Here is a 55,272-nt window from a genome sequence, read left to right as displayed (position 1 = left end):
GGGCGGCCAATCCCGTCCCGGTGCTGGTGCGCATCCTGGCGGCGCTCGACGCCCATGTGCTCGACGAAGGCTATACCGGCTTCCAGCCGTCCAACCTCGAGATCACCACGGTCGATGTGGGCAACGCCGCCACCAATGTCATCCCCGCCCAGGCCAAGGCCCGGGTGAACATCCGCTTCAACCCCGGCCACAAGGGCGGCGACCTCGCCGCCTGGATCGACGGCGTGGCCCAGGCGGGGGCCGAGGGCTTCGACGGCGTCGTGCGGGTGACCCCCGCCATCAGCGGTGAAGCCTTCCTCACCGAGCCCGGGGACTTCACCGATGTGGTGGCCGCCGCCGTCCGGGATGTGGCCGGCCGTGACCCGGAGCTCTCCACGACCGGCGGCACCTCGGACGCCCGCTTCATCCGCGCCCTCTGCCCGGTGGTGGAGCTTGGCCTGGTGGGCAAGACCATGCATGCGGTGGACGAACGCGCGCCGGTCGCCGAGATCCGCGACCTCCAGGCGGTCTATGAGCGCCTGATCGCCCGCTACTTCGCCCGGTTCGGCTCGCCCTCGTAGCTGACCCCCACCAGATAGAGGCCCGTAGCCGGCGCTACGGGGCCGCAGGCCCGGCGATCGCGGGCCGCCAGGGCGTCTGCCACATCGGCGGCGCTCCACCGCCCCAGCCCCACCTCTGCCAGGGTGCCGGTCATGGAGCGGACCTGCCGGTGGAGGAAGGAGCGGGAGGCGAACTCCAGAACCACCTCGTCCCCCTCGCGGCGCACGCTGGCCACGTCCAGGGTCTTCATCGGCGACTTGGCCTGGCACTGCAGGTCCCGGAAGGTGGTGAAGTCGTGATGGCCCACCAGGGCCTGGGCGGCCAGGTGCATCGCGCCAGCATCCAGGGGCTTCTTCACATGCCAGACCCGGCCCCAGTCCAGGGCCGGCGGCGCCGTGCGATTGAGGATGCGATAGATGTAGCGCCGCTCGGTGGCCGAGAAACGCGCGTGCCAGCGGGGATCATCGACCAGCTCGGCCGACAGGATGGCGATGGGTTGCGGCACGAGATGGGCGTTCAGGGCGTCGCGGACCACTTCGGGCTTCCAGGCCTTGTCCAGGTCCACATGCACCACCTGGCCGGTGGCGTGGACGCCGGTGTCGGTGCGGCCGGCCGCCTGGAGCCTCAGGTCCTGGCCGCAGAATCCCTTGACCGCCGCCTCGATGGCCCCCTGCACCGAGGCCAGCCCCGCCTGGGCCTGGAAACCCCGATAGGGTCGTCCGTCATACTCGACGGTGAGCTTGTAGCGGGGCATCAGCTGAGCTTCGCGCCTGGCGGCAGGGGAAAGCCGCGCAGGAAGACATCGGCCGCCTGCGGCCCGCGCCCTTCCCGCTGCAGGCGCAGCAGCCGCACCGCCCCCTCGCCGCAGGCCACCAGCAGCTGGTCGTCCAGCACCACTCCAGGCTCGCCGGCGCCGTCCTCGCGGACGCAGGCCAGGACCTTGACGCGCACCGGCCCCTTTTCCCCGGGCGCCTCGAACCAGGCGCCAGGAAAGGGCGAGAGGCCCCGGATCTGGCCGTCGACGCGGGCGGCCGGCTTCGACCAGTCGATACGGGCGGTCTTGGGCCTGATCTTCTTGGCGTAGGTGATCCCTTCGGCCGACTGGGGAATCTCCTGGGCGACCCCGGCCTCGATCTTCGGCAGGGTCTCCGCGAGCAGGTCAGCGCCCAGCTCAGCCAGCCGGTCGTGGATGTCGCCGGCGGTGTCGCGGGGGCCGATGCGCACCATCGCTGTCGCCAGCACCGGGCCTTCGTCCAGGCCCTCGGTCATCCGCATCACCTGCACGCCGGTGATCTCGTCGCCGGCCATCACCGCCCGCTGGATGGGGGCTGCGCCCCGCCAGCGGGGCAGCAGAGAGCCGTGCAGGTTGAAGGCGCCGAGCCGAGGCGCCTCCAGCACCTCCCGGGTGAGGATCTGGCCATAGGCGACCACGCAGGCGGCATCCAGATCCAACGCCCGAAAAGCCTCGATCTCGTCGGGATCGCGCATGGACGCGGGCGTGCGGACCGGCAGACCATGCTCCAGGGCGAAGGCGTGGACCGGCGAGGGCTTGAGCGCCTGTCCCCGGCCGCGAGGGGCCGGGGGCTGGGAATAGACGCAGGCGATGTCGTGGCCGGCCGCCACCAGGCGGGCCAGGGCGACGACGGCGAAGTCGGGAGTTCCAAGAAAGGCCAGGCGCATGGACGCCGTTTACCCCGCCGCCCCCGCGGGCGCAAAGCTGCGGAACCGAAGGACAAGCTTGACCGTTGATAGGGCGCTTCAGACCCAAAGGAGGCGTCCATGCGCCTGACCATCATCGCCGCCGTCGCGACCCTGGCGCTCGGCGCCTGCACCGAGGCCGAGACAGATCAGGCCAAGATCGAGGCCAAGGCTGCTGGAACTGAACTCAAGGCGGCCGCTTCGGAGGCGGGCGCCGAGCTCAAGACCGTGGCGTCGGACGCCGCAGTCCTGGCGAAGGACGCCGCCGGGGAGGCTGGCCAGGCGCTGAAAGAGGCCGGCGCGGAAATTCGCGAGACAGCAGACGAAGCCGCCCCGGAATAGGCGGCCAACGCCCGAGCGTCGCCTCAGGCGGCGCGGGCCTGCTTCTTGACCTTGGCCACCGCCCGATCGCGCTTCAGCCGCGACAGGTGGTCAATGAACAGCACGCCTTCCAGGTGGTCCATCTCGTGCTGGATACAGACGGCGAACAGCCCCTCGGCGTCCTCCTCCACCTGCTCCCCCTGATAGTTGAGGTAGCGCAGCTTGACCCGGGCCGGACGCTCGACCTCGTCATAGATGTCGGGGATCGACAGGCAGCCTTCCTCATAGGGGGCGGTATCGTCCGACGACCAGAGGATTTCCGGGTTCACGTAATAGCGGGGCTGCCGCTCGTCGTCCGGGCCGGCGATGTCCATGACGATGACACGCTTGGGCACGCCGATCTGGATGGCGGCCAGGCCGATGCCCGGCGCGGCGTACATGGTCTCGAGCATGTCGTCCATGAGGGCGCGCAGCTCGTCGTCCACGGCCTCCACCGGCTGGGAGACCTGCTTGAGGATCGGGTTCGGGACCGTGAGGATTTCGCGAATGGCCATAGTTGCGAGGTAAGCGCGCCAAACCTGAGCGTCAAGGTCGGCCTTTGTCGCGGCTCAGCCGTCCTCGCCCACGGCCCGGATGCGCGGCGCCGACTCTGACCCGGACTCCGCCGCCAGCTTGGCCAGGGGCCGCACGGCGGTTTCGATGGGGCTGAGCTCAGGGATATCGCGCCCCTCGTGATCGACCTTCAGATCCTCGAAGCGCCGGGCCTGGGTCAGCACCTGGGTCTCCAGGGAACCGACCATCTGATTGTACTTGCCCACGGCCTCCTCGAGCTTCTTGCCCACGGCCGCAGCATGGCCGCCCATGACCGACAGGCGCTTGTAGAGCTCGCGCCCCAGCTTGGAGATCTCCTGGGCGTTGGCCGCCTGCTCCTCCACCCGCCAGCCATAGACGACGGCCTTGCACAGGGCGAACAGGGTGGTGGGCGTCACCACCAGCACCCGGCGATCCATGGCCTCGCTCATCAGGTCCGGCGCGCGATCAAGCGCCGCGGCCAGGAAGCTGTCGCCGGGGATGAACATGGCCACGAAATCGGGCGAGGCGGGAAACTGGTCCCAATAGGCCTTGGCTGACAGGCTCTGCATATGGGCCCGCACGCTCTGGGCATGGCGCACGAAACAGGCCTCACGCACCGCGTCATCGGTGGCCTCCTGGGCGTCCAGGAAGGCGTTCAGCGAGCACTTGGCGTCAATGACGAACAGCGCCCCGCCCGGCAGACGCACGGTGACGTCAGGGCGGCGGCGGCCTTCATCGGTGTCGGTGGCGACCTGTTCCTCGAAATCGTAGCGGTGCGACAGGCCAGCGGCCTCCAGCACATTGCGCAGGGTCTGCTCACCCCAGCGGCCCTGAACCCCGGCCCCGCGGCGCAGCGCCGCCGAGAGCTTGCGCGCCTCCTCCTGAGTGGCGGTGGACGCGGTCAGCAGCTGGGCGATCTGGGCTTTCAACCCGCCGGTCTCCTCGGCGCGGGTCTTCTCCACCGCCGTGACCTGTTCCTGGAACTTGGCAAGCGTCTCAGCCACCGGCTTCAGCTGCGCCTCCAGCCTGGCCTGGGCCAGCTGCTCGCGGTTGCGGAAGGTCTCCTCGGTGCGCTTGAGCAGGGCCTCGGCCACCACATTGGCCGACTGGGCGGCCTGATTGCGCAGGATCTCGGCCTGAGCCTCGGACTGGGCCTTGAAGCTGCGCAGCTCGGCCTCGGCATTGGCGCTCTGGTCGCGCAGGCTCCAGTAGTCGCCCTGTAGCCGGTCGGCGCGCCGCCGCTCCATCAGCGCCCAGGCGAAGCCGGCGATAGCGGCCAGGGCGCAGACCACCACGGCGACGAGAGAGGCATCCAGGTTCATGCTCCGTTCCTAGCCGGAGTCGGCGGCCGGGGCCAGGGGCCGCCCTCGTCCTTCGAGGCACTGCTGGCGCAGGGCGCCTCAGGATGAGGACGGAATGAGACACTCCACCCACGTCCCTCATCCTGAGGTGCGAGCGACAGCGAGCCTCGAAGGACGCAAGGCGCCCCAGGCTCAGGCCGGGCGGCGCGCCCGCAGGGCCTGGGCGATGGTGCCGTCGTCCAGCCAGTCCAGCTCGCCCCCCACCGGCACGCCGCGGGCGATCATGGAGATGGTCACCCGACAGGGCGCCAATCGTTCGGCGAGATAGTGGGCCGTGGTCTGACCATCCACCGTGGCCGGCAGGGCCAGGATCACCTCGGTCACCTCGGGCGCGCTGGCTCGGGCCACCAGAGAGCCCACCCGCAGGGCGTCAGGGCCGACCCCGTCCAGGGCCGAGAGCAGGCCCCCCATCACGTGGTAGCGCCCGCGGAAGGAGCCGCCCCGCTCCATGGCCCAGAGCGCCCCGACCTCCTCCACCACGCAGATCAGGCCTGCGTCCCGTTCGGGATCGGCGCAGACGGCGCAAGGATCGCGGGTGTCCAGCGCCCCACAGGTCGAACAGGTCTTCACCCGCTCGGCGGCGTCGGCCAGGGCTTGGGCCAGCGGCGTCAGCAGTTGTTCGCGGCGCTTGAGCAGGGCGAGCGTCGCCCGCCTGGCCGAACGCGGCCCCATGCCGGGCAGCTTGGCCAGGAGCGCAATCAGACGCTCGATCTCGGGTCCTGAGGATGCGGCCAAGGGGTGTCGATCAGAACTTCGGCATGCCGGGCAGGCCCATGCCGGCCAGGGGGCCGGCGGCCTCGCGCATCACCTCAGCCTGCATGGCGTCGAGCTTGCGCTTGGCGTCGGCATGGGCCGCCACCATCAGGTCCGACAGCACCTCGCCCTCGCCGGGCGCCAGCAGGCTCTCGTCCATGACCACCCCAGCCAGCTCGCCCGAGCCCCGCAGGGTCAGCCGAACCATGCCGCCGCCGGACGTGCCCTCGACAGTGGTCTCGGCCAGGCGAGCCTGGGCGTCGGCCAGCTTCTGCTGCATGGCCTGGGCCTGCTTCATCAGGGCGCCAAGGTCCTTCATGGGCTCTAGTCCTCTTCAGTTTCGCTCTCGTCCTCGCCGCTCGGCTGGACGTCGGGTTGCGGCTGGGCGCGGATGCTGAGGATCTCGGCGCCTGGGAAGGCCGCCATCACCGAGCGGATGAAGGGATCCTGCTCGATCCGCTCCCGGGCCTCGCGCTCCTCGCGCTTCTGCGACTCCCACCGACTCTCGGCCCCGCCGCCGCCCTGGGCGACGATGAGCCAGGGCGTGCCGGTCCATTCCTTCAGCCGTCCGGCCAGGCGCTGGATCAGGGTGTTGGGCGAGCCCGGGGCCGGCTCGAACTCGATGACCCCGGGGCGGAAGGCGATGGGGCGGACGAACCGCTCCACGTCCAGCCGCAGGGAGATGTCGCGCTTCTGTTCGATCAGCGCGATGACGTCCTCGAACCGGCGCAGGGTGATCTCGGGCGCGGTCTGGGCCTGGGGCGGGGCCATCTGGCGGGCCACCGCGCTGGCGCCGCCGCCTGCCCCCCCGCCGCTCGAGCCCCCTCCACCGCCAGACGGGGCCGGCCCGCCGGGCAGGGCCTCGCCGGCCTGCAGTTTCTTCAGCGCCTCTTCCGGACCCGGCAAGTCGGCGGCGTAGGCCAGGCGGATCAGGGCCATGTCGACGGCCGCGGCCGGGTCGGGGGCGCGGCGCACCTCCTCATGGGCCCGCAGCAGGATCTGCCAGACCCGCGACAGGGTGCCGGCCGACAGGGCCGCCCCGATGCCGGTCAGGCGGGCGGCCTGCTCCTTGGGCATGATCAGGGCCTGGGGACCGACGGCCTTGGCCACCGAGGCCGAATGGCAGTGCTCCAGCAGATCGCCCATCACCTGGGCCGGATCGGCGCCATAGCCATAGAGGCCGCGGAAGGTTTCGATGGCCGGACCGGCCTCGCCCTTCATGGTCTGTTCGAACAGGGTGATGGTCTGGGCCCGGTCGGCCAGACCCAGCATGTCGCGAATCGAGGCTGCGCTGACGGTCTGGCCCGACTCCGCCTGGACGATGGCCTGGTCGAGCATCGACTGGGCGTCGCGCACCGAGCCCTCGGCGGCCCGGGCGATCAGGGTCAGGCCCTCGGCCTCCACCCGCGCGCCCTCGGCCGCGCAGATCATCTCCAGGTTCTTGACGATCACCTCCGGCTCCACCCGGCGCAGGTCGAAGCGCTGGGTCCGCGACAGGATGGTCACGGGCACCTTGCGGATCTCGGTGGTGGCGAAGATGAACTTTGCGTGGGGCGGGGGCTCCTCCAGCGTCTTGAGCAGGGCGTTGAACGCCCCGGTCGAGAGCATGTGGACCTCGTCGATGATGTAGACCTTGTAGCGGGCCTCGACCGGCGCATAGCGCACCCCGTCCAGCAGCTCGCGCATGTCGGCCACGCCGGTGCGGCTGGCGGCGTCCAGCTCCAGCACGTCCATGTGCCGGCCCTCGACAATGGCCCGGCAGTGCCGGCCGTCCTGGGAAAGATCCAGGGTCGGGGCGTGGATGGCGTCGGTCTCATAGTTCAGGGCCCGGGCCAGCAGGCGCGCCGTCGTGGTCTTGCCGACCCCGCGGACCCCGGTGAGCATGAAGGCATGCGCGATACGGCCAGAGGCGAAGGCGTTGCGCAGGGTGCGCACCATCGCCTCCTGACCAAACAGGTCCTCGAAGGTCCTGGGCCGGTATTTCCGCGCGATGACCGTATAGGCCGCGCTCTCCGCCGCAGGCGGCGCGGGCGCCGGCTCGGGGTTTCCAAACATGTCCGTCGTATTCGGATCACGCTCGGGCAGATCGGAATCGAGCGTGATGTCTTCGTCGGCCATGGGGGGAATGTCAGAGGAAGCGGGTGGAGACCGGACGACGACCCGAAGCGAAACTCGTTACGGCTGCTTCCTTCCGGACCTGACCGGGTTGGCGAGGACTCCGCCCGTCGCCGATCTCCGCCCCCAATATCGCGATCGAAACAGGTGCGCGCAAGCTCGGGCGCAGATAGAACGCAAATCATGCCCCTGACCGCTTTCCAGAACACCTTCGCCGGCAACCCCCTCGACCGCGCCAGCGAGCGCCGGGGCGATACCGCCTGGCTCGCCGAAATGCAGACCTCGGCCGACTCGCTGGCCATCGTCCTGTGGAACGGCCGCCCCCTCGTGGAGAAGAACGCCGAGGGGGGCGTGCAACTGGCCTATGTGCCGGCCACCATCTCCGACGAACTGGCCGGCGGAATTGAACGGCTTCTGTTCATGGGCCTGTGGAAGGACACCGCCGTCTTCGCCGTGGACATCGAGGGCGGGGTGGACCCGGCCGAGGGGCCCCTGCGCGGCGTCGGCTCCTTTGAGGACCTGCGGGCCATCGCCCTGCGCCTGCCGGGCTCCGAAGCCGCCATCGCGGCGACCGCCAAGTCCATGTTCGAGTGGCGCCGTCGCCATCGCCATTGCGCGGCCTGCGGCGAACCCAGCGTGGTGGTCGACGGGGGCTGGAAGCGCCAGTGCCCCACCTGCAAGGCCGAGCACTTCCCGCGCACCGATCCCGTCGTGATCATGCTGCCCTATCTCGGCGACCGCTGCATGATGGGACGCCAGGAGGCCTGGCCGCCAGGCATGTTCTCGGCCCTGGCCGGCTTCGTGGAGCCCGGCGAGAGCATCGAGGAGGCCTGCGCCCGGGAGCTGGCCGAAGAGGCCGCGCTGAAGGCCGTCAGTGTCCGCTATCATTCCACCCAGCCCTGGCCCTACCCGTCCTCCCTGATGATCGGCCTGATCGCCGAGGTGGAGGACGACCAGGCGGCGCCTGACCAGACCGAGCTGTCGGAGGTCCGCTGGTTCACCCGCGATGAGGCCCGCGACCTGCTGGCCGGCAAGATCGAGGGCGTCTTCGCCCCTGGCCCGCTCGCCATCGCCCACCAGCTGCTGAAGGCCTGGGTCGAGGAAGGCTGAGGCTTCAGGCGCCCGCAGCGCTGGCGACCTGCCCCATGGCCTGCTCGAGATGCCGGTGAAACCGCCACAGCGGCTGCTCCAGATGGCTGAGCGGCCCAGGCCGGTACAAGGGGCTGGCGATTCCCTGCTGCACCCCTTGGCAGGCGGGAACATCCTCGAGATGGATGGCCGTCACCTGGTCTCGATAGAGCGCCACGAACTCCGGCACGGCGGCGAACTCTGGCGGGGCCAGCAGATGAATCTTCAGGGTGAAGTGGTCGGTCTCGATATCGGCCAGTTCATACCAGACCCCCAGCGGCGTCTCCCCTTGCGTGAAGAACATCAGGGTCAGCGGGAAGATGGCCGCCACCACGAAAGCGCCATGGCTGTCGTCGGCCGGGGGATTTTCCAGCACCGTGAACAGGTCCGAGGCCACCCCCTCATAGGTGGACAGGCCGGGATTGGACTTCTGTAGACTGTCCCGATGCGGTCCGATGTGGTGGTAGGACTCCAGGAAGTTCTCCAACATCACCTTCCAATTCCAGGGGGACGGGAAGGTCAGCACATCGGCGGTGACCATCCGCTCGGGCCTGATCTCGCCCAGCCGTTCGGCCAGGCCGCCCAGCTGGGGCGCCAGGGGCGACGCCTGGCCCTCCAGGTTGACGAAGATCCAGCCGCCCCAGACCTCGCTGCGCATCTGGGGCAGGGCGCAGTCGGCGCGGTCGAACACCGTCGAGCGCTCCATGCCGGGGGCTGCGGCCAGCCGCCCGTCCAGATCGTAGCGCCACAGATGGTAGGGACAGGTCAGGGCCTTGGCTGAGCCCCGCCCCTCCGCCACCGGCATGCCGCGATGCCGACAGACCCGGGACAGGACGTGCAGGGTCCCGCCGTCATTGGTGACCACCAGGGGCGCGCCGCCCAGGTCGACGGAGAGATAGTCGCCGGGCCTGGCCACATCGCTGACCCGCGCCACCGGCGCCCAGCCGGCCCGGAAGACCCGCACCTGCTCAGCGGCGAACACGTCTCTGTCCACATAGGCCTGGCCAGGCAGGGCGACGGCCGCCTCAGGCCGGTCGGCGACCTCGGCATAGGGACTGCGATCAAGCGGCATGGCGGCCTCCCCCGGGTTTTGAGGGACGAGCCTGCCCCGCCTTACCCAGGGTCCGTAAACCTGGCCAGATGGGCTCGCCCGTCAGGCCCGGACGCGGAAGGGGTCGGCCGGATAGACGCCGAGGATCTCGAAGCGCTCGGAGAAGAACTGCAGCTCCTCCAGGGCCAGCGCCAGGCCGCGATCCTCCGGCCGGCCGTCCACCTCGGCGTAGAAGAAGGTCGCCGTCCAGGCGCCATCCTCCATGTAGCTTTCCAGCTTGGTCATGTTGACGCCATTGGTCGCAAAGCCCCCCAGCGCCTTGTAGAGGGCGGCAGGCAGGTTGCGCACGCGGAAGACGAAGCTGGTGATGCAGGGGCTGGTGAAGGGCGGCGGCTCGGGCTCGGCCTGCGCGGTCATCACCAGGAAGCGGGTGGTGTTGTGCCGCTCGTCCTCGATGTCCCGCAGCAGGATCTCGAGCCCGTAGATTTCGGCCGCCAGGGCCGGCGAGATGGCCGCCCGGGTCCGGTCCGGGGTCTGGGCCAGCATCCGGGCGGCGCCAGCGGTGTCGCCCACCGTCTCGGCCTTCAGGCCCAGCCGCTTGACCGTCTTGCGGCACTGGCTGATGGCGATGGCCATCGACTGGACGGTGGTCACCTCCTCCAGCTTCACGCCGGGATTGACCATCAGCTGGAACCGGATCGGCTTGAACTTCTCGCCGATGATCTTCAGGCCAGAACTGGGCAGCAGGTGATGCACGTCGGCCACCCGCCCGGCGATGGAGTTCTCCACCGGGATCATGCCCAGCTGGCAGTCGCCGGTCTTGATGGCCTCGAAGGCCTCATCGAAGGTCGGATGGGGGACGGGTTCGTAGTCCGGGAAGTAGGCGGCGCAGGCCTCATGGCTGTTGGCGCCCAGTTCGCCCTGGAAGGCGATACGTCCCTGGCTCATCGAAGTCCCTCGCTCATGGCCCGGGCGTGAGCCCGGGCGCGTTCCAGATCGGCGGGGTTGTCCACCGAGATCGGCGCCGCATCGATCACGGTCGCCCAGATGGTCATGCCCAGCTCAAGGGCGCGCAGCTGCTCCAGCCGCTCCCGCTGCTCCAGGGGCGAGGGCTGGGCTGAGGTGAAGCGCACGAGCGCCTCGCGCCGGTAGCCATAGACCCCGTGATGCAGCCAGACCGGCCCATCCCCATAGAGGGTCGAGCGGGTGAAATAGAGCGCCCGGCCCCGGCGGCCGTCCGGCGCCATGGCCAGCACCGCCTTGGGGATATCGGGATTGGACCGTTCGGCGATGTCGCTGTCGGCCACCACGATGGTGGAGATGTCGCAGCCCGGCTCTTTGGCCAGCAGGTCGGCGCAGTCGGCCACCACCTGGGGCGCGACGAAGGGGATATCGCCCTGCAGATTGATCACCACGTCGTGACGGCCCTGCGGGTCCAGCACCTCCAGCGCCCGCAGGATCCGGTCCGAGCCCGAGGGCAGGTCCGGGTCGGTCAGCACCGCCCGGCCGCCGGCCGCCTCCACCGCCGCGACGATCTCCGGATCACCGGCCGCCACGGCCACAGGGCCGATCCCGGCGGCCTGCGCCTGGCGCAGCACGCGGACAATCATCGGCACGCCCTCGATGTCGGCCAGGGGCTTGCCGGGCAGTCGGGTGGCGGCCATGCGGGCGGGAATGAGGACGATGGGCGTCATGATTCGATGGAAGCCTGTGGGCGGCAGCGCTTGCAGGGGGGAGCGACCAACTGGCCGGTTGCACGAGCGCCGGTAGCGTGTAAGAGACGCGGGCGCAATAAGGGGCGGGAGATTCCCGCGCGTATGCCGGTTTCGACGACCGGCCTGAGAAAGGGCCGAATCTAAGACTATGAGCGACCTTACGTTCAACAAGGTCGCCGGCGCTGTGCTGGCGACGGGCTTGGCGGTAGTTGGCCTTCGTGAAGCCTCCGCCATCGTCTTCGCCCCTCATGCCCCCGAAACTCCGGGCTATGCGATCGCGATCCCTGAGGACACGGGCGGCGCTGCGCCGGCTGAAGCCGCCATCGACTGGGGCACGGTCCTGCCGATCGCCGACGTGGCGGCCGGTCAGGCCAGCTTCGCCAAGTGCGTCAGCTGCCACACCATCGCCCAGGGCGGCGCAAACGGCACCGGCCCCAATCTGTGGGGCATTGTGGGCCTGCGGCCGGCGGCCCATGCCGGCTATTCGTATTCCAGCGCCTTCAACGACTTCGCCGCGGCCAACCCGGTCTGGACCCACGCCGAGCTCGGCGCCTTCCTGGAAGCGCCCCAGCGGCACATCGCCGGCACCAAGATGACCTTCGTCGGCCTGAAGCGCCGTGAAGAGCTGATCAATGTGGTGGCCTATCTGCACTCCATGGGCGGTTCTATTCCCTTCCCGGCGCCGGCCCCCGTGGCTGAGCCGGCCGCGGAAGGCGAAGCTCCGGTCGAGGGCGAGGAAGCCCCCGCCGCTGAGGGCGAGGCTCCGGCTGAAGCCCCGGCCGCCGAGGCCGAATCGCCCGCCGCCACCTGAGCGCGGTGAACGCCTGACAAGATCAAGCCCGGCTCGCGCCGGGCTTTTTCTTTGGCCGACACATCGGCTTGCGGACTCAGGGCCGGCGGTAGCTTGTGGGCTCGCCGGAGCCCGCGGCCTCGATCCGGGCGATGGCGGTGTTCAGCGGCTCGACGGCCACGGCCATGTGGTGGGCGTTGGCGTGGATGATCGTGTCGGCGTCGAGCATCATCGCCACATGCCCCTTCCAGAACACAAGATCCCCCCGCCGCAGGGCGGCCGGATCGGCGTCCTGGAAAAAGGCTCGCTCCTGCTGATCGGTGTCCCGCGGACAGGCCCGACCACAGGCCAGCAGGGCCTGCATCACCAGCCCCGAACAGTCGAGGCCCAGGCTCTCGCGCCCGCCCCACAGATAGGGCGTCCCCAGATGCTGTTCGGCGACGGCCGCCGGATCGCGGGCGAAGTCCAGCCCCACAGGCGCCAGATGACGGTCCACGAACCAGGCGCCGCCGGCGTCGCGCACGAAACGCCCCTCCACCTCCACAGCGCTGACCAGCGCGTTGAGGCTGTAGGGGCCAAGGGCCGGCGACTTGATGCTCGGGCGCTCAAATCCATAGGTCCGCAGGGCGGCGACCCGGTGCCTCGGCGTGGCGGGCTCACCCAGGGCCTCCAGGGCGACATAGCCCACATAGCCGTCCCGGCGCGCCTGGCCCCAGGCGAAGCCGTCGGCCTGTTCCAGCACGTCGAAGATCTCGCCCAGCAGGAGCTGATCGGCCTGTTCGGCGCCGGGCGATGGCGCGGTGCGGATCGCCGCGGCGGCGACCCGGCAGGCCCGAGGCGCCGTTGACGCATAATGGCCAGCAGGCGCCACGCCTTCGAGTCCGGCGGCGGCGAAGTCAGGACGGGCGAGCGTCAGGCGGGGATCGCGGCTCACCCGTAGCGGTCCTGCAGCAGGCGGAAGAGGGCGCGGATGGCCATCACCTCGCCGCCGGCCGGATAGCCGGGCCGCCCCTTCGGATTCCAGGCGAAGATGTCCAAATGCACCCACGCCCCCTCCGGGGCGAAGCGTTGCAGGAACAGGCCCGCCGTCACCGCGCCGGCCTGAGCCCAGGCGTCGGGATCGTTCTTCAGATCGGCGACGTCGCTCTCCAGGGCTTCGGCATAGCCCTTCCACAGAGGCAGCCGCCACAGGGGGTCCTCCGTCGCCTCGGACGCCGCCATGATCGCCGCGGCCAGGGCCTCGTCGTCGGTCATGAAGGGGGGCAGTTGCGGCCCCAGCGCCACCCGCGCAGCCCCGGTCAGGGTGGCCAGGTCGATGGTCAGGTCCGGCGAGAACTCGGCGGCCCGGGTGAGGGCGTCGGCCAGGATCAGCCGACCCTCGGCGTCGGTGTTGCCCACCTCTATGGTCAGGCCCTTGCGGGAATCGAGCACATCGCCCGGGCGCATGGCGTCGCCGGAAATGGCGTTCTCCACCGTGGGCGTCAGCACCAGTAGGCGCACGGCCAGGCCCGCAGCCATGACCATCCGGGCCAGGGCCAGGGCGTGGGCGGCGCCGCCCATGTCCTTCTTCATCAGCCGCATGCCGGCCGAGGGCTTGATGTCCAGACCGCCGGTGTCGAACACCACGCCCTTGCCGATGATCGCCACCACGGGGTCGCCCTCCCGGCCCCAGGTCATCTCGATCATGCGGGGCTCCCGGCCGGGGGCTGCCGCGCGGCCCACCGCATGGACGGCGGGATAGTTGGCCTCCAGCAAGCCCTCTCCGGTGACCACCGTGATCGCGGCGCCATGCTGCTCGGCGATCTCCCGGGCGATGGTCTCGATCTGCAGCGGACCCATGTCGTTGGGCGGGGTGTTGATCATGTCCCGGGCGAGGGAACAGGCGTGCGCCATGGCGCGGACGGCGGCCACATCGGCGCCCCGGGCCAACAGGCGCGGACGCTCATCGGGCTTCTTCTTGTAGCGGTCGAACCGGTAGCTCCCCAACGCAAACGCCAGGGCCGCCTCGTCGGCGGTGATGTCGTCAGGCTTGCGGACGATCTCGTAGGTCCCGCGGGGCAGCTTGGCCGCCAGGGCGCGGACGGCTGACGCCCTTCCCTGGCCGACACCATACAGCACGCGCTCCACAGCGCCGGCAGCGTCCGGCACCAGCAGGACCTGGCCGGCCTTGCCCTTGAACTCCTGCGCCGCCGCCAGGCCCCGGCCCTGGTCGCCCAGGGCGCCGAGGGCGGCCTCCACATCGGCGTCGCGCAGGAGATGGACGGGGACGATGACGCCCTCTGCGGCGTCCAGGATCAGGTCGGACATGGCGGCTGGCCCTTCGGCTTATGCTTAACGCTTCCTTTAAGGCGACCGGTCCAGTCTGAGCCGGAACCTCTGGAGGCTATCCTGGTCATGTGTCGCATGTCGGTCCTCGCCGCAACCGCCCTCGCGCTCGGCCTGGCCGGCGCCTCCCCGGCGGCGGCCTTCTCCTTCCGGGCCAAACCCCAGGACGCCGCGCCCCCCCAGGCCCCGACGGCGGCCCCCGCGCCGGCGGCCGCGCGGAAGGCCTCGGCCCAGGAGCGCGCCTTGGCCGGCGGCCTTGATCCCCTGGCCCGGGCCGCCTTCTGGGCGCGGGAAACCAATATCGATCCCACCGACCTGGAGGCCGGCCTTGGCCTCGCCCGCGCCCTGCGGGGTCTGGGACAGACCGAAGAGGCGGCCGCGACGGTCCAGCGTCTGGCGGTCCTGGCGCCGGACAATGTGGAGGTGCTGCTGGAGCTGGCCCGCACCCAGCTGTCCCGGGGCCAAGGCTTCTATGGCGTAGCGCCGGCGCTGCAGGCCCAGACGCTCGCGCCGGGCGACTGGCGCGCGCCCTTCCTGCTGGCCATGGCCTATGAGCAGGCCCAGCGCGACGCTGAAGCCCTGGCCGCCCACCGCCGCGCCGTGCAGCTGGCGCCGGACAATCCGGCCGTGCTGTCCAACCTCGCCATGTTCCAGGCCGCCCGGGGCCAGGCCGCCGAGGCCGAGGCCCTGTTGCGCCAGGCCGCCGCCCTGCCCGGCGCCACGGCGGTCACCCGCCAGAACCTGGCCCTGATTCTGGGTCTGCAGGGCCGCATGGCCGAGGCCGAGGCTCTGGCCCGCCAGGACCTGCCGCCGCAGCTGGTGGCCAACAATCTGGCCTATCTGAGAAGCGCCAGCCAGGCGGCCGCCACCGGGGGGTCAGGGCGCTCCTGGGACTCGGTGGGCTCGGTTCAGTAGGGCGCGGACCTGAGCCCGCATCGCGGGGTCGACCTTAGGACGCGCCGGGCGCCATCATGTCCATGACCCGCAGGACGGCGGGGCCCAGGATCACCAGGAACAGCACCGGCAGGAAGAACACGATCATCGGCACGGTCAGCTTGGCCGGCAGCTGGGCGGCGGTCTTCTCGGCGGCGGCCAGGCGCAGGTCGCGGTTCTCCTTGGCCATCACCCGCAGGGCCGCGCCGAGCGGCGTGCCATAGCGCTCGGCCTGGATCATGGCCGTGGTCACCGACTTGATGCCCGGGTGGTTGGTCCGCCGCGACAGGCCCTCATAGGCCTGACGCCGTTCGGGCAGGTAGGAGAGCTCGGCGGTGAGCAGGGTCATTTCCTCGGCCAGTTCGATGGACGAGCCGCCGATCTCCTGGCTGACCTTCTGGATGGCCGCCTCGATGGACATGCCCGACTCCACGCAGATCAGCAGCAGGTCGAGCGCATCGGGAAAGGCCCCGACGATGGACTCCCGCCGCTTCTGGGCGATGTTGCTGATGTAGATGTTCGGCGCGTAGTAGCCCAGCGTCAGACCCACCACGATGGCGGCCAGCCGGTTCATGCCGCTGAGGCCGAAGTCGTTGATCACGAACAGGTAGAAGGCCACCGAGGCGGCGAAGGCGAAGGGCAGGACGAAGCGGAAGAAATAGAAGGTGCTCACCGGTCGAGGGCCGCGGAAGCCGGCCTGGGCCAGCTTGTCCACCACCTTGGGATCCTCCAGCAGCCGCGACAGCTGCAGGCGGTCGACCACGCGCTTGTAGAGGCCCGCATCTGTCTGGCGCAGGGAGCCGCCCTTGGACGCCGCCAGGGCTTCGCGGGACTTGCGCCGCAGCTCCTCGCGCCTCGTCGACACCGACTTCAGCCGGGCCTCCAGATTGTTGGTGCGCATCAGCGGCGCGGCCAGGGTCACGAGGGTGGCGAAGGTGGCCACCGCCACGAAGACCGTCAGGATGTTGGCCGGATTGGTGAAGGCGCTCAGGTCCATGGACGCCCTCAGATCTTGAAGCTGATCATGCGGCGCATGACCCAGATGCCCAGCGCCATCAGCAGCACACCGCCCAGCAGGATGATGCGGCCCCGGGGATCGACGAACAGGGGCGCCATATATTCCGGCGCCATCAGGCTGATCATCACCACCACCGCCGGCGGAAGGGAGCCGATGATGAAGGCCGAGGCCACCGCCTCGCCGGACAGGGCCTTGATCTTCTCGCGCATCAGCTTCCGGGCGCGGATGACCGTCGAAAGGTTGCCCAGCGCCTCGGCCAGATTACCGCCGGTCTTCTGCTGGATGGCCAGGACGATGCCGAAGAAGCGCACCTCCTGGGCGGGCATGCGCTCGTACATCCGGTCGATAGCCTGGTCGATGGAGACGCCCATGCCGGTGTTCTCGGTCAGATAGCGGAACTCCGCGGCCAGCGGCTCGGGCGCCTCGGCGCCGATCACCCGCAGGCTGTCATTGACCGGCAGGCCCGACTTGATGCCGCGCACGATGATGTCCATGGCGTCGGGAAAGGACTCGACGAACTTCTTGATCCGCCGGGCGGCCAGGATGGAGACGATCCAGCGCGGCAGGCCGAGCCCGGCGGCAAAGGCGAGCCCCAGGGCCAGATAGGCCGGCTGGCCCAGGGTCACCGTCAGCAGAAAGACCGAAACCCCCAGCCCGGCGCTGATGATCCAGAAGGTGCGCACCGTCGTGCCGAGCCCGGCCTGCTGCAGGCGCGCCTTGACCGACAGGGAGGCCTTGCGCTGGGCCCGGTCCTGCTCCTTGAGGCTGTCGAGAATCTGCTTGCGGCGCTGGTCCTGAGCGCTGGAGCCGCCCCGGCGGGTCTTGGCCTCGCGGGTCTCGCGGCCCAGCATGGCCTGGGTGCGCCGCGCCGCCCGGGCCTGGCCCGGCGACTGCCCCACCAGGACGAAGCCAAACCCCGCCACGGCGACGAAGGCCAGCACGGCGGCCAGGATGGAGACCAGCGTCGGGCTCATTCGGCCGCGTCCAGGGCCTCGGCCAGTTCCCGCTCAAGCCCATAATAGCGGGCGCGGTCCCAGAACCTCGGGCGGGCGATGCCGGTGGAGCGGTGGCGGCCGACGACCCGGCCCTCGGCGTCCTCGCCGGTGATCTCGTAGAGCATCAGGTCCTGGGTGATGATCACATCGCCCTCCAGACCCACGACCTCGGTGATGTGGGTGATCCGCCGCGAACCATCGCGCAGGCGGGCGGCCTGGATGATCACATCGATGGAGCCGACGATCATTTCCCGGATGGTCCGGGAGGGCAGGCCATAGCCGCCCATGGTGATCATAGATTCCAGACGGCTGACCGCCTCGCGGGGGCTGTTGGCGTGCAGGGTGCCCATGGAGCCGTCATGGCCGGTGTTCATGGCCTGCAGCAGGTCGAAGGCCTCAGGCCCGCGCACTTCGCCGACGATGATCCGTTCAGGCCGCATCCGCAGGCAGTTCTTCACCAGGTCACGCATGGTGATCTGGCCCTGACCCTCCAGGTTCGGCGGCCGGGTCTCCAGGCGCACCACATGGGGCTGCTGCAGCTGCAGCTCGGCGGCGTCCTCGCAGGTCACCACCCGCTCTGTGGGGTCGATAAAGGCGGTCAGCGTATTGAGCAGGGTCGTCTTGCCCGAGCCCGTGCCGCCGGAAATCAGGATGTTGCAGCGGCAGGCGCCGATGACCCCCAGGACCCGCGCGCCTTCCGGCGTGATGGAGTCGTACTCCACCAGGTCCTTCATGGTCAGCTTGTCCTTCCGGAATTTCCGGATGGTGAGCGTGGGACCGTCCAGGGCCAGCGGCGGGGCGATGACGTTCACCCGGCTGCCGTCGGGCAGGCGGGCGTCGCAGATGGGCGAGCTTTCATCGACGCGGCGGCCGACCTGGCTGACGATCCGCTGGCAGATGTTCATTAGCTGGGCGTTGTCGCGGAACCTCACATTGGTCAGCTGAACCTTGCCGCCGACCTCGATGAAGACCCGCGCCGCGCCATTGACCATGATGTCGGCGATGTCGTCCCGGGCCAGCAGGGGCTCAAGCGGGCCATAGCCGAGGACATCATTGATGATGTCCTGGACCAGGGTCTCCTGCTCGGAGATCGACATGGAGACGTTCTTGATCGCCACCAGTTCGGCGACGATGTCGCGGATCTCCTCAGCCGCGGCCTTGACGTCCAGCTGGGCCAGCTGGGCCAGATCGATGGTGTTGATCAGGGCGTTGAAGATCGTCGTCTTGGTGGCGTGATAGTAGTCCGACTGCTCGCGCACCACCTGGGTGGCCGGGGCGGGTCCTTGAGCGGCGCGTAGCTGTTCGAAGCCGCTGGTGGCCTTGGGTCCGTCGCTCTTGCCGGTCTTGGGGCCTTCGGTCCGCGGACGGGCGGGATCAGCGGCAGGCGGCGGCTCTGTCCGTTGCGGCCGGGTGGCGATGGGGGCGGCGGCCTTGTCGGCCGGAGGCGGCGCAGCCGAGGGGGCCGCCGGACGCGCCTGCGGGGCGCGGGTCGGTGGAGCCTCAGCGTCGGCGGCGCGCTTTCCGAACATGGCTATTTCCGCCGGAACAGGCTGGCCAGCAGCGAGGACTTCTGCGCCACGGGGGGCTCGCGCCGGCTGATCTGCTGGGCCAGGTCGTTGAGCGCCTCGGCGGTCTTGGACCGGGGCGCGACCTCGGCCAGCATCTGGCCGTTATTGGCCGCCTGGCCAAACAGCTTGGGCTCGAAGGGCAGGATCAGGGCCGGCGTCAGGTTCAGGGCCTCGCCGAAATCCTTCACCGGAATCTCCGGGCGGCCGGGCACGCCGACCTGATTGAGCACCAGCCGGGGCGGGGCGTCGTTAGGCCTTGCGCGACGCACCAGGTCCACCAGGTTCTTGGCGTTGCGCAGTGAGGCGAGATCCGGCTCGGCGACGATCACCAGATCATCCGACGACAGCAGGATACGCCGCTTCCAGGCGGTCCAGACGTGGGGCAGGTCCAGCACCACGAAGGGCGCGGCGCCCCGGATCTTCTGGGTGACCTCCTCGAAGGCCTCCGCCGAAATGTCGTAGTCCTGGTCAAGGGTCGCCGGGGCGGCGAATAGGCTGAGCCGGTCGCTGCAACGGGCCATCATCCGGTCCATCAGGACGGGATCGAGGCGGTCGGGCTCTCCCAGGGCGTCGGCCACGCCTTGCAGGGGGTCCTGGTTGAAATCGAGGCCGGCGGTGCCGAACGGCAGGTCGAGATCCACCAGCACCGCATTGGCCGCCAGCCGCTCGGTGATCGCATAGGCAATATTGTGCGCGATGGTCGAGACGCCCACCCCGCCCTTGGCGCCGCAAAACGCGATCTGCCGGCCGACAAAGGGGGCGCTCGGATCAGCATAGAGGCCGCAAAGCGAGCGGACGAACTGCAGGGGCTTGAACGGCGGCACCAGATATTCGCTGACGCCGCGGCGCATCAGCTCGCGATACAGGGCGATGTCATTGGCCGCCCCGATCACCACCACCTTGGAGCCGGGATCGCAGACCTCGGCCAGCTGGTCGAGATGGGCGATCAGCCGCTCGGCGCTCTCGCCGCACTCCACCACCAGCAGCGGCGGGGTGGGCTGGTTCTGATAGGCGACCACGGCGGCGGCCAGGCCGCCCTCGCGGACTGTGACGCTGGCCCGCTCCATCCGCCGATCCTTGGCGGCGTGCTCGATGACGTCGGCGGTGCGGTCGCGTTCGGTGAAGGCGTGGATGGTGATCCGCGGCAGGGTCGAGTCGCCGAAGGCGGCCTCGGCCGTGGCCATCATCTCATGGACGGGGTTCGTTTCGGCAGGCGCAGTAGCAGGCGCAGCGGCGCGGGGCGCCTCGTAATCATCCTCAAACGGATCGGGCGCCGGACGCGCCCGGGGAGCCGCCGGCGCCAGGTCGGCGAAGGGGTCCACCGGCGCGCCGCCCCGCCCGCCAGTCTCGCCGGCGCTGCGCCAGCCGTCGTCCCGCGCCGGGCCGAAGTCGTCGTCGGCCTCAAAGTCGAGGTCGAAGGGGTCATGTCCGCTCTGTGTGCGCATGGCCACCTACTGAACCACCTGAGACAGGGCGCCCTTGGCCTGCTCGTCGGCCTTGGTCGCGGTGGGTTCGCCGATGCGATACCGGGTCAGCACCTCGGCGCGGCGGGCCGCATCGGCGGGGTCCATGTCCCGGGGCCGCGCGAGGTCGCCGGGATTGGCCAGCTGGGCGGCGAAATTGGCGTTCACCGAGCAGCCGAAATTGGCCGAGGCGGCGTTGGCCGAGGTGCTGGTGAGGTTGTCCCAGGCCTGGCCGCAGCGGGGAACCTGCGCCACATAGCGCTCATAGCCCACCACCATGGGCGCGCTGGCTTGGCCGGGGGCGTCATAGCCCGCCACCTGGATGTCGCTGTAGGGCACGCCTTGCGAGACCAGGAAGGCCCGCACGCTTTCGCCCATCCGATAGGCGGCCGCAGAGTCCGCCGCGCCCACCGGCGACTGCAGCCGGATAGGGCCGCCGTCGTTCGTCCGCCAGGCCTGAACCAGGCTCGCCAGGGCGTCGGCCTGCGGTCCGGAAATCCCCTGGGCGTGGATCGCCAGGCGGACCTGGTCGGCCTGCGGGACAACCTGGGCGCGGTACTGGTCCAGCGGCGTGCGCGGATCGATCACAGCACCCTCCCGCGGGGGCGGCGCCGAGGCGCAGGCGCTCAGGCCGGCGACCAGGATCAGGGGCATGAGATGGCGCAGGGACTTGGACATGGCGGCGCTCACTCGATCACATAGCCGTAGGGGCCCTGATAGGCCGGCGCGCCCGGAGGCTGGGGCCTGGCCTTGTAGGCGCGGTTCAGCCGGCCCAGCAGAAGGGTCTCGGAGTCGCTGGCGATCTGCAGCCCGTCGGCCGGGGTCTGCAGGCGGTCGGGCGAGGTGGGCTGGACCAGATAGGGGGTCACGATCACCACCAGCTCGGTCTCGCCCATCAGATAGTCCCGCGACCGGAACAGGCCGCCCAGGACCGGCAGGTTCATCATGCCGGGCAGGGAGTCGATCGCCTGCTTGGTCTGCTCCCGCAGCAGACCGGCGATCATCATCGCCCCGCCGGACGGCAGCTCGACCATGGTCTCGGCCCGGCGCACGGTCAGGGCCGGGATCACCAGGCGCGGGGCGCCCGCCCCATTGGACAGGGAGAATGAGCCTTCATTGGTCAGCTCGGAGACCTCTGTGGAGATCTTCAGCGAGATGCGCCCGCCAGACAGCACCACCGGGGTGAAGCCGAGCCCCACGCCGAAGGGCTTGAATTCGATGGTCACACGGCCGGCGTCGTCCTGGCCCACCGGCACGGGGAACTCCCCGCCGGCCAGGAACTTGGCCGCCTCGCCGGACACCGCCGTCAGGTTGGGCTCGGCCAGAGTGCGCACCAGGCCTACCCGCTCGAAGGCCTCGATCATGCCCTCGGCCTGGTTGAGGCCGGGATCGCCGGCCAGGCCGTCCTTGATGGTGGCGGCGTCGGAATTGCCGCTGTCGCGGACAACGAAATCGCAGAGCACGTCGGGCTGGTCGGGCCAGCCGCAGGGCCGCTGCATGATCGGCTGTTTGGTGGTGTCGAGCTTGTAGCCGCCGGTCAGGCCGCCCACCAGGCCGCCATTGATGGCGTAGCTGGCGGCGTTGCTGAACATGTACTGCGGCTCGCCCAGCTGGTTCAGGACGGCGTTGGTGTTGAAGCCCAGCTGCTTGATCACATTGCGCTGCACCTCGACGATGCGCACCTTCAGCATCACCTGGTCCTTGCCGGCGATGGACAGCATGTTGAGCACCTGCTCGGGCTTGGCCACTGCGGCGCGGGCGATCTGCATGGCCTTGTCGGCGTCAGCCAGGCTCATGACCTCGCCAGACAGGATCAGGCTGTCATTCATGGCGTCCACCCGCACCCGGGCCCGGGGCAGCAGGCGGTTGATGGTCTGGGCCACCGCGCCGGTGTCCTGGTCGACCCGGATATCAAGGGACAGAATCCGCCGCCCGGCGCCATCGAAGAAGACCGCGTCGGTCTGGCCTGCGGCCACGCCCAGCACATAGATCCGCCGGGGCGAGCGCAGCACCGCGTCGGCCACGTCCGGATTGGTCACCAGCACGTCGCGGGCATCCACCGGCAGCTCGATGATCGCCGACTTGCCCCGGGGCAGGGTCAGGGACTGGGTGGCGCCGCCGCCGGCCAGATCCACCCGGATGGTGGAGCCCTGACGGGGATCGGAACGCCCGCCGGCCAAGTCCTGGGCGAGGGTCGAGGAAGGCGCCGCCAACAGGCTGGCGGCGATCAGCAGGGAGAGGCCTGGGATCCTCATCGGACGGACACCTCGGACATCTCGCCATCGCGGAAAATTCGCACGGTCTGCGGCTCGGCCGAGCCGCCCCGGCCCACCGGGCCGCCGACATCGGTATAGGGGCGCAGGACGAGGATCATCTCGCCCTCGGCTTTGGCGCGGACCAGGACCTCTACGTCAGACGCCGGCGCCTCCAGGGTGACCACGGCGCCGATCATGGTGTTGGCGTCCTCGGCCGGCTCGGTGGACTGGTCGATGGCCAGGACGCGGAGATTGCGCATCAGGGTCTCGGTGACGCGGCCCGAGCCATCGGGGGTCTCGCGGCTCTGCAGCACGTCCACCCGGTCGCCCGGCAGGATGAAGCCGCCTGCGGCGGTGTCGGCCGAGACCGGCACAGAGACCGCGCGCATGCCAGACGCCAGGACGACGGACATGTAGCCGCCCTCCCCGCCCCGGATCACCTTGCGGGCGATGATGGGCTCGCCGGCCGCCATGGCCTCGCGGACGATGGCCCCGTCAAAGGCCTGCATCGGGCTGGCGCCCAGGGTGTCGGCGGCGACCTGGCTGGCCTTCTGGGCGACCTTGTCGGCGCCCTCGGCCGCGGGTGTCGCCGTGGCGCCATCGGTGACAAAGGCGGGGTTCAGGGCTTCCACTGGCCAGGCCTGCCAGCCGATCATGGCCGGGGTGATACGGGTTCCGATGGGCAGGTCCTGCTTGGCCACCAGGACCTGGGCCATGGGGGCGGCCTCCGCTGGAGCGGCGGTCTCGGCAGGCGCGCCGGGCGTCATCATCCCGCGCACCATGAAGGCGAGCAGGATGGCGGCGACGGCGGCGGCGGCCAGGATGGCGATACGGACGGCGCCCATGAACTTCCCGATACGCTCCCACTGAAGGGGATTGGCGACGCGCCGGTTCAGGCGATCAGCCGCGACTCAATTTCTGCTGGCGCCTTCTGGCGGCGTGCCCGTTTTGGCGCGCCCATGGTTAACAGCCGCTAAAGGGGAACCCCGGCGCTCAGCGCCCGCACAAGCGTGCTGGCCGGATAGGCGGCCAGACCGCCGATGCAGATGGCCAGGCCATAGGGGACATTCTCGCCCGGCTCCGCCAGCCGGCTCAGCCAGGCCGGACCCGCCGACACGTAGCGGCGCAGGAGCATCGAGCGCATGGCCAGAAGGGTGATCGCCAGGACCCCGCCGGCCAGGGCGGTGACCAGCAGGAAGGTGGCCGAGGCCGGCCAGCCGAGCCACAGGGCCGAGGCGGCGAACACCTTGGCGTCGCCCCCGCCGATCCAGCCCAGGGCGAACATCGCCATGCCGGCCACCAGGGCGCCGACGCCGATCGCCGCATGGAACCCGATGGCGCCGGCCGGCAGGCCAAGGATCAGGGCTGTGGGGAAGAAGGCGGCGATGAGGGCCAGGGAGATCCAGTTGGGGATCGTATAGGTGGTCACATCCTTCAGGGCCGCCACGATCAGCAGGGCCGGGCAGATGACGAGCAGGACGGCCTGGGCTTGGGCGATCATGGGAGGCTCTTGCGGCGATGTCAGGACGCCAGTGTGACGACCGCGGGTGAACGCTTGGTTTCCCGATCCTGAAGAGGACCCATGAAGAAGGGGCCGCGGCGTTTCCGCCGCGGCCCCCGAAGTCTGGTCGTTGTCTTCGCCGCTGGAGCGCGGCGAATGACCTATTGCGGCATCGCGGTGCCGATCTTGGTGAAGGTGCCGGCGATCTTGCCCGACAGGGTGTTCAGGGCGGTGATCAGCACGACGGCGATCAGAGCGGCGATCAGGCCATACTCGATGGCGGTGGCGCCGGATTCATCCTTCAGGAAGCGCGTGACGAACTTCGACATTGCTCGATCTCCTTTGTTGGCGAGCAGATTGATCGGGGATCAGGCCTTGGTGGTCTGCTCGCCCCGAATTGCAGGGTCACAATGCCGCGGCTGGCTTAATGGCGAGTAAATCAGAGAGTATTCGACGGATTTTTCTTTTGGTTTACTTGTGTTTACTATTAGCATTCATTAACCACGACGCTCGATTTCGTCAGAATCCGCTGTTTTCCCTTTATGATTCACACACGCGCGCGAGTCGGCTCGATTCAGGGTTTCTTGACCATTCCAACCGACCCTTGCGGTCTGTTCCTGGATTTTCGTTTTTTTGGACACCGCCATGCGCCGCCTCGCCGTCTGCGCCCTCATCGGCCTCCTGGTCGCCACGCCGGCGGCCGCCTCGTCCCTCTCGGTGCGTCTGGATCAGGGGGCCAAGGTCCGGCTGCCGGGCGCCGCGCGCAATGTGGTCGTGGCCAATCCGAAGATCGCCGACGTCAATCTGCTGGGTCCCCAGGACCTGGTGGTGATCGGCAAGGGCTATGGGGTGACCAATGTGGTGGTCACCGACGTCGCCGGCCGCGTTCTGTTCGACCGCGACATCGTGGTCAGCGCCCCGGAATACGGCCAGGTCTCCTACATCCGCGGCGGCGAGGCCCGCACCTTCGCCTGCGCCCCCCGGTGCGAGCGGATCGGCGCCGACGATCCGCAGCGCCCCACCCCCTGATCGCTTAAGCATCGCTTAGGCTCGAAAGGCTAGGGTCCGCCGGTAACCGGATGGACCCGCAGAATGCCGCGCGCCGCCAGAGCCATGATCCAGACCCTGCGCAGCTTCGCCCGCGCCCGGCAGGGCGCGACCGCGGTGGAGTTCGCCTTCATCGCTGGCCCCCTGCTGATGCTGATCTTCGGCGTCCTGGAGCTGGCCATGGTGTTCATGGTCGCCACCACCCTGGAAGGCGCCACCGCGGCGGCCGCCCGGCCCCTGCGCACCGGCGAGATGCAGACGGCCGGCACGGCCAACAAGACCGAATTCGCCAAGGCCGTCTGCGCCCGGATGAGCTGGCTTGGCGCCACCTGCGTCGGCAACCTGCAGGTGGACGTCCGGACCTATGCCGACTTCACCAGCCTGCGGGATGATCCGGCCATGACCGGCGGCAATTTCGATCCGGCCAAGACCTGCTGGTCCCCGGGCGGCCCCACCGACATCGTCCTGGTCCGCACCTACTACAACTGGACCATCTTCACGCCGCTGATCTCCAGCGCCCTGGTCAACGCTCCGAACAACAAGCGCATGGTCTCGGCCGTGGAGGCCTTCCGCAACGAGCCCTACAGCGACGCCCCGCCGACGGGAGCCAAGTGCTGATGGGCCTGATCCGTTTTCTCAGGGATCGACGTGGGGTGGCGGCGGTGGAGTTCGCCCTGATCGCCCCGGTCCTGATCCTGCTCTATATGGGCCTGGCCGAGGTCACCATGGCCCTGATGGCCGACCGCCGCGCGGGCCACGCCACTGCGGTGATCGCCGACCTGATCGCCCAGGACACCCTGACCACCAAGGCCGAACTGAGCGACACCTTCGCCATCGCCGAGGAAATTCTCGCCCCCTTCTCAGGATCGGGCATGAGCGCGCGGGTCACCGCCATCCGCGCCGACGTCAATGGCTCGCCCAAGGTGGTCTGGAGCTACGGAAAGGGGCTGAGCGCCTTTGGCAAGGGGGCCACCGTGAGCGGCCTGCCGGCCGATCTCATGGAACCTTTCGACACACTGATCATGAGCGAGATGAACTACAGCTTCAACTCGACGCTCAACTACGCGCTGCCCAACGCCATGGTCTTCAAGGAGAAATACTATCTCCGGCCGCGTAAGATCGACATGGTCAACTGCACTGACTGCTGATCGGCGATCCTGAGACTCAGTCGAGGGCTAAGGATAGCTTTGCCCTGAGGCTCCATTCCCTGAGGGGTCGCCCGTCCAGGCATTGGGCCGCCCGGGCGCCGGCGAGGCTGTTGGTGACGAAGACCGCCTCGGCCTCGTCCAGGGCCGACGGGCCCATCATGACCTCCGACACCGGGACGCCCGCCTGCCGCGCCCAGGCCAGCACCTTGGCGCGGGTCACCCCGGCCAGGATTCCGCAGTCCAGGGCCGGGGTCATCAGCCGGCCGTCCGCGACCCAGAACAGATTGCCCGCCGCCGCGCAGGCCACCTGCCCGTCGCTGTTCAGCATCACCGCCTCGTCAGCGCCGGCCAGGGACGCCTCGCGCCTCGCCAGCACATTGTCCAGATAGGACAGGGTCTTGTGCCGCGATGCGATGGAGCCCGCATTGCGCCGGGTGGCCGCCGTGATCAGGCGCAGGGGTCCCGCAGGCGCCGGCGCCGGGCTGGCCGTCGCGAACAGAACCGGCGCGCAGGGCTCTGGCCGATCAAGGCCCCGCCCCCCGGAACCCGCCGTCCAGGTGATCCGCAGGGCCGCGCGGCCAGCTTCCAGGCCCGCTGACACCAGGGCCGCCAGGGCGACGGCCTGGGCGGCGGCCGCATCGGGCGCCGGCAGGTCCAGGGCTGCGCATCCGAGCTCCAGGCGCGCCATATGCGCAGCCCAGTCGCGCGGCGCCCCGTCCACCGCCAGCAGGGTCTCGAACAGCCCGTCCCCCAAGAGCAGGCCGCGATCGTTCAGGGGCAGGCTCATGGGGCGCTCCGGGGATCGGCGGACAGCGCCCGCAGCAGGGCGGAAATCTTGGCCTCGGTCTCGGCTCGCTCGGCGGCGGGCGTGCTGTCGGCCACCAGGCCCGCCCCTGCCCCGGCCTCCAGCCGCCAGCCATCCGGGGTCTCCACGCAGGCTGCGGTGCGGATCAGCACGCTGGAATCAAACGCCCCGTCCGCGCCGGCCCAGAAGATCGAGCCACAATAGGGCCCTCGGGGCGGCTCGAGCCCCTCGATCACCTTCATGGCCTGGATCTTCGGCGCCCCGGTGATCGAGCCCGGCGGGAAGGCAGCCGCCAGCAGGTCGGCGGCCCCCAGCCCCGCCTGCATCACGCCGGTGATGGTGGAGACCAGGTGATGGACGTTGGCGAAGCTCTCGATGGCGAACAGCTCGGGCGCCCGCACGCTGCCGGGCCGGCAGACCCGCGCCAGGTCGTTGCGCATCAGGTCGACGATCATCAGGTTCTCGGCCCGGTCCTTGGGACTGGCCAGCAGCTCGGCGGCCAGAGCCTGGTCCTGGGCGCCGTCGCAGCCCCTTGGCCGCGTGCCCTTGATCGGCCGCGTCTCGGCCATCAGGCCCTCGGGGATGCGCCGCAGAGCCACGAACCGCTCCGGAGAATTGGACACCACCGCCAGACCCGGCAGGCGTAGATAGGCGGCGAAGGGCGCCGCCGAGTCCTGGGCCAGCCGAGCGAACAGGTCATAGGGCGAAGCGCCTGGCGCCAGCGTTCCGGTCCAGCGCCGGGCCACATTGGCCTGGAAGATCTCGCCCGCCGCGATCCGCGCCACCACCTCGGCCACGGCCGCCTCATAGGCCGCCCCCGACGAGGCGGTCATCGGACCGGCCAGGACCTGGGGCCCTGCGCTCGCTTTCGTCCCATCAGGTCCGAGGGCGTCCAGGAGACCCTGCGCCCGGGCGAGCGCCTCGGCGGAGTCCTCGCCCCGGCCGACGGCCAGCAGCCGGCGGTCCTGATGATCGAAGGCCAGGATGGCGGGATAGAGGGCGCAGGCCAGGATCGGCCAGTCCGGGTGGGGCGCCAGACCCAGCCCCTGGGCCCGCCCGCCCAGCTCATAGGCAGCCAGCCCCGCCACGCCCCCCTGGAAGGGCGGGCCGTCGGCCAGGACCTCGCCGTCCGGGATCAGGCCGGCCAGGGCGGCGAACGGGTCGGTCTGATCGGCCGGGGCGATAAGCAGAGTCCGCAGGGGTCGCGCCGCCAGATAACTCCAGCGCCCCCGCGCGCCGCCGCCCCCCGACAGCAGGCAAAGGCTCCAGGCCTCCTGCGCCAGGGCGCCTAGGGCCGTAGCCGGCTCCCGCCAGGGGGCTTCGATCTGGACGACACGACGCATGTTTGCGCCATAGCCCCCTATGGCGCGGCTGGAAAGCGATCAGGCGAGGCGGGCGTCCGCCGCCGCCAGGGCCGCGGCCCGGTCGCCCTGATAGCCCTGGGTCGCCAGAGCTTCGCCCAGAGCCGTCAGACACAGGCGCACATGCCAGGGGGTGGCCGAGGCGCCCATCAGGCCGATCCGCCAGACCTGGCCCTTGAGCGGACCCAGGCCCGCCCCCAGCTCCAGGTTCCAGTGGGTGAGAACATAGTCGCGGACCGCGGCCTCATCGACGCCTGCCGGGACCTTCACCGTATTGAGCTGCGGCAGGCGATGCTCCGGCGCCACCAGCATCTCCAGACCCAGGGCTTCCAGGCCGGCCACCAGGGACTCGTGCATCCGCGCATGGCGGACAAAGGCCGCCTGCTGGCCCTCTTCGAACAGGGCGACCAGGGACTCGTGCAGGCCGTAGAGGGCGTTGATCGGGGCGGTGTGGTGATAGGTGCGGCCGCCCTCCCCGCCCCAGTAGCTCATCAAGAGGCCGATATCGAACAGCCAGTTGCGGGGCTTCTCCTTGCGCGCGGCGATGGAGGCCACGGCGCGCTTGGAGAAGGCCACCGGCGACAGGCCAGGGGGCGCCGACAGGCACTTCTGGGTCCCGGAATAGAGGACATCGGCGTCCCAGGCTGCGGCATCCACCGCGATGCCGCCCAGCGAGGTCACGCAGTCGACGATGGACAGCGCCCCATACTTGCGCGCCAGGGCGCAGAGGCTGGCCGCATCGCTGCGCACGCCCGTGGAGGTCTCCGCATGGACGAAGGCCAGCACCTTGGCCTGGCGGCCGGAAAGCGCGGCTTCGACCTTGTCCAGGCTGACCGGGGTCCCCCAGGCGTCCTCGACGGCGATCACCTCGGCGCCGGCCCGGCCGGCCATGTCCACCATGCGGGTTCCGAACACGCCATTGACGCAGATCACCGCCAGGTCGCCCGGCTCCAGCAGGTTCATCAGGGCCGCTTCCATGCCCGCCGTGCCCGGCGCCGACAGGGGCACGCAGATGTGATCAGGCGCATTGAACAGCCGCGAGAGCGCCGCCTTGATCTCCTCCATCAAGCCCTGAAAGGCCGGGTCCAGGTGGCCGATGGTCGGCCGCGACAGGGCCGCCAGCACGCGGGGGCTGACGTCAGAGGGGCCCGGCCCCATCAGGACCCGGCGTGGGGGTTGAAAGCTCTGCATGGCGCTCTCCGACTGTCGGCCCGACCAATGGGCCAGATTTCACGGGGAGGTGATTAGGCCGAGACGGCGCCCGAGCGCAAATCTTGTCGCTGAACCTTGTCGGAGGTTCAGTCCCTGGAAGGCGTCCGGCGCAGACGTGGAGGTCATCGCCGGACGCCTGACCTCGCCTCCCCCGCGCAATCCCCATCAGGCTTAGCCGCCCTCGCATCCGGCAGGGTGCGCCGCCACTGGGCCCACAGCTGGGCCCGGGCGCCGGGATAGCGCTCATCCAGGAATTCGGCGGCCACCACCCGGTCGGTGCGGAAATGCCGGAAGGCCTGGCGCAGCTCGCACCAGGCGCAGATCACCCTTGTGGTGTCGAAATAGCCCACCGTCACCGGCCAGATCACCCGTCGGGTCACCGCGCCGGCCTCGTCGGCATAGTCCAGAGCCACCTTGCGCTGGTCGCGCATGCAGGCGCGCAGCTGGGACATGTCGAGCGCATCACGAACCGCGCTCGGCCCCCCCGCGGCGGTCAGAGGCGAGGAGCTGACAAAGGGGCGCAGGTTTTCCGGGATCACCTGGGCGATCTTGGCCACCACGTCCTGGGCCGCCCGGGCCAGATCCGGATCGCCCCGGCCGCCCACCCACTGGGCGCCCAGCAGCACCGCCTCCAGCTCCTGCGCCGTGAGCATCAGGGGCGGCATGTCGAAGCCGTCGTCCAGGACATAGCCGACGCCGGCCTCGCCGCGGATCGGCACCCGCTGGGCGATCAGATCAGCCATGTCCCGATAGACCGTCCGCAGGGAGGTCTCGAGCTCTCGGGCCAGCGCCGCCCCGGTCACCGGCCTGCGGCTGCGGCGCAGGATCTGGATGATCTGAAACAGCCGGTCGGCCCGACGCATGGGCTAGGCCAGGATCCGCTCGGCGATGGCCTCGCGCATGGGACGGTCGACCCCGAGCGCCTGCTCCAGATAGCCGTCGAGGGAGCCGCACTGTTCGCGCATGACGGTGAAGGCGGCCTGCAGATACTCCGGGTGCACGCTCAGCGCCGTGCGCACCGCTTCCTCGGTCGGCGCCCGGCCGGCATGCTCGGCGACGAACTCCATCATGAACGGAATGCGCCGCGCGATGCGGGTCTCGTCATTGGTCAGCAGATAGTCGGTGACCAGGTCGTCGTCATGGACGCCGGCCATGTGGTGGGTGAGCGCACACAGCATGCCGGTGCGGTCCTTGCCCGCCACGCAATGCACCAGAACTGGCCCTTCAGAGGCCGAAAGGGCGCGGAAATAGCGCGAAAACAGGTCCAAATGACGGGCTTCAAACGGGGCTTCCCGGTAGAACCGGACCCCGTCGGCCCGGAAGAAGTCAGCGCTGATGTCGGAGTCCTTCAGGGCCGCCAGCCACGGATCACCGGGCTCGCCCAGGTCGTTCTCGATCACATGGGCCATGAAACCCTCGGGCCGCAGGGAGGGCTCCCGCACCCGTTCGGCCGGCCGGCGCAGGTCCACCACCACCGAAATCCCCAGCTCCCGCAGTCGGGCGAGATCGGCGGGCGTGGCGCGGCCATGATTGGCGGACCGATAGAGCAGTCCAGACCGCAGGCCGCGGCCGCAGGCGGTGTCGTAGCCTCCGAAGTCGCGGAAGTTCTCGATACCTTCGAAGTCCATATGTCGTTGCATCGGCAGGCTCTAAACCCGGCGGCCGGGGAAATCCAGGGCCTGGACGCCGGACCTTCGGCGCCACAGTTTGGCGCCCATGACAGAGCCGACAACCACCCGATTCCAGAGCTTCGACGGCGTCGAGATCGCCGTCCATACCGCCGGCGCTGGCCGCCCCGTCGTGCTGCTGCACGGCTTCTTCTCCAGCGGAAAGCAGAACTGGTTCCTGCCCGGCCATGCCGAGCGGCTGGTGGCCGCCGGCTTCCAGGTGATTGCGCCGGACCTGCGCGGCCACGGGGAGTCCGGCGCGCCGGCGGAAGCCGAGGCCTGGCCGCAGGACGTGCTGGCCAGGGACCAGGCCGCCCTGATCGCCCATCTGGGGCTCAGCGATTTCGACCTCGTGGGCTATTCGCTCGGGGCGCGGACCTCGGTGCGGGCGGTGATCGGCGGCCTTCGCCCCCGCCGGATGGCCCTGGGCGGCATGGGCGCTTCGGGCGTGATGCAAGCCGGCGCCCGGGCGGCGATGTTCGAGGACTCCATCCGCAATGGGGCGAACGCGCGTGACCCCCGGGCCGGCAAGTTCATCCAGGCCCTGATGGCCGAGATGGGCCTCAACCCCCAGGCCATGCTTGGCGTACTGGCCGCCTTCCAGGAAACGACCGAGGCGCAGATCCGCGCGATCGCCACCCCGACCCTGGTGGTCTGCGGCGACGCCGACCGCGACAACGGCTCGCCCCACGAGCTGGTCGAGCTGTTGCCGCATGGCGAACTGGTCATCGTGCCCGGCGACCACCGGGCCGCAGCCGCCACGCCCGAGCTAGGCGACGCGGTCGTCCGGTTCCTGACGGCCTGAGCCTTACCGGAACGGCGGCTCGTCGAAGCTGCGCAGCTTGCGCGAGTGCAGGGCCGCGCCCTCCTCCCGCAACAGGTCGAGGGTGACCAGGCCGATCTGCAGGTGCTGGCCGATGGCCCGCTCATAGAAGGCGTTGGCCTGGCCGGGCAGCTTGATCTCCCCGTGCAGAGGTTTGTCCGATACGCACAGCAGGGTGCCGTAGGGCACCCGGAACCGGTAGCCCTGGGCGGCGATGGTGGCGCTTTCCATGTCGATGGCCACGGCCCGGGACTGATTGAACCGCAGGGCCGACAGCGAATAGCGCAGCTCCCAGTTCCGGTCGTCGGTGGTGACCACCGTGCCGGTGCGCAGGCGGCGCTTGAGCAGATCCCCGGACTCGCCCGTCACCTTCTCGGCGGCCCGGTTCATGGCCACCTGCACCTCGGCGATGGGCGGGATGGGGATTTCCGGCGGCAGGACGTCGTCCAGCACGTGGTCGTCGCGCAGATAGGCGTGGGCCAGGACATAGTCGCCGATGGTCTGGCTGCCGCGCAGGCCGCCGCAATGGCCGATCATCAGCCAGGCCTGGGGCCGCAGCACCGCCAGATGGTCGGTGATCGTCTTGGCGTTGGAGGGGCCGACGCCGATATTGATCAGCGTGACGCCTCGGCCGTCCTTGGCCATCAGATGGTAGGCCGGCATCTGGTGACGCCGCCAGGGGGCCTCGGCCACCACCATCTCCGGATTTTCGGTCTCCGCCGTCACCACGACCCGCCCGGCCGCCGACAGGGCGGTATAGGGGCCGCCGGCCTTCAGCTGGGCGCAGGCCCAGGCGACGAACTCGTCCACATAGCGGTGGTAATTAGTGAACAGGATGTAGGGCTGCACGTGTTCGGCAGGCGCGCCGGTGTAGTGGGCCAGGCGGGCCAGGGAGAAGTCGGTGCGCAGGCCATCGAACAGGGCCAGCGGCCGGGCCTCTTCCAGGGCCGGCGTCCAGAAGCCATCGGCGATCTCGTCGCCGATATGGGCGAGCTCGGTGGTGGGGAAGTGGCGGGCGATCTCGGCGGCGCCCACATCGGCCTTGGCCAAGTCCACCGTGCCGTCCAGCACATAGGGGAACGGGATTTCCTGGACCGAGCGCCCGACCTCGACGGTGACATTGAAGTCGGCCATCAGCAGGGTCAGCTGCTCGACCAGATAGTCGCCGAACAGGTCGGGCCGGGTCACGGTGACGGCGTAGTCGCCAGGCGCCGAGAGGCGGGCATAGGCGCGGGCGAGCCGGGGAAAGGCCTCGCCGCGGGGCCAGCTGAGTCGAAGCTCCGGATAGGTGAAGGCGCCGCTCGCCCGCAGGGCGGGATCGGGGATTTCACCCTGGTCCAGAAAGCGTTGCAGGGCGCCCCGCAGGGCCTTGACCGAGGCCAGGTATTCTTCGGTGAGCCGCGCGACGATGGCGGCGGGATCATTCGTCATTGTCATGGGCGATCATAGCGCCGCTCGGCGACGGTTTCGAGATGCCAGATCACACTGCGATCTTGCGCAATTCCCGCCTGCCTCCCCATATCTGGTGCCTGGAACAACTGCTGAACGCAAGATGCACAACCACCTGAGAACCTTCACCCTCCTGGCCGCCCTGACCGCCCTGTTCATGGGGATCGGCTTCATGATCGGCGGGGCCAGCGGCATGCTGATCGCGCTCGTCCTGGCCGGCGGCATGAACCTGTTCAGCTACTGGAACTCAGACAAGATCGTGCTGAAGATGCACGGCGCCCAGCCGGTGGACGAGACCCACCCCGAGGCCCTGATCCGCAATTATGTGCGCGACGTCTTCGACATGGCCGACGGCGCCGGCATGCCCCGGCCCAAGGTCTATGTGATGGCCACCGACCAGCCCAACGCCTTCGCCACTGGCCGCAATCCGGAGAACGCCGCCGTCGCGGCCACCCAGGGTCTGCTGCGGATGCTTGACCGCCGTGAGGTGCGCGGCGTGATGGCCCATGAACTGGCCCATGTGAAGAACCGCGACACCCTGACCATGACGGTGACCGCCACCGTGGCCGGCGCCATCTCAGCGCTCGCCAATTTCGCGTTGTTCTTTGGCGGCAATGACCGGGAGCGTCCGGGCGGAATCATCGGGACCATCGCGCTGATGATCCTGGCGCCCATGGCCGCCAGCCTGGTGCAGATGGCTATCAGCCGGGCCCGGGAATATGAGGCCGACCGCGGGGGGGCCGAGATCTGCGGCGACCCGGAGGCCCTGGCCGACGCGCTGCAGAAGATCGAGCACTATGCCCGCGGCACGGTAAACCTGCCGGCCGAGCGCAACCCGGCCACCGGCCAGATGTTCATCATCAATCCCCTGTCGGGGCGTGGGGCCGACAATCTGTTCTCCACTCACCCGGCCACCCAGAACCGGGTCAAGGCCCTGATGGACATGGCCGGCAAGGTCGCCGCCCCCGTCCAGCGGGCGGCCCGCGCCGTCGGCACCGCGGTGCCGATCACCCGTCGCTCCAAGGACGGTCCCTGGGGCTAGTCTCGCGGCGGACGATCGAGGCTCAGGACCTGTCGCGTCCTGAGCCCGTCTTCGTCTCAGGCGTCAGGTCAAACGCGACCTAGTCCGCGAGCTTGACCAGCATCTTGCCGGAATTGGCGCCTTCCAGCAGGCCGATCAGGGCCTTGGGCGCGGACGTGATCCCGTCCATCACCGTCTCCTGGTACTTGATTTTGCCCTCGCGCAGCCAGGCGGCCATGTCGCGCTGGAAATCAGGCTGCAGGTGCATGAAGTCTGTGCCCACAAAGCCCCGCAGCATCACCCGCGAATAGATGATGTTGGACAGGTTGCGCACCGGCGCCTGGCCTTCGTTATAGCCTGAAATCATGCCGCAGACGGCGATGCGGCCGAGCGTGTTCATCCGGCGCAGCGCAGCTTCCAGATGCTCGCCGCCGACATTCTCGAAATAGACGTCGAGCCCCTTGGGCGTGGCCTCTTCCAGGGCCTGGCGGATGGGCTGGGTCTTGTAGTTGATCACCGCATCCAGGCCGATCTCGTCGCGCAGCCAGGCGGCCTTGTCGTCCGAGCCGGTGGAGCCCACCACATAGCCGCCTCTGATCTTGGCGATCTGGGCGGCGATGGAGCCCACGGCGCCGGCGGCGGTGGAGACGAACACCTGCTCGCCCTCCTTCATCGCGCCGATGAACAGCAGACCGCCATAGGCCGTGAAGCCGGTCATGCCGAGCGCATGCATGTGGACCGTCAGCGGCAGGCCCTCGGCCGGCGTCAGCTTGGACAGGCCCTTGGCGTCAGAGACGAAATACTCCCGGAAGCCCAGGCGGTTGTTCACCAGGTCGCCGACCGCGAAGTCGGGACTCTTGGACTGGACCACCCGACCCAGCGCCCCGCCCATCATGGCTTCGTTCAGGGCCTGGCCGGAGGTCAGCCGCGGGCGCATGGCCGGGTCCACCGACATGTAGAGGTTCTGGACCAGCACCTGGCCGTCGGCGGCGTCGGGGACGTTGGTCTCGACGATCTCGAATTCGCTCGCCTGCGGCATGCCGTGCGGGCGGGTGATGAGATGAACTTCGCGGCTGATGGGCATATGGCCCTCCCTTATGTGTCTCGAATGGGCGAAAACAATGGGCGGACCATGGACCGCGCCGATCGGGGGCTTCAACCCTGACCCTAGGGAAGGATGAGGCAATGACCGAACGGGTCAAGATCGATGAGGCGACGGTCGCCGCCCTGGTGGCCGACCAGTTTCCCCAATGGGCGGACCTTCCCATCACCCGGGTCAGACCCGGGGGCTGGGACAACCGCACCTTCCGGCTGGGAGCCGACCTGCTGGTCCGCATGCCGGCCGCAGCGCACTACCTCGCCCAGGTGGAGAAGGAGCAGACGTGGCTGCCGAGACTCGCCGCGCAGCTCCCCCTGCCGATCCCGGCGCCGGTGGCGGTGGGCGCGCCCGGCGAAGGCTATACCTTTCCCTGGTCGATCTGCGCCTGGATCGAGGGGGAGACCGTGGCTGCGGCCGAAGACCTGGACCACGTGACCCTGGCCCAGGACCTCGCCGACTTCCTGCTGGCCCTGCACGCCATCGATCCGGCTGGCGGTCCGCCGGCCGGCCCGCACAACTTCCACCGGGGCGGCGATCCGGCGGTCTATGACGGCCAGACCCGGGCGGCGACGGAGACCCTCGGCGACCAGATCAATGGCGCAGCGGCGCTCGCCCTCTGGGATGAGGCGCTCGCCACGCGCTGGGACCGCCCGCCGGTCTGGATCCACGGGGACGTGGCGCCGGGCAATCTGCTGGTCCGGAACGGTCGGCTGGCCGCGGTGATCGATTTCGGGACCTGCGGGGTGGGCGACCCCGCCTGCGACCTGGCCTTCGCCTGGACCTTCCTGAATGAGGCCGCCCGCGACACCTTCCGCCAGCGCCTGGGCCTCGACGACGCCACCTGGCTCCGCGGCCAGGCCTGGGCGCTCTGGAAGGCGCTCATCGTCGTGGCCGGCGCCCCGGGCGTCCACACCCGCGAACGCGACCTGCACCTGCGGGTGCTGCGGCGACTGGGCGTGATGTAGGGCGGACCTAAATCCAAAGTCCGTCACCCTCGGACTTGATCCGAGGGTCCCTGCACGGCCTCGCGTCGCTGTTCATGGATGGCCCGGTCAAGCCAGGCCGTGTCGGTTTGGGAGAGGCGGCCCCCCTCAGATCGCATCGCCCCAGTCGAGGCGGCGGGCCACGGCGTAGGCTGGCTTGTCGCGGCGGGGGACGAAGCGCTGTTCCAGCGCGCCGGTGTCGACGCAGAGCTTCAGATCGATGCCAGGCTTGGCCTGACGCGGGGGGCTGAGCACCCGGGCCTCGAAGGGTATCACCGCAACGCTGTCCCGGGTCGCAGCCAGCCAGATGAACTTCTCATCCTCGAAGGGCGCATCTGCCCCCTTGGCCAGGCGGTGGTCGCGGGAGCGGGGCAGGCGCTGGACGAAGTGGCACCAGTCGGGCTGGGTCAGAGGACAGGCCTGGGCGTGCGGACACGGCCCCGCCAGGCGGGCGCCGGCCTCGATCAGCAGGGCTCGCGCCGACAGGATGCGCTGATAGCCGGCTGGCGTGCCCGGCTCCACCAGGACGAGTACGCCCTCGCAGGCCGCCCAGAGTCGCTCGACCAGGGGCGCCTGGGCCGGAAGCGGAATTTCCGCCAGGACATAGGAGGCCACCACCAGCTCGGCCCGCGGCCAGGCCTCGGCCTGGGTCGCCGTCAGATTGGCCCGGCGGCGTTCCGCCCCGGACAGGACGGGGGGGCCGGCCTCGCCGAGGATACGGGCGAGGTCGAGGAAGGGGCCGCTTTCATCCAGCAGCAGGGCCGCCTCGATCTGCGGCCAGACCTCGAGCGCCGCCCAGGAGGCCGTGCCGGGACCGGCGCCGGCGTCCAGCAGGGTGGCCGGAGAGAAGTCCGGGCAAGCCTCGGCGAGCGCCGAAAAGACCGCCATGTCGGCGGCATAGGTGGCCGGCAGGCGGGCCAGGGCATAGGCGAGCGCATCGTCCAGGGTCAGCACCACCCCAGACGAGCCAGCCCCGCCGCGATAGGCCGCCGAAACCCGGGCCGCCCGCTCGGCGAGATCGCGGCGGGAGACGCCCTCGAGCCTGGCCTCGATGGCCCCGCGCAGGGGGCCGGGAAGGTCGGGGCTCAAACCGCGACGCGATTCTGCACGAGGTCGTCCACCACCCCGGGCTCAGCCAGGGTCGAGGTGTCCCCCAGCTGATCGGTCTGGTTCTCGGCGATCTTGCGCAGGATTCGGCGCATGATCTTGCCCGACCGGGTCTTTGGCAGAGAGGGCGCAAACTGCAGGGCGTCCAGGGCCGCAAAGGCGCCGATCTCCCGGCGGACCCAGCCCTTGATGTCGGCGGCCAGGATGTCGGTCAGCTCCACATCGGACTTCAGCGTCACGAAGGCGTAGATGCCCTGCCCCTTGATGTCGTGCGGATAGCCGACCACGGCGGCTTCGGCCACCGCCTCATGGCCCACCAGGGCGCTCTCGATCTCGGCCGTGCCCAGGCGGTGGCCCGACACATTGATCACGTCGTCCACCCGCCCGGTGATCCAGTAATAGCCGTCCTCGTCCCGGCGGCAGCCGTCGCCGGTGAAGTACTTGCCGGGATAGGTGGTGAAATAGGTCTGGATGAAGCGCTCATGGTCGCCATAGACCGTGCGCATCTGGCCTGGCCAGGAGTCGGTGAGGCACAGATTGCCGCTGGTCGCGCCGTCGAGCACCTTGCCGTCGGCGTCCACCAGCTGGAACTTCACCCCGGGCAGGGGCATGGCGCAGGAGCCAGGCTTGGCCGGAGTGGCGCCCGGCAGGGGGGTGGCCAGGCAGGCGCCGGTCTCGGTCTGCCAGTAGGTGTCGACCACCGGGCAGCGGCCATCGCCGACCACCCGGTGGTACCAGAGCCAGGCCTCGGGATTGATCGGCTCGCCCACCGTGCCCAGCAGGCGCAGGGACTCCCGGCTCGTGCTCTTCACCGGCGCGTCGCCATCGCGCATCAGGGCGCGGATGGCCGTCGGCGCGGTGTAGAAGATCTCCACCTTGTGCCTGTCCACCACCTGCCAGAAGCGGGAATTGTCCGGATAGGTGGGCACGCCCTCGAACATCACCGTGGTCGCCGCATTGGCGAGCGGGCCGTAGACCACATAGGAGTGGCCCGTGACCCAGCCCACATCGGCGGTGCACCAGAAGACCTCGCCAGGGCGATAGTCGAACACCAGCTCATGGGTGTGGGCCGCCCAGGTCAGATAGCCGCCCGTGGTGTGCAGCACCCCCTTGGGCTTCCCCGTCGAGCCGGAGGTGTAGAGGATGAACAGCGGATCCTCGGCATTCATCGGTTCGGGATCGCAGGTGTCGGCGACGGTCTTCTTCAGCTCGCCAAAATAGGCGTCGCGGCCCTCGACCATCGGCACATCGGCCCGGGTGCGGCGCACGACGATGACGTCGGTCACGTCGGGGCAGGACTTGAGCGCCTCGTCCACATTGGCCTTCAGCGGCACGATCTTGCCGCCGCGCACGCCCTCGTCGGCGGTGATGACCAGGCGGGAGTCGCAGTCCTGAATGCGGCCGGCCAGGCTGTCGGGCGAGAAACCGCCGAACACCACCGAATGCACCGCGCCGATCCGCGAGCAGGCCAGCATGGCCACGGCCGCGGCCGGGATCATCGGCAGATAGATGGTGACCCGGTCGCCCTTCTTGACGCCCTTGGCCTTGAGCACATTGGCCATGCGGCACACCTCGGCGTGCAACTGGCCGTAGGTCAGGGTGTCGTAGAGGTCGGGGTCGTCGCTTTCCCAGATGATCGCCACCTGGTCGCGGCGGGTGGCCAGATGACGGTCGATGCAGTTGACGCTGACATTCAGCTCGCCATCGGCGAACCACTTGATGCGGAAGTCCGACGCGTCGAACGAGACGTCCTTGACCTGAGTGAAGGGCTTGGACCAGTCCAGACGGCCGGCCACGTCGCGCCAGTAGCCGTCCGGGTCCTGCTCGGCCCGCCGGCAGGCGGCCTCATAGGCGGCGGCGTCCATATGCGTACGCTTGGCCCAGGCCTCAGGCACCGGAAAAATCTCGCCTTCACTCACGGCGCAACTCCCTTGATCGACTTTGGCGCGGAGTATGCGGAGTGAGGGGCCGGTGGCAACCGTTGAGCGCGAGGCGTTCGGGCCGCGCGGTCCGGTCAGGCTTCTGGCGGTCGGCCTGACCGGCGTTCACAGATTTCGGCGCGCGGCTTGTCGGGCCGATTTATTCCGCCGGGAGGGTGTTTTCGGTGCGCTTGTTGAGCAGGCGGTCAAACTCCGACCAGACGCCGGCGTCCCCATGCCATTGGCCCTTGGTGGCGGCCTTGGAATATTCGGTGGAGCGGGCCTCGAAGAAGTTGGCGTGCTCCACACCCGACAGCATCGACTGCAGCCACGGCAGGGGGTTTTCCTTCACCCCATAGACCTCGGGCAGGTGCAGCTGGCGCAGGCGCCAGTCGGCGATGAAGCGGATATAGGCCTTGATGTCGGCCGGCGTCATGCCCTGGACCTCGCCGGCCTCGAAGGCCAGGTCGATGAACTTGTCCTCCAGGCCCACCACGGTCTTGCAGCAGTCGACGATATCGTCGGCCACAGACTTGGTGACCACCTTCGTCTCGGCGTTGAAGGCGTGATAGAGCTGGATGATCCCCTCGCAGTGCAGGCTCTCGTCGCGCACCGACCAGGAGACGATCTGGCCCATCCCCTTCATCTTGTTGTGGCGGGGGAAGTTCATCAGCATGGCGAAGCTGGCGAACAGCTGCAGCCCCTCGGTGAAGCCGCCGAACATGGCGAGCGTCCGGGCGATGTCGGCGTTCGAATCGACGCCGAACTTCTGCATGTAGTCATGCTTGTCGCGCATCTCCTGGTAATCCAGGAAGGCGGTGAACTCCGAGTCCGGCATGCCGATGGTTTCGAGCAGGAGGGCATAGGCGGCGATGTGGATCGTCTCCATGTTGGAGAACGAGGCCAGCATCATCTTCACCTCGGTGGGTTTGAACACCCGACCGTAGCGCTCCATGTAGTTGTCGTTCACCTCGACGTCGGACTGGGTGAAGAAGCGGAAGATCTGCGTCAACAGGGCCCGCTCCTTGTCGTTCAGCTTGGCCGCCCAATCCTTGACATCCTCGCCCAGGGGCACCTCTTCGGGCATCCAGTGGACCTGCTGCTGCTTCTTCCAATAGTCGTAGGCCCAGGGGTATCGGAAGGGCTTGTACGCATAGGAAGGCGTCAGGAGTCCGGGCAGGGAGCTGTGGGCGGCGTCGGTCACGGCAGGACTTCCCCTGGGTCGATAGGGCTGGGATCGGTCATGACCATACCAGCCCCAAGCCCGCCCGCTAAGAGGCAAACCGACGCATAGACCCAAGATGTTGTGAATGACGCAGACCGTCCCACTATATGCGGGATCGACCAGCGGCCTCAGACGGGCCGCTTGAGCCGCTAGTTCTGGGGTTTGATGGCGAAGGAGAGGGCGAGCACCTGGTCGTTCCGGGTTTCCTGGCCCCAGATCATGTGCTGGCCCTTCACCTCACGGTGGACATAGCCGAGGGAGGCCTGGACGGGCCCCTTGCGCCAGCCGACGCCCACATGGGCGTCGCCGATCAGAGCGCTGGAGTCATCGGTGGACCATCCCCCCTGATCCCAGCCATCGCTGCTGCGGAGCATGTTCAGGCCGACCGCCCGGCCGCTGGCGGCGGCGAAGACGTACCACCGGCCCGTCTGGCCGAAGGATTCGCCATCACGCACGCCCATGGCGTTCAGCCGGTCCTCAACCTTACCGTCGAGGTTCTGGCCCAGGCGAAGTTCGGCGCCCGCCTCGGCCTGGCCGCCACCGGCCCCGAAACCGAGCCCCGCATGGGGAGACACGTCCACATCATAGGGGCCAGCGGCGAACTGGACGGCCCGGGGCCAGTTGCGGACCACGGCCACCTCATAGGCCTGGGCGTCAAACTCCGCGCGCTCAGGATTGAGCGGAAGACCGCCAGGGCCGCGCAGGGGACCACCGACGCTGACGCGCAGGCTGTCGACCACAGCCCCGCTTGCGGAAACCGAAAGGGGTGTTTCGCCCGTGCGCCAGCGCACGGGACCCTGGCCAGCGGCATAGGCCTCCTGGTCGATCAGGGTCTGGATGGGATCAGGATCGGCGCCAAGCGGCTTGGGCGCAAAGGCGGCATCCATCAGGGCGTAGGCCGAGTGGGTGAATTGGGCGGTGGCGGCCAGCTGGTCCTCAGCCGCGGCCGAGGTGGCGCAAATCGCGCCGCCCAGTCCCATGGCGATGATGATCCCAGCCGAACGTCTCATTGGTCCCTCTCCAGCCCCGCCATGTTGCAGGTTCACATGACACCATTCCATGAAGGCTCAATGTCGTGAAGATACTGCGAGTTCCCCTCCTGCGGCCGATGGCTGCGGGGGCCAGGGTGCTGAAACGGAAACAGGCGCCCCTGGCTGGGGGCGCCTGTCTGTCTTGCAGGTGGGTGTGACGCCTATTGGCAGGCGAGGCATTCCTCGTAGTCGGTGCGCTCATGTTCCGGCGGCGCCATGGCCGGCAGGCCAAGCTCAGCCACCGCCGCGCCGGCGTGCGAGGCCCGCTGCACCGACTTGGAGCGCAGGTAATACAGGGACTTGCACCCCCGCTCCCAGGCCATCCAGTGCAGCATGTGCAGGTCCCACTTGTCCACGTCGCCAGGCAGGAACAGGTTCACCGACTGGGACTGGCAGATGTCGGGGGTGCGGTCGGCGGCCAGCTCGACCACCCAGCGCTGATCGATCTCGAAGGCGGTCTTGAACACGTCCTTCTCGTCGTCGGTGAGTCCGTCGAGGTGCTGCACCGAGCCCTCGTTTTCCAGGATCGTGTCCCAGACCGCGGGGGTGTTGAGGCCCTTTTCGTCCAGCAGACGCTCCAGATAGGGGTTCCGGACGGCGAAGGTGCCCGACAGGGTCTTGTGCGAATAGATGTTGGCCGGGATCGGCTCGATGCCGGCGCTGGTGCCGCCGCAGATGATCGAGATCGAGGCCGTCGGCGCAATGGCCAACTTGTGGGAGAACCGCTCCATGACGCCGCGCTCCGCCGCGTCCGGGCAGGGGCCGCGCTCTTCGGCCAGCTTGCGGCTGGCGGCGTCGCAATGGCGGCGCAGATGCTTGAACAGGCGCATGTTCCAGGACTTGGCCAGCGCGCTCTCGAAGGGGACGTTCTGCGCCTGCAGGAAGGTGTGGAAGCCCATGAGGCCAAGGCCCACCGAACGCTCGCGAATGGCGGCGTAGACGGCGTTGTCCATCTCGCCGGGCGCCCGGCTGATGAAGTCCTGCAGCACATTATCGAGGAAGCGCATCACGTCCTCGATAAAGGTCGGATGGTCGCGCCACTCCAGGAACTTCTCGGCGTTCACCGAGGACAGGCAGCAGACGGCGGTCCGGTCCTTGCCCAGATGATCGACGCCGGTGTGCAGCATGATCTCCGAGCACAGGTTCGACTGGCGGACCTTGAGGCCCAGCTCCCGCTGATGCTGCGGCATCGCCCGGTTCACGGTGTCGGAGAAGATCAGATAGGGCTCGCCGGTCTGCAGGCGGATCTCGAGGATCTTCTGCCAGAGCGAGCGAGCGTCCACCTCGCGGATCACCTCATTGGTCTTGGGCGAGCGCAGGCCGAACTGTTCGCCCGCGCGGACGGCCTCCATGAACTCGTCGGTGATGTTGATGCCGTGATGCAGGTTCAGCGACTTGCGATTGAAGTCCCCCGACGGCTTGCGGATCTCGAGGAACTCCTCGATCTCCGGATGGTGGACATCCAGATAGACCGCAGCCGAACCCCGGCGCAGCGAACCCTGGCTGATGGCCAGCGTCAGGGAGTCCATCACCCGGATGAAGGGGATGATCCCGCTGGTCTGGCCGGCGCCCTTGACCTTCTCGCCGATGGAGCGGACCCCACCCCAATAGGTGCCGATGCCGCCGCCGTTGGAGGCGAGCGCCACATTCTCGTTCCAGACCCCCTGGATGCCGTCCAGGCTGTCGCGCACGGCGTTGAGGAAGCAGGAGATGGGCAGACCGCGATCGGCGCCGCCGTTGGACAGCACCGGCGTCGAGGGCATGAACCAGAGGTTCGAAATGTAGTCGTAGATGCGCTGGGCGTGGTCGGCGTCATCGGCGAAGGCCGTGGCCACCCGGGCGAACATGTCCTGATAGGACTCGCCCGCCAGCAGGTAGCGGTCTTCCAGGGTGGTCTTGCCGAAATCGGTCAGCAGGGCGTCGCGGCTGCGATCAACCTCCACCTTCCGGACCAGTTGCAACTGAGGCCGCTCAGCGCGGTTTTGCGCCGCCGAAGCCGCCTCAGAAACCTTCAACATCGCCGCTTCACTGCCGCTCATGGCCAAAACCTATTACTTTCAAGGGGCTTCGGACCCATGTCCGGAAATCGCCCCACCCGCTATATCTAGTGGTCGCCCAACCCCCTGGGCACCACAATATGTGCCCACAGTGCCTAATGACTCGTCAACGGGGTGAGGCGGTTCGCCCCCAGGGATTTTCGTTAACGAGGTCTTAACAGCAAGAGCCCGGGCGCTGATCCTGCTGATCTTTCCGGCCCGCCTCTCCCTCAGGGCTCACGAGACTGTGACAATTGGTCCGGGGCTGGGCGGCGCCGCTGCATTTTCACAAGGCGCCCGGCTTGTCTTTGCCGCAACGACCGCTAAACAGGCCCGGTCATTGGGGAGTAGCCGCCCGTATCTCCAGCGGGGGGCGCGTCAACACACTTGCCGGCGGGGCGTCAGTCCCATGGGCATGGCGCGTCCGGTCAGTCGACTTGGCAAGACCTTTGGCGTTCGCGCGTCGACCATGCGGGGTCGGGGGCGTCGATCGCCATAGGTATGCCGTCCGACCCCGCCGGGACATGACATTGGAAGCCTTCCTCATCTCCACCGGACTGGTGGCCGTCGCCGAGATTGGCGACAAGACGCAGTTGCTGGCCCTACTGCTGGCCGCCCGGTTTCGACGACCCTGGCCGATCATCGGCGGCATCTTCGTGGCGACCCTGGCCAATCACGCCCTGGCTGCGGGCCTTGGCGCGGTCGCAGCGGCCTGGCTGCAGGGGCCTTGGATGCGCTGGGTCCTGGGGGGCCTCTTCCTGGCCTTCGCCGCCTGGGCGCTGATTCCCGACAAGCTGGAGGACGAGGAGGCGCCGACCGCCCGCCCCGGCGCCTCGATCTTCTGGACCACCACCGTGGCCTTCTTCCTGGTGGAGATGGGGGACAAGACCCAGGTGGCCACGGTCGCGCTCGGCGCGCAGTTCCAGGACGTTCTTCAGGTGGCCGCGGGCACGACGCTCGGCATGATGCTGGCCAACGCGCCGGTGGTGCTGGCTGGTCAGGCCGCGGCCGGCCGCCTGCCGCTGAAGCTCATTCGCAGCCTGGCGGCCCTGGCCTTCGCCCTGATCGGGATCTGGATCCTGATCTTCGGATGACCCCAAACGAAAGGAGCCCGGCCTTGCGGCCGGGCTCCCCATCGATCGACTGATCAGTCGGTTCGAAATCGAGATCAGAAGTTGATGTCGATGGTCGAACGACGGTTCAGAGGTTCCTTCACGCCGTCGCCGGTCGGGACAGCCAGTTGGCTCTCACCCTTCCAGTCGACCTGCAGCGCGCCTTGGTTGACGCCCATGCCGACCAGTTGGTCAGCCACGGCCTTGGCGCGACGTTCCGACAGGCGGACGTTGTACGCCGGCGAGCCGGAGGAGTCGGTGTGGCCGATCACGACGACCTGGGTGGCGGAGCCACCGCGGGCGTAGTTGGCGGCCTCGGAGACCACGGCCTGAGCTTCCGGCGTCAGGATGTACTGATCGAACGGGAAGTAGACCACGAACTGCCGGGCTTCATACGCCGGCGGAGGCGGCGGGGGCGGCGGCGGGGGAGGCGGCGGGGGCGGGGGCGGCGGGGGCGGCGGGGGCGGAGCGGCCGGCGAAGCGAAGGAGTAACGCAGGCCGACGGTCACCGACTGATCGCGGTAATCGCCCGAGAAGACGCCCGGTTGAGCCGAAGCGCTGCCGGTCGAAGCGAAGTCGAGATCCGAACCGCCGAGATAGCGGTAGGTCAGGTCGACGTCGAGACGATCGGTGGCGCGCCAGGCCAGACCGGCCAGCAGCTGGTAGGCCAGAGCCGTGTCATCGTCGTCGATGGTGAGGTTCTGGATGGCCGGATTGGCCGCGGTGAACGGACCATTCATGGTGGCGAACTGGCCGACCACGTTCATCTTGACGTGATTGACGCCGACGCCGGCGCCGATGAACGGATTGATGACCGCGCCCGGAGCGATGTCATAGATGACATTGCCCATGAGGGTCCAAGCTTCGACGTCGCCGTTCGGCGAGCCGCAGTTCGGAGCCGCCGCGGTGCGGACCACGCCGGGGGTGCAGAGGCCGGCGAACGAGCCGGGGGCGCCGCGGACGCTGGCGATGTCGCCGGGGCGATAGCCGCCCTCGAGCTCAACGCGCCAGTTGGGATTCAGGCGATAGCCGAGACGGGCGAAGCCAGCCCAGTCGTCGTCCTGATTGAATTCCCAGTTATAGGGGGCGCCGCCGGGGCCATTGTTGGACGAGCCGGTCTCAAGGCCTTCGGGCCAGTGATAGCCCAGGTCCATCGCGCCGTACCAGCCGGCGTCTTGGGCAGACGCGCCAGACGCGGCGAAAACCGCGGCCATTGCGGCCCCTGCCAGGAGTTTGAATTTCATATTTGAGCCCTCTTCATGCCCTCTGCTGCGGCCATATGACCCAGCAGCGTTATAGCAAGGCCGACAGGATGCGAAAGTGTCGCCAGAGCAACACCCTTGCGCAATCCTTCAGCCGATTGGTCGAATTTCGCGAGAAAGTCCTGGTCGTCCCCCTCCCTTGACCCCAGCGCGCGCATCCTCCGCACAGGGGGATGGCTCAAGGGCTCTCGCCGCCCTCTCGGCCGCCGGGCCGACAAACACACCTAGATCCCGACGAGGGCTCTTCCCCCCTTCCGCCGAGACGACGCCAGTTCCGCGACCCGCCGGCCAAGGCGCCGGACACGTCGCAAGGCGAGACGTCGGGGGCTCTAACGCTGATCCTGGACGGGGGTTCCCAAAAAAAATCGTCCGCCTGGAGAACGCTTCAGCCTGAGCGCCTTCTACTGCGATGATGTTGCAGCCCGAAGGAGAAATTCGCAACGACGTTCTCTCAGGAGTGGAGCCCGTCGCAGCACGCCCCTGAACAGCAGGGCTGGATTCAGGTCTTGTCCGTCGCCCGGGCGCGACGACCGCGCCCCCCCAGGGAGTCGGGTCGATTGAGGTCCTGACGATACTCATCCCGCCGCTCGTGGATCGAAGCGATCACCAGCCCCATGGGCACGCCGATCTCGACCAGCACCGTCTCCGAGAGCTGAAGACTCGCCTCCACCGTCTCCGGTACGGCGTCGGTGGCGCCCATCTCATAGAGCCGCTTGGCGTGGCGGGCGTCCCTCGCCCGGGCCACGATGACCAGATCGGGCCGGATGCGCCGAGCGACCGCCACCACGGTTTCGGCCGCCTCAGGATTGTCCATGGTCACCACCAGGGCGCGGGCCTCCCCCAGGCCGCAGCGCATGAGAAACTCGCTGCGGGCGGCGTCGCCGAAGAAGCAGGGCAGGCGATTGCGGCGGGCCTGCTCCACCAGGCGCGGGTCACGCTCGGCAGCGACCCAGCTAGCCCCGTGACGGGTCAGCATGTCGCCCACCAGCTGCCCGACCCGGCCAAAGCCCACGATCAGGACGCCAGCGGGTTCGCCCCCCTCCTCCGGGGACTCCGCCACGGAGGGCGGCGGCGCGCGGCGGGCGACCTTCTGACCGAGCCAGGCCAGAACCGGAACCAGGGCCATGGTGAGGGTGGCCGAGACGATCACAAACTCGCCGACCTCCCGGGGCATGACCCCCAGCCCCATGGCCTGGTCGAGAATCACGAAGGCGAACTCGCCGCCGGCCGCCAGTGGCAGGGCGATCTCGATCGCGCCCAGGCCTGTCATCCCCGACAGGCGCGCCAGGACGAAGATCACCGCCCCCTTCACCAGCAGCAGACCGCCCGCAAAGGCCAGGACCTCCAGGGGCCGGGCGGCGACCAGGGACAGGTTCAGGCCGATTCCCACCGACAGGAAGAAGAGACCCAGCAGCAGGCCCTTGAAGGGCTCGATGGTCACCTCGACCTCGTGGCGGAACTCGGTCTCGGCCAGCAGCAGGCCGGCGATGAAGGCGCCCAACGCCATGGACAGGCCGGCAAGCGCGCTAACGAGGCCTGCGCCGATCACCACCAGCAGGCAGGCGGCCATGAAGAGCTCTTCGCTCTTGGCCCGGGCCACCGATCTCAGCAGGGGCCGAAGCAGGAGCCGGCCGAAGGCCACCAGCCCCACCATGCCCAGGACCGCGGGGGCGAAGGCGAGCAGCAGGCCCGGCGACAGCTCCTCGCCTCCCTGGGCCCCCAGGACCGCCAGGGTCACCAGGATCGGCGCCACCGCCAAGTCCTGGAAGAGGAGAATGGCGAAGGTGGCGCGCCCGGTGGTGGAGTGGTGTCGACGCTGTTCGATCAGCACCGGCATGACAATGGCGGTGGAGGACAGGGCCAGCGCTGCGCCGATGGCCGCCGCCGGGGCGATCTCCATGCCCAACAGCATGGCGATCCCGGCCAGAATGACCAAGCTTAGCCCCACCTGGCCCGCCCCAAGACCGAACACCAGCCGCCGCATCAGGCGCAGGCGCTCCCAGGACAGCTCCAGGCCGATCATGAAGAGCAGGAAGACGACGCCCAGCTCCGCCAGCTGGGCGATGTCGTCGGGATTGCCGACCGTGAAATAGGCGACCCAGGGGGCGAACTCCCCCAGGCGGGCGAGGCCGAAGGGGCCCAGCGCCACCCCGGCCAGGATGAAACCGATGATCGGGCTGATCTTCCAGCGCCGGAACAGGGGCACCACGACGCCGGCCGTGGCCAGGAACAGAACGATGTCCTTATAGCCTTCGGTCGAGCCGTGTCCGTCCATGCCGCCCCCGCGCGTCTGTCGACTGGTTATGGCAGGCGTCGGGCCAGGGGTGAACCTTCCCGCGCGCCCTGTGGCGGTTCGGATGCAACCTGCCCGCGGCGAAGTTGACTTAACCCAGGCCCGTCCTCTTTATGCGGCCCATATTTTAAGAATGGAGGACGTCCTGTGGAGGTTTGGAATTACGCCAACCTGTGGGAATCGGTCGCGCGCGCGACACCGGCCCGGCCTGCTCTGATTCATGGGGAGCGGGTGCTCACCTGGGACCAGTTCGACGGCCGCGCCAACGCCCTGGCCCGCCGGCTCGTGGAGAAGGGCCTGACCCACCAGTCCAAGGTGGCCGCCTATCTCTATAATGGGCCGGAGTACATCGAGAGCTATTACGCGGCTTTCAAGGCGGGCCTGGTCCCCTTCAACACCAACTACCGCTACAGCGGCGACGAGCTGGTCTATCTGTTCGACAACGCCGACGCCGAGGCCGTGGTCTTCCACGCCTCCTTCGCCGAGACGGCCGCCTCGGTTCGCGCCCGCCTGCCCAAGGTGAAGGTCTGGATCGCGGTCGCCGAAGACGGCTTCGCTGTCCCCGACTGGGCCGAGGACTACGACGCCATCGTCGCCGGCGACGGATCGCGCTTTGAAGCGTCCTGGGGTCGGTCGGCCGACGACCTGCTCTTTATGTTTACCGGTGGCACCACCGGCATGCCCAAGGGCGTGATGTGGCGCCAGGAGGACCTGTTCAAGGGCCTCGGCGGCGGCGCCAACCTGCTGCTCGGCCTGCCGCCCCTGGAGACCGTCGAAGAGGCCGGCGTCCGCGCCAAGGCCAACGCCGAGTCCCCCGAGCCTCAGGCGATCACCATCCCGGTGGCCCCCCTGATGCACGCCACCGGCCAGTTCATCTCGTTTGGCCAGCTGATCAGCGGCGGCGCCATCGCCACCCTGCCCTCGCGCAAGTTCGAGCCGGCCGTCCTGTTCGACGAGGTCGAGCGTCTGGGCGTCAGCGGGCTGATCATCGTGGGCCTGGCCTTCGCTGCGCCGATGCTGGAATGCCTGGAGGCCCATCCCGGCCGCTGGACCATGCCCAGCCTCAAGCGGATCGTCTCCTCGGGCACCATGTGGTCGGCGGAGAACAAGCAGGGCCTGCTGAAGCACCTGCCCAATATCATGCTGATGGACAGCCTCGGCTCGTCCGAAGCCCTCGGCCTCGCCTCCTCGGCCTCGGGCGGCGGCGTTTCGGCGGCGACGGCCAAGTTCGCCACCGGCCCCAATGCCGCGGTCTTCACCGAGGACGGCCGCCGGGTGGCGCCGGGTTCGGGCGAGCGCGGCCTGGTGGCGGTCGGCGGTCACACCCCGCTCGGCTACTACAAGGATGAGGAAAAGTCGGCCAAGACCTTCCGCATCTTCGAGGGCCAGCGCTGGTCGGTGCCTGGCGACTGGGCCACGGTGGAGGCCGACGGGGCCATCACCCTGCTCGGCCGCGGCAGCCAGGTGATCAACACCGGCGGCGAGAAGGTCTTCCCCGAAGAGGTGGAAGAGTCCCTGAAGCGTTTCCCGGGCGTGCGCGACGCCGCCGTGGTCGGCCTCCCCGACCCGCGGTTCGGCGAGCGGATCTGCGCGGTGGTGGATGTGGCCGGCGGCGCCGAGCCGTCCCTCGCCGACCTGCAAGCCCACGTGAAGGCCAATCTGGCGGACTACAAGGTTCCCCGGGACCTGGTTTTCGCGCCCGTCGTCCGGGCGCCCAACGGCAAGCTCGACTATAAGCTGGTGCGGGCCCAGGCCCTGGACGCTCTGGGCGCCAAGACCTGACCGCGGTCGGGACTTAACAAAATTGTAATGAGCGCCCGAGGGTCTGGGCGGGGCATGTTCGCCCCCATCCCAGACCCTTGAAGGCTGATCATTGCACATGAAGACCCTCTGGTTCGGCGCCGCTGCGGCGGCCGCCCTGATCACCGCCGCGGCGCCGGCTGCGGCCCGCGATTGGCGTCCCGTCCATTTTCCGAGCGCCGCGCCGACCCCGGTTGGCGGCGGCGCCGCCGCCCAGGCCCAGCGGATGGGGACCTGGGGCTTTGACCGCACCGGGATGAATCCCTCCATCCGTCCGGGCGTTGATTTCTTCCTGCACGCCAACGGCGCCTATGTGGACGCCCTGGAGATCCCCGCCGACCGCTCGCGGTTCGGCACCTTCGACGCCCTGCACGAGCTGTCGGTGGAGCGGATGCGGGTGGTGCTGGAGCGCTCGGCCGCTGACGCGCAGGCTTCCGGCGATGAGGCCCTGATCGGCGCCTTCTATCGCAGCTTCATGGAAGAGGCGGCCATCGAGGCCCAGGGCGCAAAGCCCCTGGCGGCCGACCTCGCCAAGGTGCGGGCCGCGGACAGCGATGGCGCCCTGGCCCGCCTGATGGGCGAGACCATGAAGGGCTTCGGCGGCTCGATCTTCAGCGCCTATGTCTATGACGACGCCAAGGATCCGGAGCGCTACACCGTCTATCTCGGTCAGGCTGGGATCGGCATGCCGGACCGGGACTATTATCTCGATGAGCGGTTCGCCGAACAGAAGGCCAAGTACCAGGCCTATGTGGCCCAGCTCCTGACCCTCGCCGGCTGGGCCGACCCCGAAGCCAACGCCCAGGCCATCGTCGAGATGGAGACCAAGATCGCCGAGGTCTCCTGGGCAAGGGCCGATCGCCGGGACGACGACAAGACCTATAATCCCTTTACGGTGGCCGAGCTGTCGGCCTTTGCGCCGGCCTTCCCCTGGACCGCCTTTCTGGAGGGCGCGGACCTTCAGGGCGCCACAAAGCTGGTGGCGGCCGAAAACACCGCCTTCCCCAAGATCGCTGAGATCTATGCCGCCACGCCGCTTGCGGTGCGCAAGGCTTGGGCGGCCTACACGCTGACCGATCAGGCCGCGCCCTATCTGTCGGGCGCCTTCGTCCAGGCGCACCACGAGTTCCGCGAGAAGACCCTGTCGGGCCAGCCCGAACAGCGGCCCCGCTGGAAGCGGGCGGTGGGCCTGGTGGACTCCCAGGCCGGCGAGGCGCTGGGCCGGCTCTATGTGGCCGACTACTTCCCGCCCGAGAGCAAGGCCATGATGGAGGCCCTGGTGGGGGACATCAAATCGGCCATGGAAGCTCGCCTCAAGGGGCTGACCTGGATGGGGGATGAAACCAAGGCCAAGGCCTTGGAGAAGCTGTCCAAGTTCACCGTCAAGATCGGCTATCCGGAAGAGTGGCGCGACTATAGCGGCCTGGAGATCCGTCCGGGCGACCTCTACGGCAATGTCCAGCGGGCCTCGGCCTTCGACTGGGCCTTCCGGGTCGGACGGCTGGACGAGCCGGTGGACGACAAGGAGTGGGGCATGACGCCCCCGACGGTGAACGCCTATTACAGCCCGACCAAGAACCAGATCGTCTTCCCCGCCGCCATCCTGCAGCCGCCATTCTTCGACCCCGACGCCGATCCGGCGATCAACTACGGGGGCATCGGCGGGGTGATCGGCCACGAGATCACCCATGGATTCGACGACCAGGGGCGCAAATCGGACGGCGACGGCAAGCTGACCGACTGGTGGACCGCCGAGGACGCGGAGAAGTTCAATGTCCAGGCGCAGAAGCTTGGCGCCCAGTATTCGGCCATCGAGCCGATCCCGGGCCTGCCGATCAATGGCCAGTTGAGCATGGGCGAGAACATCGCCGACCTGGGGGGCGTGCTGCTCGCCCTCGACGCCTACAACCTTTCGCTAGACGGCAAGCCGGCGCCGGTGATCGACGGCTTCACGGGCGAGCAGCGGGTCTTCCTGGGCTGGGCGCAGGTCTGGCGCGGCAAGTACCGCGAGGACGCCCTGCGTCGGCAGCTGGTGGCCGGTCCCCACTCCCCGCCCCACTACCGAGTGAACGTCCCGATCACCAATATCGACGTCTGGTACGACGCCTTCGGGGTCAGCCCGGAGGATCCGATGTACGTGGCGCCCGACGCGCGGGTCCGCATCTGGTGACGCCAATGAGGGGTGGGCCCGATGGACCCGCCCCTTTTTGACTCTACTGTCAATTTTTTGCTGAGGCCGAAAAAGAAATGGCCCGTTGCGGGGGATAATCGCAACGGGCCTGTTCTTATTGTGAGCTGCCGCTCAGTTTTAGAGGGCGTTTCCTCCCCGAAACGCCGGGAGACTTCAGGACTTGCCGCCGTCTTGTCTCTCGCAAGAGGGAGAAAACGGCAATTTCATGCCCGAGTCAATGCGCCAAATCGGCGAAGCGGCCAAATTCCCCTCAGTTTTCCGGGATTTCCGCAGAAAGGCCCTCACGACCTCGGCATAATTGACGCCTTCGTCAGTTTTTGTTCAGGGCCGCCTGCAACTGGGTCCAACCAGCGGACTCTGTTTCAAAGACGAAATCCGGCTGCGCCGCTGTCACCGGCCCCAGGCCTGCGCGGGAAAGGGCTCGCCCGGCCTCGGCCACATCGTCGGCCGCCAGCAGCAGGCCGTTGGGCCGACGCGTCGCGCCGCGGGCCACGAGGGCCTCGACAACCGTATCCGCGGCCGCCGGGATTTCTGGCCAGGTCAGCGTGGCGCTGCGGCGGGCCGCGGCGCGGGCCTCCACCTGTCGCAACAGGGCCTCAGCCACCGCCATCTGATCCGCCGTCCACGTGGCCCGCAGACTGGCGGCCAGCTGGGCCTGGCTCTTCAGGATCACCCCATCGTCCAGCACCTTCAGGCCGTTGGCCTCCAGGGTCGCCCCGGTGGTGGTGATGTCCACCACCAGCTCAGCGGCGCCGGCGGCCGGCGCGCCCTCTGTGGCGCCGCCGGACTCCACGATCCGGTAGTCGACCAGGCCGTGCCGGGCGAAGAAGGCCCGGGTCTGCAGGATATACTTGGTGGCCACCCGGATCCGCCGGCCGGTACGGGCGAGGATGTCATGGGCCACCTCCTCCAGGTCGCCCATGGTCGCCACGTCGAGCCAGCTCTTGGGCGTCGCCACCACCAGATCGGCGCGGCCAAAGCCAAGCGGCCGCAACAGCAGCGCCCGGGCCGACAGATCGCCAGGCCGCTCGCGCATCAGGTCCTCGCCGGTGACCCCCAGATGCACCTCGCCTGTGTCCAGGGCCTCGGCGATGTCGCCGGCCGACAGTAGCCGCACCTGGGCGCCGTCGAGCCCCTTGAGCCGGCCGCTATAGCCCCGCGCGCCGCCGTCAGCCTCCAGCTTCAAGGCGCAGTCGGCGAGCCAGGCCTCAACCAGCTCCTTCAGCCGCCCCTTGGAGGGCAGGGCGATGATCAGTGGTGAGGTCATCAGACTTCTCCCTGCCCGTAGGCGCGCCAGGGACGAACCATGCAGCCCACGGCGCGGGCCTGCGACGACCCGCCCAGACGGGCCAGCAGGCCGTCATAACGGCCGCCCGCGGCCACCGGCCGGTCTGCGCCGAGCGCCTGGCTGCGAACTTCGAAGGTCAGGCCGTCATAATAGTCGAACGCCTGGCCAACGGCGGGGGAGAACCGCAGAGCGGCCTCAGGAACACCGAGCTTGGCCAGCCGCGAGAGACGTTCGTCCCAGGCGGCGATGGCCGCCTCGAGGGTGCTGCTCGAACGTCCCGCCAGGGCGCGGATCTGCGAGAGCGCCGCACCGGGCGGACCTTCCACCGCGCGGAAGCCCGCCACGGCGGCGGCCTGGGCCTCGGTCAGGGCCGGGGTGCGACGGGCATGGGCCTTGGCCACCAGGCGCTCGGCGATCTCGGCCGGGCCGCGACCGCCGACGGGGGCGACGCCGGCCAGGCTCCAGACCTCGCGCAGAAGGGTGGCGGCGCCCTCGCCGGGCAGGTCGGCGAGCAGGTCGGCCAACTGGCCGTCGCCGGGGGCCTCAGTCGCCCCTTCGCCGGCCCGGGTCAGTTCCGCCTGGATGAGCCGCGGACGCTTGGCGATACGGATCAGGCGCGCCGCCAGGATCGGCGCCAGGTCGAGGCTTCCGACAAAGGCGGCGAACAGGGCCGCGTCCCCCAGCCACAGGGTGAGATCATCCCGCCCGCCAGCGCAGGCCGCCCGCCAGGCCAGGGCGGCGACCTCTACATCGGCCAGGGCCGAGGCCGTACCGGGCGGATCGAACCGCTCAAGCCCCAGCTGCAGGAATTCCTCGGAGCGGCCGGTGTGCTCGGGCGCGGCCCGGAAGGCCTTGCCCTGGTAGAAATAGAGCCCCTCGGCGGCGGCGGACTCGATGTGGCTGCGGGCCACGGGCGCGGTAAAGTCCGGGCGCAGGCAGGCCTCGGCTCCACCCTCAGCCTGGACGACGAACAGCCGCGAGCGCAGGCCCTCCCCCGCCAGATCGAGGATCAGGTTCAGGGGCTGGACCAGGGGCACGTCGGCCAGGGTCGCGCCCAATCCGTCGAACGGTGCGCGGATAGCGGCCAGGGCGGCCGGCGGCAGGGACGGCTCAACCCGCATCAGCCGCCCCTCACGATCTTGGCCACGGTCGCCACAAGCTCTGTCCGGGGACAGTTGATCTGGCCCGGGCGCTGTTCGCGCCACTGGCTGTTATCGGTGATCCCGGCGGCAAGTTCACGGCCCAGGTCCAGATCCTTGATCGTCACGGTCCCCGCGGCGATCTCGTCCC

General features: G+C 69.1%; 52 protein-coding genes, 1 other RNA gene and 1 riboswitch (2 of these 54 cut by a window edge). Of the genes, 14 read left to right on the top strand and 39 right to left on the bottom strand.

Annotated elements, in window-relative coordinates:
- Positions 1-560, top strand: the final stretch of a protein-coding gene (gene dapE / locus Q8N19_RS01895) for a succinyl-diaminopimelate desuccinylase (RefSeq protein ID WP_305587947.1). 598 nt of this gene lie to the left of the window's left edge; the window shows 560 of its 1,158 coding nt (coding positions 599-1,158); its start codon lies off the left edge, out of view; the stop codon is at positions 558-560.
- Here dapE and truA read toward each other — a convergent pair.
- Both truA and fmt read right to left on the bottom strand, forming a co-directional pair.
- Positions 530-1,294 carry a tRNA pseudouridine(38-40) synthase TruA gene (gene truA / locus Q8N19_RS01890; RefSeq protein ID WP_305587946.1) on the bottom strand — a complete coding sequence of 255 codons (765 nt, stop codon included), beginning with the start codon at positions 1,292-1,294 and terminating at the stop codon, positions 530-532. The genes dapE and truA overlap by 31 nt on opposite strands.
- On the bottom strand, positions 1,294-2,220 hold the full coding sequence (gene fmt, locus Q8N19_RS01885; RefSeq protein ID WP_305587945.1) for a methionyl-tRNA formyltransferase: 927 nt from the start codon (positions 2,218-2,220) through the stop codon (positions 1,294-1,296). Before fmt ends, truA begins: the two co-directional genes overlap by 1 nt.
- A gap of 99 nt (positions 2,221-2,319) precedes the next feature.
- Between fmt and Q8N19_RS01880 the strand changes: the two genes are divergently transcribed.
- Positions 2,320-2,580 (top strand): hypothetical protein, encoded by a 261-nt coding sequence (locus Q8N19_RS01880; protein ID WP_305587944.1) that lies wholly within the window; start codon positions 2,320-2,322, stop codon positions 2,578-2,580.
- Between the two features lie 23 nt (positions 2,581-2,603).
- Here Q8N19_RS01880 and Q8N19_RS01875 read toward each other — a convergent pair whose 3' ends face one another.
- The 6 genes from Q8N19_RS01875 to ffs form a co-directional block, all read right to left on the bottom strand.
- Positions 2,604-3,113 carry a peptide deformylase gene (locus Q8N19_RS01875; protein ID WP_305587943.1) on the bottom strand — a complete coding sequence of 170 codons (510 nt, stop codon included), beginning with the start codon at positions 3,111-3,113 and terminating at the stop codon, positions 2,604-2,606.
- A gap of 54 nt (positions 3,114-3,167) precedes the next feature.
- The gene (rmuC, locus tag Q8N19_RS01870) at positions 3,168-4,454 is read right to left on the bottom strand and encodes a DNA recombination protein RmuC (RefSeq protein ID WP_305587942.1); all 1,287 of its coding nucleotides are present in this window, start codon (positions 4,452-4,454) and stop codon (positions 3,168-3,170) included.
- Positions 4,455-4,625: 171 nt separating this feature from the next.
- A complete protein-coding gene (recR, locus tag Q8N19_RS01865; RefSeq protein WP_305587941.1) occupies positions 4,626-5,228 on the bottom strand; it encodes a recombination mediator RecR in 603 nt (200 codons plus the stop codon).
- A gap of 10 nt (positions 5,229-5,238) precedes the next feature.
- Positions 5,239-5,565: a YbaB/EbfC family nucleoid-associated protein gene (locus tag Q8N19_RS01860; protein ID WP_305587940.1), complete on the bottom strand. Its 327-nt coding sequence runs from the start codon at positions 5,563-5,565 to the stop codon at positions 5,239-5,241.
- Between the two features lie 5 nt (positions 5,566-5,570).
- On the bottom strand, positions 5,571-7,364 hold the full coding sequence (locus Q8N19_RS01855; protein WP_305587939.1) for a DNA polymerase III subunit gamma/tau: 1,794 nt from the start codon (positions 7,362-7,364) through the stop codon (positions 5,571-5,573).
- A gap of 21 nt (positions 7,365-7,385) precedes the next feature.
- An RNA gene (gene ffs / locus Q8N19_RS01850) (signal recognition particle sRNA small type) lies at positions 7,386-7,484 on the bottom strand.
- Between the two features lie 60 nt (positions 7,485-7,544).
- Between ffs and nudC the strand changes: the two genes are divergently transcribed.
- Positions 7,545-8,471, top strand: a complete 927-nt coding sequence (nudC, locus tag Q8N19_RS01845; protein ID WP_305587938.1) for an NAD(+) diphosphatase — start codon at positions 7,545-7,547, stop codon at positions 8,469-8,471.
- 4 nt (positions 8,472-8,475) lie between these two features.
- Here the strand turns inward: nudC and Q8N19_RS01840 are convergent, their stop codons facing one another.
- The 3 genes from Q8N19_RS01840 to Q8N19_RS01830 all read right to left on the bottom strand — a co-directional run bounded on the left by Q8N19_RS01840 (position 8,476) and on the right by Q8N19_RS01830 (position 11,234).
- Positions 8,476-9,561: an aromatic ring-hydroxylating dioxygenase subunit alpha gene (locus Q8N19_RS01840; RefSeq protein WP_305587937.1), complete on the bottom strand. Its 1,086-nt coding sequence runs from the start codon at positions 9,559-9,561 to the stop codon at positions 8,476-8,478.
- A gap of 81 nt (positions 9,562-9,642) precedes the next feature.
- Complete coding sequence (locus tag Q8N19_RS01835) at positions 9,643-10,488, bottom strand: prephenate dehydratase (protein WP_305587936.1); 846 nt, start codon at positions 10,486-10,488, stop codon at positions 9,643-9,645.
- On the bottom strand, positions 10,485-11,234 hold the full coding sequence (locus Q8N19_RS01830; RefSeq protein ID WP_305587935.1) for a 3-deoxy-manno-octulosonate cytidylyltransferase: 750 nt from the start codon (positions 11,232-11,234) through the stop codon (positions 10,485-10,487). Before Q8N19_RS01830 ends, Q8N19_RS01835 begins: the two co-directional genes overlap by 4 nt.
- 169 nt (positions 11,235-11,403) lie before the next feature.
- Between Q8N19_RS01830 and Q8N19_RS01825 the strand changes: the two genes are divergently transcribed.
- Positions 11,404-12,066, top strand: coding sequence for a cytochrome c family protein (locus Q8N19_RS01825; RefSeq protein ID WP_305587934.1), 663 nt, complete (start codon positions 11,404-11,406; stop codon positions 12,064-12,066).
- A 76-nt stretch (positions 12,067-12,142) separates the two neighbouring features.
- Here Q8N19_RS01825 and Q8N19_RS01820 read toward each other — a convergent pair whose 3' ends face one another.
- Together Q8N19_RS01820 and Q8N19_RS01815 are read right to left on the bottom strand one after the other, a co-directional pair.
- Positions 12,143-12,979 carry a C40 family peptidase gene (locus Q8N19_RS01820; protein WP_305587933.1) on the bottom strand — a complete coding sequence of 279 codons (837 nt, stop codon included), beginning with the start codon at positions 12,977-12,979 and terminating at the stop codon, positions 12,143-12,145.
- Positions 12,976-14,352, bottom strand: coding sequence for a M17 family metallopeptidase (locus Q8N19_RS01815; RefSeq protein WP_305587932.1), 1,377 nt, complete (start codon positions 14,350-14,352; stop codon positions 12,976-12,978). The genes Q8N19_RS01820 and Q8N19_RS01815 overlap by 4 nt, the downstream gene beginning before the upstream one ends.
- Positions 14,353-14,439: 87 nt before the next feature.
- Here Q8N19_RS01815 and Q8N19_RS01810 point away from each other — a divergent pair, with 87 nt between their 5' ends.
- Entirely contained in the window at positions 14,440-15,285 is an 846-nt protein-coding gene (locus tag Q8N19_RS01810) for a tetratricopeptide repeat protein (RefSeq protein ID WP_305587931.1), read from the top strand.
- 34 nt (positions 15,286-15,319) lie between these two features.
- Here the strand turns inward: Q8N19_RS01810 and Q8N19_RS01805 are convergent, their stop codons facing one another.
- From Q8N19_RS01805 to Q8N19_RS01765, 9 genes are all read right to left on the bottom strand, one after another.
- Positions 15,320-16,300: a type II secretion system F family protein gene (locus tag Q8N19_RS01805; RefSeq protein WP_305587930.1), complete on the bottom strand. Its 981-nt coding sequence runs from the start codon at positions 16,298-16,300 to the stop codon at positions 15,320-15,322.
- 8 nt (positions 16,301-16,308) lie between these two features.
- Positions 16,309-17,295, bottom strand: a complete 987-nt coding sequence (locus Q8N19_RS01800; RefSeq protein ID WP_305587929.1) for a type II secretion system F family protein — start codon at positions 17,293-17,295, stop codon at positions 16,309-16,311.
- Positions 17,292-18,845 (bottom strand): CpaF family protein, encoded by a 1,554-nt coding sequence (locus Q8N19_RS01795; RefSeq protein ID WP_305587928.1) that lies wholly within the window; start codon positions 18,843-18,845, stop codon positions 17,292-17,294. The genes Q8N19_RS01800 and Q8N19_RS01795 overlap by 4 nt, the downstream gene beginning before the upstream one ends.
- Positions 18,846-18,847: 2 nt before the next feature.
- The gene (locus Q8N19_RS01790) at positions 18,848-20,329 is read right to left on the bottom strand and encodes a CpaE family protein (RefSeq protein ID WP_305587927.1); all 1,482 of its coding nucleotides are present in this window, start codon (positions 20,327-20,329) and stop codon (positions 18,848-18,850) included.
- Between the two features lie 6 nt (positions 20,330-20,335).
- A complete protein-coding gene (locus Q8N19_RS01785) occupies positions 20,336-21,025 on the bottom strand; it encodes a CpaD family pilus assembly protein (RefSeq protein WP_305587926.1) in 690 nt (229 codons plus the stop codon).
- Between the two features lie 8 nt (positions 21,026-21,033).
- On the bottom strand, positions 21,034-22,602 hold the full coding sequence (locus tag Q8N19_RS01780; protein ID WP_305587925.1) for a type II and III secretion system protein family protein: 1,569 nt from the start codon (positions 22,600-22,602) through the stop codon (positions 21,034-21,036).
- Positions 22,599-23,447 (bottom strand): Flp pilus assembly protein CpaB, encoded by an 849-nt coding sequence (gene cpaB, locus Q8N19_RS01775; RefSeq protein WP_305587924.1) that lies wholly within the window; start codon positions 23,445-23,447, stop codon positions 22,599-22,601. The genes Q8N19_RS01780 and cpaB overlap by 4 nt, the downstream gene beginning before the upstream one ends.
- 128 nt (positions 23,448-23,575) lie before the next feature.
- Positions 23,576-24,103 carry a prepilin peptidase gene (locus Q8N19_RS01770; RefSeq protein WP_305587923.1) on the bottom strand — a complete coding sequence of 176 codons (528 nt, stop codon included), beginning with the start codon at positions 24,101-24,103 and terminating at the stop codon, positions 23,576-23,578.
- A 161-nt stretch (positions 24,104-24,264) separates the two neighbouring features.
- The gene (locus tag Q8N19_RS01765; protein ID WP_293319658.1) at positions 24,265-24,432 is read right to left on the bottom strand and encodes a Flp family type IVb pilin; all 168 of its coding nucleotides are present in this window, start codon (positions 24,430-24,432) and stop codon (positions 24,265-24,267) included.
- A 316-nt stretch (positions 24,433-24,748) separates the two neighbouring features.
- Between Q8N19_RS01765 and Q8N19_RS01760 the strand changes: the two genes are divergently transcribed.
- From Q8N19_RS01760 to Q8N19_RS01750, 3 genes are all read left to right on the top strand, one after another.
- Complete coding sequence (locus tag Q8N19_RS01760; RefSeq protein ID WP_305587922.1) at positions 24,749-25,132, top strand: pilus assembly protein N-terminal domain-containing protein; 384 nt, start codon at positions 24,749-24,751, stop codon at positions 25,130-25,132.
- Positions 25,133-25,195: 63 nt separating this feature from the next.
- Entirely contained in the window at positions 25,196-25,768 is a 573-nt protein-coding gene (locus Q8N19_RS01755; protein ID WP_305587921.1) for a TadE/TadG family type IV pilus assembly protein, read from the top strand.
- Entirely contained in the window at positions 25,768-26,298 is a 531-nt protein-coding gene (locus tag Q8N19_RS01750) for a TadE/TadG family type IV pilus assembly protein (RefSeq protein WP_305587920.1), read from the top strand. The genes Q8N19_RS01755 and Q8N19_RS01750 overlap by 1 nt, the downstream gene beginning before the upstream one ends.
- 16 nt (positions 26,299-26,314) lie before the next feature.
- Here the strand turns inward: Q8N19_RS01750 and Q8N19_RS01745 are convergent, their stop codons facing one another.
- The 5 genes from Q8N19_RS01745 to Q8N19_RS01725 all read right to left on the bottom strand — a co-directional run bounded on the left by Q8N19_RS01745 (position 26,315) and on the right by Q8N19_RS01725 (position 31,316).
- The gene (locus Q8N19_RS01745) at positions 26,315-27,085 is read right to left on the bottom strand and encodes an aminotransferase class IV (RefSeq protein ID WP_305587919.1); all 771 of its coding nucleotides are present in this window, start codon (positions 27,083-27,085) and stop codon (positions 26,315-26,317) included.
- On the bottom strand, positions 27,082-28,446 hold the full coding sequence (locus Q8N19_RS01740; RefSeq protein ID WP_305587918.1) for an anthranilate synthase component I family protein: 1,365 nt from the start codon (positions 28,444-28,446) through the stop codon (positions 27,082-27,084). The genes Q8N19_RS01745 and Q8N19_RS01740 overlap by 4 nt, the downstream gene beginning before the upstream one ends.
- 39 nt (positions 28,447-28,485) lie before the next feature.
- The gene (locus Q8N19_RS01735) at positions 28,486-29,655 is read right to left on the bottom strand and encodes an alanine--glyoxylate aminotransferase family protein (protein ID WP_305587917.1); all 1,170 of its coding nucleotides are present in this window, start codon (positions 29,653-29,655) and stop codon (positions 28,486-28,488) included.
- Positions 29,656-29,798: 143 nt separating this feature from the next.
- A complete protein-coding gene (locus tag Q8N19_RS01730; RefSeq protein ID WP_305587916.1) occupies positions 29,799-30,539 on the bottom strand; it encodes a YafY family protein in 741 nt (246 codons plus the stop codon).
- Between the two features lie 3 nt (positions 30,540-30,542).
- Positions 30,543-31,316, bottom strand: a complete 774-nt coding sequence (locus Q8N19_RS01725) for a tyrosine-protein phosphatase (RefSeq protein WP_305587915.1) — start codon at positions 31,314-31,316, stop codon at positions 30,543-30,545.
- Positions 31,317-31,392: 76 nt separating this feature from the next.
- Here Q8N19_RS01725 and Q8N19_RS01720 point away from each other — a divergent pair, with 76 nt between their 5' ends.
- Positions 31,393-32,148: an alpha/beta fold hydrolase gene (locus tag Q8N19_RS01720; protein WP_305587914.1), complete on the top strand. Its 756-nt coding sequence runs from the start codon at positions 31,393-31,395 to the stop codon at positions 32,146-32,148.
- A 3-nt stretch (positions 32,149-32,151) separates the two neighbouring features.
- Here Q8N19_RS01720 and Q8N19_RS01715 read toward each other — a convergent pair whose 3' ends face one another.
- Positions 32,152-33,603: an AMP nucleosidase gene (locus Q8N19_RS01715; protein ID WP_371133767.1), complete on the bottom strand. Its 1,452-nt coding sequence runs from the start codon at positions 33,601-33,603 to the stop codon at positions 32,152-32,154.
- Positions 33,604-33,718: 115 nt separating this feature from the next.
- On the opposite strand from Q8N19_RS01715, the gene htpX reads away from it, so the two are divergent.
- A complete protein-coding gene (gene htpX, locus Q8N19_RS01710; RefSeq protein WP_305587913.1) occupies positions 33,719-34,657 on the top strand; it encodes a zinc metalloprotease HtpX in 939 nt (312 codons plus the stop codon).
- 79 nt (positions 34,658-34,736) lie between these two features.
- Here the strand turns inward: htpX and Q8N19_RS01705 are convergent, their stop codons facing one another.
- Positions 34,737-35,720: an NADP-dependent oxidoreductase gene (locus Q8N19_RS01705; RefSeq protein WP_305587912.1), complete on the bottom strand. Its 984-nt coding sequence runs from the start codon at positions 35,718-35,720 to the stop codon at positions 34,737-34,739.
- Positions 35,721-35,821: 101 nt separating this feature from the next.
- On the opposite strand from Q8N19_RS01705, the gene Q8N19_RS01700 reads away from it, so the two are divergent.
- Entirely contained in the window at positions 35,822-36,700 is an 879-nt protein-coding gene (locus tag Q8N19_RS01700; protein WP_305587911.1) for an aminoglycoside phosphotransferase family protein, read from the top strand.
- A gap of 126 nt (positions 36,701-36,826) precedes the next feature.
- On the opposite strand, the gene Q8N19_RS01695 is transcribed toward Q8N19_RS01700, so the two are convergent.
- The 5 genes from Q8N19_RS01695 to Q8N19_RS01675 all read right to left on the bottom strand — a co-directional run bounded on the left by Q8N19_RS01695 (position 36,827) and on the right by Q8N19_RS01675 (position 44,045).
- On the bottom strand, positions 36,827-37,807 hold the full coding sequence (locus Q8N19_RS01695; protein WP_305587910.1) for a small ribosomal subunit Rsm22 family protein: 981 nt from the start codon (positions 37,805-37,807) through the stop codon (positions 36,827-36,829).
- Positions 37,804-39,690: an acetate--CoA ligase gene (acs, locus tag Q8N19_RS01690; protein WP_371133773.1), complete on the bottom strand. Its 1,887-nt coding sequence runs from the start codon at positions 39,688-39,690 to the stop codon at positions 37,804-37,806. Before acs ends, Q8N19_RS01695 begins: the two co-directional genes overlap by 4 nt.
- Before the next feature lie 214 nt (positions 39,691-39,904).
- Complete coding sequence (locus tag Q8N19_RS01685; protein ID WP_305587908.1) at positions 39,905-40,948, bottom strand: ribonucleotide-diphosphate reductase subunit beta; 1,044 nt, start codon at positions 40,946-40,948, stop codon at positions 39,905-39,907.
- Between the two features lie 170 nt (positions 40,949-41,118).
- Positions 41,119-41,979 carry a lipid A-modifier LpxR family protein gene (locus Q8N19_RS01680; protein ID WP_305587907.1) on the bottom strand — a complete coding sequence of 287 codons (861 nt, stop codon included), beginning with the start codon at positions 41,977-41,979 and terminating at the stop codon, positions 41,119-41,121.
- A 182-nt stretch (positions 41,980-42,161) separates the two neighbouring features.
- Positions 42,162-44,045: a ribonucleoside-diphosphate reductase subunit alpha gene (locus Q8N19_RS01675; protein WP_305587906.1), complete on the bottom strand. Its 1,884-nt coding sequence runs from the start codon at positions 44,043-44,045 to the stop codon at positions 42,162-42,164.
- Positions 44,046-44,359: 314 nt separating this feature from the next.
- A riboswitch (yybP-ykoY riboswitch) is annotated at positions 44,360-44,550 on the top strand.
- Positions 44,551-44,560: 10 nt separating this feature from the next.
- Here Q8N19_RS01675 and Q8N19_RS01670 point away from each other — a divergent pair.
- Entirely contained in the window at positions 44,561-45,130 is a 570-nt protein-coding gene (locus Q8N19_RS01670; protein ID WP_305587905.1) for a TMEM165/GDT1 family protein, read from the top strand.
- A 74-nt stretch (positions 45,131-45,204) separates the two neighbouring features.
- Here the strand turns inward: Q8N19_RS01670 and Q8N19_RS01665 are convergent, their stop codons facing one another.
- Together Q8N19_RS01665 and Q8N19_RS01660 are read right to left on the bottom strand one after the other, a co-directional pair.
- The gene (locus Q8N19_RS01665; RefSeq protein ID WP_305587904.1) at positions 45,205-46,392 is read right to left on the bottom strand and encodes an OmpA family protein; all 1,188 of its coding nucleotides are present in this window, start codon (positions 46,390-46,392) and stop codon (positions 45,205-45,207) included.
- Between the two features lie 517 nt (positions 46,393-46,909).
- Complete coding sequence (locus Q8N19_RS01660; RefSeq protein WP_305587903.1) at positions 46,910-48,685, bottom strand: cation:proton antiporter; 1,776 nt, start codon at positions 48,683-48,685, stop codon at positions 46,910-46,912.
- A 165-nt stretch (positions 48,686-48,850) separates the two neighbouring features.
- Here Q8N19_RS01660 and Q8N19_RS01655 point away from each other — a divergent pair, with 165 nt between their 5' ends.
- Both Q8N19_RS01655 and Q8N19_RS01650 read left to right on the top strand, forming a co-directional pair.
- Complete coding sequence (locus Q8N19_RS01655; protein ID WP_305587902.1) at positions 48,851-50,485, top strand: AMP-binding protein; 1,635 nt, start codon at positions 48,851-48,853, stop codon at positions 50,483-50,485.
- Positions 50,486-50,582: 97 nt separating this feature from the next.
- Complete coding sequence (locus tag Q8N19_RS01650; RefSeq protein WP_305587901.1) at positions 50,583-52,673, top strand: M13 family metallopeptidase; 2,091 nt, start codon at positions 50,583-50,585, stop codon at positions 52,671-52,673.
- 331 nt (positions 52,674-53,004) lie between these two features.
- On the opposite strand, the gene hisG is transcribed toward Q8N19_RS01650, so the two are convergent.
- The 3 genes in view from hisG to hisS are tightly spaced (each overlapping or abutting the next) and all read right to left on the bottom strand, a layout consistent with a single transcriptional unit that may run on beyond the window.
- The gene (gene hisG / locus Q8N19_RS01645) at positions 53,005-53,961 is read right to left on the bottom strand and encodes an ATP phosphoribosyltransferase (protein ID WP_305587900.1); all 957 of its coding nucleotides are present in this window, start codon (positions 53,959-53,961) and stop codon (positions 53,005-53,007) included.
- On the bottom strand, positions 53,961-55,103 hold the full coding sequence (locus Q8N19_RS01640) for an ATP phosphoribosyltransferase regulatory subunit (RefSeq protein ID WP_305587899.1): 1,143 nt from the start codon (positions 55,101-55,103) through the stop codon (positions 53,961-53,963). Before Q8N19_RS01640 ends, hisG begins: the two co-directional genes overlap by 1 nt.
- On the bottom strand, positions 55,103-55,272 hold the end of the coding sequence (hisS, locus tag Q8N19_RS01635; RefSeq protein WP_305587898.1) for a histidine--tRNA ligase. 1,312 nt of this gene lie beyond the right edge of the window; the window shows 170 of its 1,482 coding nt (coding positions 1,313-1,482); the start codon falls outside the window, past its right edge; its stop codon occupies positions 55,103-55,105. Before hisS ends, Q8N19_RS01640 begins: the two co-directional genes overlap by 1 nt.

Origin of the sequence: Phenylobacterium sp., from assembly GCF_030693405.1 — a bacterium.
In the GTDB taxonomy this organism is placed as follows: domain Bacteria; phylum Pseudomonadota; class Alphaproteobacteria; order Caulobacterales; family Caulobacteraceae; genus Phenylobacterium.
The sequence above is the reverse complement of the archived record's forward strand: the minus strand, read 5'-3'. Positions and strand labels throughout refer to the sequence as shown.

Coding starts and splice junctions, on each gene's coding strand:
- Q8N19_RS01840 (WP_305587937.1), bottom strand. CDS start 9,561: ATGCCGCTTGATCGCAGTCCCTATGCCGAGGTCGCCGACCGGCCTGAG.
- Q8N19_RS01795 (WP_305587928.1), bottom strand. CDS start 18,845: ATGTTCGGAAAGCGCGCCGCCGACGCTGAGGCTCCACCGACCCGCGCC.
- Q8N19_RS01755 (WP_305587921.1), top strand. CDS start 25,196: ATGCCGCGCGCCGCCAGAGCCATGATCCAGACCCTGCGCAGCTTCGCC.
- Q8N19_RS01815 (WP_305587932.1), bottom strand. CDS start 14,352: ATGTCCGACCTGATCCTGGACGCCGCAGAGGGCGTCATCGTCCCCGTC.
- Q8N19_RS01810 (WP_305587931.1), top strand. CDS start 14,440: ATGTGTCGCATGTCGGTCCTCGCCGCAACCGCCCTCGCGCTCGGCCTG.
- Q8N19_RS01785 (WP_305587926.1), bottom strand. CDS start 21,025: ATGTCCAAGTCCCTGCGCCATCTCATGCCCCTGATCCTGGTCGCCGGC.
- Q8N19_RS01875 (WP_305587943.1), bottom strand. CDS start 3,113: ATGGCCATTCGCGAAATCCTCACGGTCCCGAACCCGATCCTCAAGCAG.
- Q8N19_RS01650 (WP_305587901.1), top strand. CDS start 50,583: ATGAAGACCCTCTGGTTCGGCGCCGCTGCGGCGGCCGCCCTGATCACC.
- Q8N19_RS01805 (WP_305587930.1), bottom strand. CDS start 16,300: ATGGACCTGAGCGCCTTCACCAATCCGGCCAACATCCTGACGGTCTTC.
- Q8N19_RS01860 (WP_305587940.1), bottom strand. CDS start 5,565: ATGAAGGACCTTGGCGCCCTGATGAAGCAGGCCCAGGCCATGCAGCAG.
- Q8N19_RS01825 (WP_305587934.1), top strand. CDS start 11,404: ATGAGCGACCTTACGTTCAACAAGGTCGCCGGCGCTGTGCTGGCGACG.
- Q8N19_RS01700 (WP_305587911.1), top strand. CDS start 35,822: ATGACCGAACGGGTCAAGATCGATGAGGCGACGGTCGCCGCCCTGGTG.
- Q8N19_RS01800 (WP_305587929.1), bottom strand. CDS start 17,295: ATGAGCCCGACGCTGGTCTCCATCCTGGCCGCCGTGCTGGCCTTCGTC.
- Q8N19_RS01835 (WP_305587936.1), bottom strand. CDS start 10,488: ATGAGCCAGGGACGTATCGCCTTCCAGGGCGAACTGGGCGCCAACAGC.
- Q8N19_RS01735 (WP_305587917.1), bottom strand. CDS start 29,655: ATGCAGAGCTTTCAACCCCCACGCCGGGTCCTGATGGGGCCGGGCCCC.
- Q8N19_RS01740 (WP_305587918.1), bottom strand. CDS start 28,446: ATGCGTCGTGTCGTCCAGATCGAAGCCCCCTGGCGGGAGCCGGCTACG.
- Q8N19_RS01830 (WP_305587935.1), bottom strand. CDS start 11,234: ATGACGCCCATCGTCCTCATTCCCGCCCGCATGGCCGCCACCCGACTG.
- Q8N19_RS01880 (WP_305587944.1), top strand. CDS start 2,320: ATGCGCCTGACCATCATCGCCGCCGTCGCGACCCTGGCGCTCGGCGCC.
- Q8N19_RS01660 (WP_305587903.1), bottom strand. CDS start 48,685: ATGGACGGACACGGCTCGACCGAAGGCTATAAGGACATCGTTCTGTTC.
- Q8N19_RS01750 (WP_305587920.1), top strand. CDS start 25,768: ATGGGCCTGATCCGTTTTCTCAGGGATCGACGTGGGGTGGCGGCGGTG.
- Q8N19_RS01725 (WP_305587915.1), bottom strand. CDS start 31,316: ATGCAACGACATATGGACTTCGAAGGTATCGAGAACTTCCGCGACTTC.
- Q8N19_RS01765 (WP_293319658.1), bottom strand. CDS start 24,432: ATGTCGAAGTTCGTCACGCGCTTCCTGAAGGATGAATCCGGCGCCACC.
- Q8N19_RS01730 (WP_305587916.1), bottom strand. CDS start 30,539: ATGCGTCGGGCCGACCGGCTGTTTCAGATCATCCAGATCCTGCGCCGC.
- Q8N19_RS01640 (WP_305587899.1), bottom strand. CDS start 55,103: ATGCGGGTTGAGCCGTCCCTGCCGCCGGCCGCCCTGGCCGCTATCCGC.
- rmuC (WP_305587942.1), bottom strand. CDS start 4,454: ATGAACCTGGATGCCTCTCTCGTCGCCGTGGTGGTCTGCGCCCTGGCC.
- Q8N19_RS01745 (WP_305587919.1), bottom strand. CDS start 27,085: ATGAGCCTGCCCCTGAACGATCGCGGCCTGCTCTTGGGGGACGGGCTG.
- Q8N19_RS01715 (WP_371133767.1), bottom strand. CDS start 33,603: ATGACAATGACGAATGATCCCGCCGCCATCGTCGCGCGGCTCACCGAA.
- Q8N19_RS01855 (WP_305587939.1), bottom strand. CDS start 7,364: ATGGCCGACGAAGACATCACGCTCGATTCCGATCTGCCCGAGCGTGAT.
- Q8N19_RS01680 (WP_305587907.1), bottom strand. CDS start 41,979: ATGAGACGTTCGGCTGGGATCATCATCGCCATGGGACTGGGCGGCGCG.
- Q8N19_RS01705 (WP_305587912.1), bottom strand. CDS start 35,720: ATGCCCATCAGCCGCGAAGTTCATCTCATCACCCGCCCGCACGGCATG.
- truA (WP_305587946.1), bottom strand. CDS start 1,294: ATGCCCCGCTACAAGCTCACCGTCGAGTATGACGGACGACCCTATCGG.
- Q8N19_RS01720 (WP_305587914.1), top strand. CDS start 31,393: ATGACAGAGCCGACAACCACCCGATTCCAGAGCTTCGACGGCGTCGAG.
- acs (WP_371133773.1), bottom strand. CDS start 39,690: ATGGACGCCGCCGCCTATGAGGCCGCCTGCCGGCGGGCCGAGCAGGAC.
- htpX (WP_305587913.1), top strand. CDS start 33,719: ATGCACAACCACCTGAGAACCTTCACCCTCCTGGCCGCCCTGACCGCC.
- Q8N19_RS01780 (WP_305587925.1), bottom strand. CDS start 22,602: ATGAGGATCCCAGGCCTCTCCCTGCTGATCGCCGCCAGCCTGTTGGCG.
- hisG (WP_305587900.1), bottom strand. CDS start 53,961: ATGACCTCACCACTGATCATCGCCCTGCCCTCCAAGGGGCGGCTGAAG.
- nudC (WP_305587938.1), top strand. CDS start 7,545: ATGCCCCTGACCGCTTTCCAGAACACCTTCGCCGGCAACCCCCTCGAC.
- Q8N19_RS01760 (WP_305587922.1), top strand. CDS start 24,749: ATGCGCCGCCTCGCCGTCTGCGCCCTCATCGGCCTCCTGGTCGCCACG.
- cpaB (WP_305587924.1), bottom strand. CDS start 23,447: ATGGGCGCCGTCCGTATCGCCATCCTGGCCGCCGCCGCCGTCGCCGCC.
- Q8N19_RS01670 (WP_305587905.1), top strand. CDS start 44,561: ATGACATTGGAAGCCTTCCTCATCTCCACCGGACTGGTGGCCGTCGCC.
- fmt (WP_305587945.1), bottom strand. CDS start 2,220: ATGCGCCTGGCCTTTCTTGGAACTCCCGACTTCGCCGTCGTCGCCCTG.
- Q8N19_RS01665 (WP_305587904.1), bottom strand. CDS start 46,392: ATGAAATTCAAACTCCTGGCAGGGGCCGCAATGGCCGCGGTTTTCGCC.
- Q8N19_RS01770 (WP_305587923.1), bottom strand. CDS start 24,103: ATGATCGCCCAAGCCCAGGCCGTCCTGCTCGTCATCTGCCCGGCCCTG.
- Q8N19_RS01790 (WP_305587927.1), bottom strand. CDS start 20,329: ATGCGCACACAGAGCGGACATGACCCCTTCGACCTCGACTTTGAGGCC.